The 56,469-nt window shown below is 54.4% G+C and carries 57 protein-coding genes, 3 tRNA genes, 1 pseudogene and 1 other annotated feature (2 of these 62 only partly in view); of the genes and pseudogenes, 39 read left to right on the top strand and 22 right to left on the bottom strand.

Translation table 11 applies throughout. The annotated features are described in order from the left end of the window. From dnaC to K2184_RS18660, 4 genes are all read right to left on the bottom strand, one after another. Window positions 1-225, bottom strand: partial view of a DNA replication protein DnaC gene (dnaC, locus tag K2184_RS18645; protein WP_024273697.1) — the beginning only. It extends 513 nt beyond the left edge of the window; only the first 225 of its 738 coding nucleotides appear in the window; it begins with the start codon at window positions 223-225; its stop codon lies off the left edge, out of view. A 2-nt stretch (window positions 226-227) separates the two neighbouring features. Beyond that, window positions 228-767 carry a primosomal protein DnaT gene (gene dnaT / locus K2184_RS18650; RefSeq protein ID WP_004108490.1) on the bottom strand — a complete coding sequence of 180 codons (540 nt, stop codon included), beginning with the start codon at window positions 765-767 and terminating at the stop codon, window positions 228-230. A 108-nt stretch (window positions 768-875) separates the two neighbouring features. Continuing rightward, a complete protein-coding gene (locus K2184_RS18655) occupies window positions 876-1,349 on the bottom strand; it encodes a threonine/serine exporter (protein ID WP_004108488.1) in 474 nt (157 codons plus the stop codon). Then, a complete protein-coding gene (locus tag K2184_RS18660; RefSeq protein WP_004108487.1) occupies window positions 1,340-2,116 on the bottom strand; it encodes a threonine/serine ThrE exporter family protein in 777 nt (258 codons plus the stop codon). Before K2184_RS18660 ends, K2184_RS18655 begins: the two co-directional genes overlap by 10 nt. 283 nt (window positions 2,117-2,399) lie before the next feature. Here K2184_RS18660 and pobA point away from each other — a divergent pair, with 283 nt between their 5' ends. From pobA to bglJ, 4 genes are all read left to right on the top strand, one after another. Then, window positions 2,400-3,584, top strand: a complete 1,185-nt coding sequence (gene pobA, locus K2184_RS18665; RefSeq protein ID WP_135800639.1) for a 4-hydroxybenzoate 3-monooxygenase — start codon at window positions 2,400-2,402, stop codon at window positions 3,582-3,584. 23 nt (window positions 3,585-3,607) lie between these two features. Continuing rightward, window positions 3,608-4,477 carry a helix-turn-helix domain-containing protein gene (locus K2184_RS18670; protein WP_163525706.1) on the top strand — a complete coding sequence of 290 codons (870 nt, stop codon included), beginning with the start codon at window positions 3,608-3,610 and terminating at the stop codon, window positions 4,475-4,477. Window positions 4,478-4,755: 278 nt separating this feature from the next. Beyond that, window positions 4,756-5,478, top strand: a complete 723-nt coding sequence (locus K2184_RS18675; protein WP_004108484.1) for a helix-turn-helix transcriptional regulator — start codon at window positions 4,756-4,758, stop codon at window positions 5,476-5,478. Further along, complete coding sequence (gene bglJ, locus K2184_RS18680; protein WP_004108483.1) at window positions 5,439-6,119, top strand: DNA-binding transcriptional activator BglJ; 681 nt, start codon at window positions 5,439-5,441, stop codon at window positions 6,117-6,119. The genes K2184_RS18675 and bglJ overlap by 40 nt, the downstream gene beginning before the upstream one ends. Before the next feature lie 13 nt (window positions 6,120-6,132). Here bglJ and K2184_RS18685 read toward each other — a convergent pair whose 3' ends face one another. Beyond that, complete coding sequence (locus K2184_RS18685; protein WP_004108482.1) at window positions 6,133-6,591, bottom strand: YbaK/EbsC family protein; 459 nt, start codon at window positions 6,589-6,591, stop codon at window positions 6,133-6,135. A 341-nt stretch (window positions 6,592-6,932) separates the two neighbouring features. Between K2184_RS18685 and K2184_RS18690 the strand changes: the two genes are divergently transcribed. After that, a complete protein-coding gene (locus K2184_RS18690; protein ID WP_004108481.1) occupies window positions 6,933-8,276 on the top strand; it encodes a PTS cellobiose transporter subunit IIC in 1,344 nt (447 codons plus the stop codon). A 42-nt stretch (window positions 8,277-8,318) separates the two neighbouring features. On the opposite strand, the gene fhuF is transcribed toward K2184_RS18690, so the two are convergent. Together fhuF and K2184_RS18700 are read right to left on the bottom strand one after the other, a co-directional pair. Next, window positions 8,319-9,107 (bottom strand): siderophore-iron reductase FhuF, encoded by a 789-nt coding sequence (gene fhuF, locus K2184_RS18695; protein WP_004108480.1) that lies wholly within the window; start codon window positions 9,105-9,107, stop codon window positions 8,319-8,321. Between the two features lie 109 nt (window positions 9,108-9,216). Beyond that, entirely contained in the window at window positions 9,217-10,263 is a 1,047-nt protein-coding gene (locus K2184_RS18700) for a GGDEF domain-containing protein (protein ID WP_004108479.1), read from the bottom strand. Window positions 10,264-10,525: 262 nt separating this feature from the next. On the opposite strand from K2184_RS18700, the gene K2184_RS18705 reads away from it, so the two are divergent. After that, the gene (locus K2184_RS18705) at window positions 10,526-10,765 is read left to right on the top strand and encodes a DUF1435 domain-containing protein (RefSeq protein ID WP_004108478.1); all 240 of its coding nucleotides are present in this window, start codon (window positions 10,526-10,528) and stop codon (window positions 10,763-10,765) included. A 19-nt stretch (window positions 10,766-10,784) separates the two neighbouring features. Here the strand turns inward: K2184_RS18705 and K2184_RS18710 are convergent. The 4 genes from K2184_RS18710 to rsmC form a co-directional block, all read right to left on the bottom strand. Further along, window positions 10,785-10,871 (bottom strand) — tRNA-Leu (locus K2184_RS18710). 31 nt (window positions 10,872-10,902) lie between these two features. Beyond that, a tRNA-Leu gene (locus tag K2184_RS18715) sits at window positions 10,903-10,989 on the bottom strand. A 28-nt stretch (window positions 10,990-11,017) separates the two neighbouring features. Continuing rightward, a tRNA-Leu gene (locus K2184_RS18720) sits at window positions 11,018-11,104 on the bottom strand. 167 nt (window positions 11,105-11,271) lie between these two features. After that, window positions 11,272-12,300 (bottom strand): 16S rRNA (guanine(1207)-N(2))-methyltransferase RsmC, encoded by a 1,029-nt coding sequence (gene rsmC / locus K2184_RS18725; RefSeq protein ID WP_023320294.1) that lies wholly within the window; start codon window positions 12,298-12,300, stop codon window positions 11,272-11,274. Between the two features lie 158 nt (window positions 12,301-12,458). Between rsmC and K2184_RS18730 the strand changes: the two genes are divergently transcribed. The 13 genes and pseudogenes from K2184_RS18730 to deoD all read left to right on the top strand — a co-directional run bounded on the left by K2184_RS18730 (window position 12,459) and on the right by deoD (window position 24,857). Then, entirely contained in the window at window positions 12,459-12,872 is a 414-nt protein-coding gene (locus tag K2184_RS18730) for a DNA polymerase III subunit psi (RefSeq protein ID WP_017145042.1), read from the top strand. Beyond that, entirely contained in the window at window positions 12,841-13,287 is a 447-nt protein-coding gene (gene rimI / locus K2184_RS18735) for a ribosomal protein S18-alanine N-acetyltransferase (RefSeq protein WP_004110373.1), read from the top strand. Before K2184_RS18730 ends, rimI begins: the two co-directional genes overlap by 32 nt. A gap of 14 nt (window positions 13,288-13,301) precedes the next feature. Further along, a complete protein-coding gene (yjjG, locus tag K2184_RS18740) occupies window positions 13,302-13,979 on the top strand; it encodes a pyrimidine 5'-nucleotidase (RefSeq protein WP_023320295.1) in 678 nt (225 codons plus the stop codon). A 92-nt stretch (window positions 13,980-14,071) separates the two neighbouring features. Beyond that, complete coding sequence (gene prfC, locus K2184_RS18745; protein ID WP_004108474.1) at window positions 14,072-15,661, top strand: peptide chain release factor 3; 1,590 nt, start codon at window positions 14,072-14,074, stop codon at window positions 15,659-15,661. A 217-nt stretch (window positions 15,662-15,878) separates the two neighbouring features. Then, window positions 15,879-16,490 carry a molecular chaperone OsmY gene (gene osmY, locus K2184_RS18750; protein WP_004108473.1) on the top strand — a complete coding sequence of 204 codons (612 nt, stop codon included), beginning with the start codon at window positions 15,879-15,881 and terminating at the stop codon, window positions 16,488-16,490. A 124-nt stretch (window positions 16,491-16,614) separates the two neighbouring features. Beyond that, complete coding sequence (locus K2184_RS18755; protein ID WP_003856556.1) at window positions 16,615-16,776, top strand: DUF1328 domain-containing protein; 162 nt, start codon at window positions 16,615-16,617, stop codon at window positions 16,774-16,776. 120 nt (window positions 16,777-16,896) lie between these two features. Then, window positions 16,897-17,970, top strand: coding sequence for a patatin-like phospholipase family protein (locus tag K2184_RS18760; RefSeq protein ID WP_004108471.1), 1,074 nt, complete (start codon window positions 16,897-16,899; stop codon window positions 17,968-17,970). Beyond that, window positions 17,967-18,746, top strand: a complete 780-nt coding sequence (locus tag K2184_RS18765; protein WP_049128451.1) for a metal-dependent hydrolase — start codon at window positions 17,967-17,969, stop codon at window positions 18,744-18,746. Before K2184_RS18760 ends, K2184_RS18765 begins: the two co-directional genes overlap by 4 nt. A 145-nt stretch (window positions 18,747-18,891) precedes the next feature. Continuing rightward, window positions 18,892-20,170: pseudogene (locus K2184_RS18770) on the top strand (NupC/NupG family nucleoside CNT transporter). A gap of 414 nt (window positions 20,171-20,584) precedes the next feature. Further along, a complete protein-coding gene (gene deoC / locus K2184_RS18775) occupies window positions 20,585-21,364 on the top strand; it encodes a deoxyribose-phosphate aldolase (RefSeq protein ID WP_004098396.1) in 780 nt (259 codons plus the stop codon). Window positions 21,365-21,442: 78 nt separating this feature from the next. Next, window positions 21,443-22,765, top strand: coding sequence for a thymidine phosphorylase (deoA, locus tag K2184_RS18780; protein WP_004108464.1), 1,323 nt, complete (start codon window positions 21,443-21,445; stop codon window positions 22,763-22,765). A gap of 52 nt (window positions 22,766-22,817) precedes the next feature. Then, the gene (gene deoB, locus K2184_RS18785) at window positions 22,818-24,041 is read left to right on the top strand and encodes a phosphopentomutase (protein ID WP_004108462.1); all 1,224 of its coding nucleotides are present in this window, start codon (window positions 22,818-22,820) and stop codon (window positions 24,039-24,041) included. A 93-nt stretch (window positions 24,042-24,134) separates the two neighbouring features. Next, window positions 24,135-24,857, top strand: a complete 723-nt coding sequence (deoD, locus tag K2184_RS18790; RefSeq protein WP_004108460.1) for a purine-nucleoside phosphorylase — start codon at window positions 24,135-24,137, stop codon at window positions 24,855-24,857. 59 nt (window positions 24,858-24,916) lie between these two features. Here the strand turns inward: deoD and lplA are convergent, their stop codons facing one another. Both lplA and K2184_RS18800 read right to left on the bottom strand, forming a co-directional pair. Further along, window positions 24,917-25,933: a lipoate--protein ligase LplA gene (gene lplA, locus K2184_RS18795; protein ID WP_163524586.1), complete on the bottom strand. Its 1,017-nt coding sequence runs from the start codon at window positions 25,931-25,933 to the stop codon at window positions 24,917-24,919. A 10-nt stretch (window positions 25,934-25,943) separates the two neighbouring features. Beyond that, complete coding sequence (locus K2184_RS18800) at window positions 25,944-26,585, bottom strand: YtjB family periplasmic protein (RefSeq protein WP_004108456.1); 642 nt, start codon at window positions 26,583-26,585, stop codon at window positions 25,944-25,946. 104 nt (window positions 26,586-26,689) lie between these two features. Between K2184_RS18800 and serB the strand changes: the two genes are divergently transcribed. The 3 genes from serB to nadR are packed head-to-tail and all read left to right on the top strand — an operon-like array spanning window position 26,690 to window position 30,307. Then, window positions 26,690-27,661 (top strand): phosphoserine phosphatase, encoded by a 972-nt coding sequence (gene serB / locus K2184_RS18805; RefSeq protein ID WP_004108454.1) that lies wholly within the window; start codon window positions 26,690-26,692, stop codon window positions 27,659-27,661. A gap of 9 nt (window positions 27,662-27,670) precedes the next feature. After that, complete coding sequence (gene radA, locus K2184_RS18810; protein ID WP_004108452.1) at window positions 27,671-29,053, top strand: DNA repair protein RadA; 1,383 nt, start codon at window positions 27,671-27,673, stop codon at window positions 29,051-29,053. A gap of 21 nt (window positions 29,054-29,074) precedes the next feature. Beyond that, entirely contained in the window at window positions 29,075-30,307 is a 1,233-nt protein-coding gene (gene nadR, locus K2184_RS18815) for a multifunctional transcriptional regulator/nicotinamide-nucleotide adenylyltransferase/ribosylnicotinamide kinase NadR (RefSeq protein ID WP_004108450.1), read from the top strand. 189 nt (window positions 30,308-30,496) lie between these two features. On the opposite strand, the gene ettA is transcribed toward nadR, so the two are convergent. Further along, the gene (gene ettA / locus K2184_RS18820) at window positions 30,497-32,164 is read right to left on the bottom strand and encodes an energy-dependent translational throttle protein EttA (RefSeq protein WP_004108448.1); all 1,668 of its coding nucleotides are present in this window, start codon (window positions 32,162-32,164) and stop codon (window positions 30,497-30,499) included. A gap of 223 nt (window positions 32,165-32,387) precedes the next feature. On the opposite strand from ettA, the gene sltY reads away from it, so the two are divergent. After that, entirely contained in the window at window positions 32,388-34,325 is a 1,938-nt protein-coding gene (sltY, locus tag K2184_RS18825) for a murein transglycosylase (RefSeq protein ID WP_004108446.1), read from the top strand. A gap of 117 nt (window positions 34,326-34,442) precedes the next feature. Beyond that, window positions 34,443-34,775 carry a trp operon repressor gene (gene trpR, locus K2184_RS18830; RefSeq protein ID WP_004108439.1) on the top strand — a complete coding sequence of 111 codons (333 nt, stop codon included), beginning with the start codon at window positions 34,443-34,445 and terminating at the stop codon, window positions 34,773-34,775. Here the strand turns inward: trpR and yjjX are convergent. Then, entirely contained in the window at window positions 34,756-35,277 is a 522-nt protein-coding gene (gene yjjX, locus K2184_RS18835) for an inosine/xanthosine triphosphatase (RefSeq protein ID WP_016809140.1), read from the bottom strand. The two genes, trpR and yjjX, sit on opposite strands and share 20 nt — an antisense overlap. 114 nt (window positions 35,278-35,391) lie before the next feature. Between yjjX and gpmB the strand changes: the two genes are divergently transcribed. Beyond that, on the top strand, window positions 35,392-36,039 hold the full coding sequence (gene gpmB / locus K2184_RS18840) for a 2,3-diphosphoglycerate-dependent phosphoglycerate mutase GpmB (protein ID WP_004108435.1): 648 nt from the start codon (window positions 35,392-35,394) through the stop codon (window positions 36,037-36,039). Here gpmB and robA read toward each other — a convergent pair. Further along, complete coding sequence (gene robA / locus K2184_RS18845) at window positions 36,036-36,905, bottom strand: MDR efflux pump AcrAB transcriptional activator RobA (protein WP_004108433.1); 870 nt, start codon at window positions 36,903-36,905, stop codon at window positions 36,036-36,038. The genes gpmB and robA overlap by 4 nt on opposite strands. A gap of 209 nt (window positions 36,906-37,114) precedes the next feature. Between robA and creA the strand changes: the two genes are divergently transcribed. Genes creA through creD form a run of 4 tightly spaced genes read left to right on the top strand, consistent with a single transcriptional unit; the run spans window position 37,115 to window position 41,142 of the window. Then, window positions 37,115-37,588: a protein CreA gene (creA, locus tag K2184_RS18850; RefSeq protein WP_004110391.1), complete on the top strand. Its 474-nt coding sequence runs from the start codon at window positions 37,115-37,117 to the stop codon at window positions 37,586-37,588. 12 nt (window positions 37,589-37,600) lie between these two features. Continuing rightward, window positions 37,601-38,287, top strand: a complete 687-nt coding sequence (gene creB / locus K2184_RS18855) for a two-component system response regulator CreB (RefSeq protein WP_004108429.1) — start codon at window positions 37,601-37,603, stop codon at window positions 38,285-38,287. 2 nt (window positions 38,288-38,289) lie between these two features. After that, window positions 38,290-39,714, top strand: coding sequence for a two-component system sensor histidine kinase CreC (creC, locus tag K2184_RS18860; protein WP_163524584.1), 1,425 nt, complete (start codon window positions 38,290-38,292; stop codon window positions 39,712-39,714). A 57-nt stretch (window positions 39,715-39,771) separates the two neighbouring features. Further along, window positions 39,772-41,142: a cell envelope integrity protein CreD gene (creD, locus tag K2184_RS18865; RefSeq protein WP_196557058.1), complete on the top strand. Its 1,371-nt coding sequence runs from the start codon at window positions 39,772-39,774 to the stop codon at window positions 41,140-41,142. 53 nt (window positions 41,143-41,195) lie between these two features. On the opposite strand, the gene arcA is transcribed toward creD, so the two are convergent. After that, window positions 41,196-41,912 carry a two-component system response regulator ArcA gene (arcA, locus tag K2184_RS18870; protein ID WP_002887843.1) on the bottom strand — a complete coding sequence of 239 codons (717 nt, stop codon included), beginning with the start codon at window positions 41,910-41,912 and terminating at the stop codon, window positions 41,196-41,198. A gap of 95 nt (window positions 41,913-42,007) precedes the next feature. On the opposite strand from arcA, the gene yjjY reads away from it, so the two are divergent. The 6 genes from yjjY to thrC all read left to right on the top strand — a co-directional run bounded on the left by yjjY (window position 42,008) and on the right by thrC (window position 48,273). Next, on the top strand, window positions 42,008-42,148 hold the full coding sequence (yjjY, locus tag K2184_RS18875) for a protein YjjY (protein WP_001541509.1): 141 nt from the start codon (window positions 42,008-42,010) through the stop codon (window positions 42,146-42,148). Window positions 42,149-42,546: 398 nt separating this feature from the next. Then, on the top strand, window positions 42,547-43,233 hold the full coding sequence (locus tag K2184_RS18880) for a tRNA/rRNA methyltransferase (RefSeq protein ID WP_004110401.1): 687 nt from the start codon (window positions 42,547-42,549) through the stop codon (window positions 43,231-43,233). 212 nt (window positions 43,234-43,445) lie between these two features. Then, window positions 43,446-43,514 (top strand): thr operon leader peptide, encoded by a 69-nt coding sequence (thrL, locus tag K2184_RS18885; RefSeq protein ID WP_004222578.1) that lies wholly within the window; start codon window positions 43,446-43,448, stop codon window positions 43,512-43,514. After that, window positions 43,453-43,570: a sequence feature (Thr leader region), on the top strand. (Overlaps the previous gene by 62 nt.) Before the next feature lie 25 nt (window positions 43,571-43,595). Next, on the top strand, window positions 43,596-46,058 hold the full coding sequence (thrA, locus tag K2184_RS18890; protein ID WP_023320300.1) for a bifunctional aspartate kinase/homoserine dehydrogenase I: 2,463 nt from the start codon (window positions 43,596-43,598) through the stop codon (window positions 46,056-46,058). Window position 46,059: 1 nt separating this feature from the next. After that, window positions 46,060-46,989 carry a homoserine kinase gene (gene thrB, locus K2184_RS18895; protein ID WP_004110407.1) on the top strand — a complete coding sequence of 310 codons (930 nt, stop codon included), beginning with the start codon at window positions 46,060-46,062 and terminating at the stop codon, window positions 46,987-46,989. A 3-nt stretch (window positions 46,990-46,992) separates the two neighbouring features. Then, entirely contained in the window at window positions 46,993-48,273 is a 1,281-nt protein-coding gene (gene thrC, locus K2184_RS18900) for a threonine synthase (protein WP_004108418.1), read from the top strand. 51 nt (window positions 48,274-48,324) lie between these two features. Here thrC and yaaA read toward each other — a convergent pair whose 3' ends face one another. Beyond that, window positions 48,325-49,098 carry a peroxide stress protein YaaA gene (gene yaaA, locus K2184_RS18905; RefSeq protein ID WP_004108416.1) on the bottom strand — a complete coding sequence of 258 codons (774 nt, stop codon included), beginning with the start codon at window positions 49,096-49,098 and terminating at the stop codon, window positions 48,325-48,327. 78 nt (window positions 49,099-49,176) lie between these two features. After that, complete coding sequence (locus K2184_RS18910) at window positions 49,177-50,607, bottom strand: alanine/glycine:cation symporter family protein (RefSeq protein ID WP_004108414.1); 1,431 nt, start codon at window positions 50,605-50,607, stop codon at window positions 49,177-49,179. Between the two features lie 203 nt (window positions 50,608-50,810). On the opposite strand from K2184_RS18910, the gene tal reads away from it, so the two are divergent. From tal to K2184_RS18925, 3 genes are all read left to right on the top strand, one after another. Next, window positions 50,811-51,764 carry a transaldolase gene (gene tal / locus K2184_RS18915; RefSeq protein ID WP_004108412.1) on the top strand — a complete coding sequence of 318 codons (954 nt, stop codon included), beginning with the start codon at window positions 50,811-50,813 and terminating at the stop codon, window positions 51,762-51,764. Between the two features lie 99 nt (window positions 51,765-51,863). Continuing rightward, window positions 51,864-52,451: a molybdopterin adenylyltransferase gene (gene mog / locus K2184_RS18920; RefSeq protein ID WP_004108410.1), complete on the top strand. Its 588-nt coding sequence runs from the start codon at window positions 51,864-51,866 to the stop codon at window positions 52,449-52,451. A gap of 121 nt (window positions 52,452-52,572) precedes the next feature. Continuing rightward, window positions 52,573-53,883: an MFS transporter gene (locus tag K2184_RS18925; protein WP_004108409.1), complete on the top strand. Its 1,311-nt coding sequence runs from the start codon at window positions 52,573-52,575 to the stop codon at window positions 53,881-53,883. Window positions 53,884-53,930: 47 nt separating this feature from the next. On the opposite strand, the gene satP is transcribed toward K2184_RS18925, so the two are convergent. The 3 genes from satP to K2184_RS18940 form a co-directional block, all read right to left on the bottom strand. Further along, entirely contained in the window at window positions 53,931-54,497 is a 567-nt protein-coding gene (gene satP, locus K2184_RS18930; protein ID WP_004108407.1) for an acetate uptake transporter, read from the bottom strand. An 89-nt stretch (window positions 54,498-54,586) separates the two neighbouring features. Continuing rightward, on the bottom strand, window positions 54,587-55,336 hold the full coding sequence (gene msyB / locus K2184_RS18935) for an acidic protein MsyB (RefSeq protein WP_004108405.1): 750 nt from the start codon (window positions 55,334-55,336) through the stop codon (window positions 54,587-54,589). A 28-nt stretch (window positions 55,337-55,364) separates the two neighbouring features. After that, entirely contained in the window at window positions 55,365-55,769 is a 405-nt protein-coding gene (locus K2184_RS18940; RefSeq protein ID WP_016809145.1) for a DUF2541 family protein, read from the bottom strand. Between the two features lie 385 nt (window positions 55,770-56,154). On the opposite strand from K2184_RS18940, the gene dnaK reads away from it, so the two are divergent. Next, a protein-coding gene (dnaK, locus tag K2184_RS18945; protein WP_004108401.1) for a molecular chaperone DnaK crosses the window boundary here: on the top strand, window positions 56,155-56,469 show its 5' portion. It continues 1,602 nt past the right edge of the window; the window shows 315 of its 1,917 coding nt (coding positions 1-315); it begins with the start codon at window positions 56,155-56,157; its stop codon lies beyond the right edge, outside the window.

The raw sequence follows: 56,469 nt of genomic DNA on the forward strand, positions 1-56,469 counted from the left end.
CCGGTAGTTATCCAGCGAACAGTTTTGGTGCAGCGGGCGGATGCCGGAGCGGTTAAAGGTACGCTGCATTTTCATGGCGCGGTTTTCGCGTTCCAGCGCCTCAGAGCGCAGCTTGCCCTGTTCTTTTTGCCACGCCAGCAGCTCTTCACCTGTCTTGAACGCGGGTTCGACATGGGCTGGCATCATCTTTTGCAGGCGCTTCATTAAATCGCCGACATTTTTCATGCTCATCCTCGGAATCCTCGTGGAATATGGTTATCGGGTTCGCTAATCGCGTTGACATCCCGTCGCGGCTGGCCGCCGTTGCTGGCCCGGCCAATCTGCACGCTGCGCGCCAGCTTCTGCTGCCACTGGACATGATGAAAGACTTTACCTTCCGCCTGCCAGTAAGCGACAAATGCCGCCAGCTCTTCCGGCGTGACGGGCTGGCTGAGGGCGATGCCCCACAGCGCGGCCAGACGCTGGAAATCGGCATCCGGCTGCCAGTCGGCATACATCGGAAATTTACCCATCGGTACCGCAACGGGGGCCGCCGTCGGCTCGTCAAAAAACTGCGCATCCAGCGCAATATCGCTATTAGGGCGCGATAATTTGGCTTCCAGCTCCAGCAGCTGCGCCAGACGCTCCGGCGTCAGCGCATAGAATGCGGGCGCGTTGTTGGCAAATACGGCGACGGCGCCGGCGGTGGATTTTGCCAGCACCGCCGCGTGATCCTGCATGAAGTCATCCAGACCGCTAAAATCGGTAGTTAATATTCGTGAAGACATAAATCAATCTCAACTCTGAACAACTAAAAAGAGAGGGGGAGCTGCACACATAGTAGCATAGAGGTCGCTCAGGAAGGAGCGCCGCGGGCAAACCGGCGGCGCGGTTAGCTAGACGCGCGGACGCTTGCGATACAGCCAAAGTCCCGGAATAGAAAGCCCGATGGATAATGCACCAACGATAGACGAAGCCTTAAGAAAATTGCTTAACAGCATAATCATCATCTCTTCCGAGTAACCAAAATGGCTGATTTTCACCGCAGAGATCATCGCGGTATAGGCGGAGATGCCCGGGAACATCGGGATTACCGCAGCAACGGTGAAAATCTTCGGGTGAGCCAGATACCAGCGCGACCACTGGATGCCGATGCTGCCAACCACCAGGGCGGCCATAAACGTCGCCCATTCAATATTAAAACCTGCCGTCATCATAACCATGCGCGAGCCGTGGCCGATAGCCCCCAACAGGGCGCACCAGCGCAGCGCTCGCTGCGGAACGTTGAATACCATCGCAAACCCAACGGCAGGGATGGCGGCCAGCACCATATCCAGCGCCAGTTCGTAGAGATAAATGATTATGCCCATCCGCGTAGCCCCCACATTGTCATCGCCATCACCACGCCAATACAGGTCGCGAGGGTTAACAGGCTGGCGATTGCCCAGCGCGCCAGGCCGGTGTTGATATGTCCCTTAAACATGTCGGCAACCGCATTGATCAGCGGAAAGCCGGGTACCAGCAGCAGCACGCTGGCGGCCATCGCGATCGTCGGCGTGCTGGCGAAAGCCGGCAGGCGCAGCATCAGTCCGGAGATGGTGGTTGCGACAAAGGCGGTGAGGCAGAAGTTGATTTGCGGATGCATGGAGCGATGAGTCAGGACCTGGCGAATATACATCGCTACCGTGCTGGCGCAGAAAGTGACCAGCGCGCCGTCCCAGCCGCCGTTGTTAAGCTTGCAAAAGCAGGCGCAGGAGAGGCCGACCATTAAAACCAGCAGCCAGCGTGGATAGCGCAGCGGCTTGATCTGGGCGAAGCGTTTTTCGACGTCTTTATAATCCAGCAGTTTATGTTCCGCCATAATCACAATATGCTGAACTTCCGTGACGACGTGCATGTTGATGCCGCGATCGCTGTTTTTCCGCGTCGACGTCAGACACTCGCCATCTTTGATGGTGGTGAGAACAATCGCATTAGAAGAGATGGCGCTTTCCACGCTATCCATCCCCAGCGCCAGGCCCAGGCGGGTTGAAAGCTCCTCTACCAGCGCGCTTTCCGCTCCGTGTTGTAATAAGAAAAGACCACATTGAATGCACAATCGCGTGATTGCGCGCTGAGTTGCCCGATCTGCTTGCATAGATACCTGCTGTCCGTGATGCCCGATGCCGTAGTGTCTGGCGATACTTTTACCTGAAGTTGCGTTTTATCTGAGCGGTCCGGATCAAACAATGTGTAAAAAACCGTCGCATCCTGGGGGGCGCTGAAATTTGAACTCCGCCACACTTCCGCAAGATTGGTGAAAAGTACAATTTTTGCACCAATTTCTCCCTTCTTTTTCCCGCCAGACTTATCAAAAATGCAAATTCAAACTTTTAATAAACAAAAAACAAACAAATAATTAACCATGCTGAGGCGATGCTATGAAAACACAGGTGGCGATTATCGGGGCTGGCCCATCCGGACTCCTGCTGGGGCAGTTGTTACATCACGCCGGGATTCAAACCGTCATCCTTGAGCGACAGACTCCTGAGTACGTGCTGGGGAGGATCCGCGCGGGCATTCTGGAAAGCGGAACGGTAGAGCTGCTGCGCGAAGCCGGCGCCGCCCGGCGAATGGAGGCTGAAGGCCTGGTGCATCATGGCGTCGAATTTTTGTTTGAGGGCAAGCGGGTACCGGTTGCGCTGACGGAACTGACGGCGGGCAAAAGCGTGATGGTTTATGGCCAGACTGAAGTGACGCGGGATTTGATGGCCGCGCGGGCGGAATGCGGGGCGGCGACGATTTATGGCGTCAGCGAAGTCACTATTAATGAGGCAAAGAGCGATCGACCATCGGTCTCTTTTATCAGCAATGGCGAACACTGCCGCTTAGAGTGCGACTTTATCGCCGGCTGCGATGGCTTTCACGGCGTGTCCCGTCAAAGTATTCCTCCTGGGGTGCTGAAAGAGTACGAAAGCGTCTGGCCGTTTGGCTGGCTGGGGCTGCTGGCCGATACGCCGCCGGTGAACCCGGAGCTTATTTACGCGCACCACGAACGCGGGTTTGTTCTTTGTAGTCAGCGCTCACTAACTCGGAGCCGTTATTACCTCCAGGTCCCGCTCAGTGAAAAGGTTGAGGCATGGTCTGATGAGCGTTTCTGGAATGAACTCAAACGCCGCCTCCCTGAAGAGCTGTCCAGCAAGTTAGTGACTGGTCACTCACTCGAGAAGAGCATCGCGCCGCTGCGCAGCTATGTGGTGGAGCCGATGCAGTACGGCAGATTGTTTCTGGTGGGGGATGCGGCGCATATCGTACCGCCTACCGGGGCAAAAGGATTGAATCTCGCGGCGTCCGATGTGAACTATTTATGGCGCATCCTCCGTGAATATTATCACCATGGTCGCGTTGACCTGCTGGCGAGCTACTCTCGTTTTGCGCTGGATAGGGTATGGAAAGGCGAAAGATTCAGCTGGTTTATGACCCGTCTGCTGCATGATTTCCCGCAACAAAGCGAGTTCGAGAGAAAAATGCAGGCGGCGGATCGGCGTTATTATCTTGGCTCACGCGCCGGATTAACCACGATCGCTGAAAACTATGTCGGTTTGCCGATGGAGCGCGTGGCATAAAGAGAAACCGTTCAGGAGTCCCGATGCAGGCAGTGAGTACCATTCCCGTTTTCAAACTGTATGGCGAAGAGCAGGGCTGGCCGACGCCCGATCTGCTGCACTGCGAGTCGATACTCCAGCGGAGCCATCTTTATGAATGGCATATCCGCCTGCATCAGCACGCAGAGCTGGTGCAGCTGCTATATCTGCACAAAGGGCAGGCGGAAATTGAAATCGAAGGTACGACGACCGTGATGAGGGAGTCCTGTATTCAGATCGTTCCGGCGCTGTGTATTCATGGTTTTCGTTTTTCCCCGGGTACGGAAGGCTACGTCTTGTCGCTGGCGCTGCCGCTGCTCGGAAGTCTCGAAAGTCAGTTTGCCAGTCAGTTGGATGTACTCGGCCAGCCGCGATGCGTGCCGGTCAAGGTGTCGCGGAGCCATATTCGGGCGCTGTTCACCGCTTTGCGCGAAGAGTATCGCGAAGAGTATGACGCGCGTGAAATGATGCTGCATTCCCTGCTGGGAGCGCTGCTGGTGTGGTTGAACCGGCAGCATCGCCCGCAGCCGATAACGGCAGACAAAGCTGAGCGCAAGCGTAGCGTCATGCGTCATTTTTCTCGACTGATAGAAAGTCATTATCGCGAACATATGCCCTTAGCCGCTTATGCAAAGCTGGCGGGCGTTTCTGCAACGCATCTGAATTATTTATGCCATGAATTCTACGGCTGCAGCGCGCTGGGAGTATTACATCAAAGATTGATGCTTGAGGCGCGTCGCAATCTGCAATACACCAGCATGACGATTGCACAACTTTCTGATTATTTAGGATTTACTGATGCAGCCTATTTTTCTCGTTTCTTTCGTCGTTATAACGGCGAATCTCCTAAAGCATTTAGGAACAAAATAAAATGAAAAAAGATTTATTAAATATATCTTAAGTTAGCGTATCTAACGAAGCTTTTAATCATTTCTAATTTATTGCTGACAACTACCTGTGTTAATGTTAATCATTGGCGGGGATAACAGCAATATGTTACTCCCTATAATATAAATTGGCTTTAGAGCGCGGTACCGCGTGTTCGCCAGGGACGATAAAGATTCATTTTGGCAAAATAATATGATGGCTATTAAGTTATTCATCCAATTGTTTTTCTGCCGGTCGTGAATCTTCGACAGGAAGCGGAGGGTTTATGTTACCAGGACAGGGTAAGTTCGGCATTATTATCAGCAGAATACCGGTTATGCAGTCCGGCTTGAAGGCCATTGTTGGGGAGCATCTACCCGATTATGAACTGAGTTTTTGCCGTTCTCAGGATGAGCTCACCCTGCTGCAACTGCGGCGCGCAGTACTGGTTATTGCAGATTTATCCGGTGAAATAGAGAATCCAAGAAATATTTGTGAACACTACTACTCCTTAATGACGCAATACAGGGATATACACTGGGTCTTTATGGTAGGAAGCGCCTGTTTCCCATTAGCGGTTGAATTATTAATGCGGCCTGAAAGCACATTAATTTCAGACAGTGAGCCGGTAAAACGTCTCATCGAAGTGGTTCGCGCGGGTGGGCTTGCCGCCGAGCGAATCAGCCAGACATTGTTCTCTCCTGAAGTGGAACACATCGGTGACGAACAGCAAAAAATGGTCATTCTGACGCTTTCTGAGCGAAAAGTGTTGCGGCTTCTCGCTAAAGGATGGGGAATTAATCAAATTGCTGCTTTATTGAAGAAGAGCAATAAAACTATAAGTGCGCAGAAAAATAGTGCTATGCGCCGCTTGTCTTTGCGTAGCAATGCAGAGATGTATGCCTGGATTAATAGTGCACAGGGAATGAAGGAGCTGAATATTTATTCAGCCTATGGAGATCAAACTGAATGGAAAAAGACCTCACAGCACGATATGTCGCTATCGTAGAGAAATGTGCGATGACGGAAGTGGCCCTTCGCCACATTTTAATTAATGAAAGTGGTAAGAATTATCGCATTCAATTCTTTAAAGATACTCAGGCATTAAAGCGGGAGTTCCAGTCTAAAGATTTTTCGGCGATTATTTTTTCTCTTTCAGGTAACCGCCGATCCCGGCTTGAAAGCTTACTCTTTCTTCATGAGATTGCACGCTACTGCCCTGAAATGCAAAGAATTGTCTTAGCCAATGATGAAGCTGAAATGCGTCTGGTTAGCCATCTGACGCCTTCACGCCTGCACGGCATTTTGAATAAATCAGCCTGTCGGCTACAGCTGCAGGAACATCTGCTGCAGCTTCTCGAACGCAGCGGCCCGGCAAATGAAAGCTCGCTAAACCAAAAGCAGGGCATGTGTAGTCAAATTCTGAGCCCGACGGAACATACCATCCTGCGCTATATGTCTTATGGCTATTCGTTGCCTGAGATTGCGACACAGCTGGAGCGCAATATTAAAACGATTCGGGCGCATAAATTTAATGCCATGACCAAGCTGGGCGTCAGTTCTGATATGGGACTACTGAGCGCGGCTGATATATTAATGCGCTTATCGGCAAACAATGATGATGCCAGGGTAATGCGCCTTGCCCAGTAGTGCTAATCGTCTATTAAAGACAAACGTCAATCCATGTAGCATCCGTCAGCTGCGCCATTCGCTCGGGTGAAATGCGAACGGCGCTATGTATTGAACCTGCTGCTGGAAGCACTTCCGGATACTGTCTTAATGAAATATCGCAATACACTGCCAGCGGAACTTCCAGGCCAAAAGGGCAAACGCCGCCAATGGGGTGTCCGGTTAACGTAATGACCTCATCGCTACTCAGCATGCGCGCTTTAGCGCCGAATGCTTCCTTGAGTTTTTTATTATCCAGGCGTGCATCGCCTTTTGCGACAACAAGTACGACCCTTTCCTTTATTTTTAAAGAGAGGGTTTTTGCTATTTGTCCGGGTTCAACGTTATGCGCCGCCGCGGCTAACGCTACTGTGGCCGTACTCTGATTAAGTTCGATGATTTCGATATCGGGGGCGCGGTCAGCAAAAAACTGCCGCACGGACTGCAGACTCATTGGAATCTCCTGATTAAGGCTTGTTAAAAATCTGTCACAAGCTTCGCAAAGTGTAAATATCCCTGATAGATAATCAAGAATCTTTCCAATTTCTGGATCTCCTTCACATTCGCCGCAACCGGTTACTGTAACCGGTTGCGGTTATTCATTTAGATATGAATACTGACAAGGTAACTTCCCTGCTTCACCTATAACAAAAGAGCCGTGGATGAATCGAAAAGTCTTGAGCTGTAGAGGCGGTAGCTTATCCAAACGGATGGGTTCTTCGCAGAAGCGCATTCATCACAACGGCAAAATAATCGTTGTTGGGCCTGTTCATCTAGCCTGTCAGGAGGGCTGCCATGTCTGCTAACCATGCTGCATTTAATCTGATATTTCGCTTTGTAGAGAATTACATCAGCCCTGTCGCCGGACGCATCTCGTCCCAGCGTCACGTGATGGCTATTCGTGATGGTTTCATCTCCGCGATGCCGTTTATGATTGTTGGTTCATTTCTTCTGGTATTTGCTTACCCGCCGTTTTCGCCGGATACCACCTGGGGATTTGCTCGCGCCTGGCTGGATCTGGCAAAAGAGTTTGAAGGGCGTATTCTGACGCCGTTCGATATGACGATGGGCATCATGTCTATCTACATCTGCGCCGCGATCGCCTATAACCTCGGAAAGCATTACGAAAAAAGCAATCAGCTCGATCCCTTCATGTGCGCCATGCTGTCGATTATGGCCTTCCTGCTGGTGGCGGCGCCAAAAACGAACGGTAACCTGCCGGTAGATAGCCTGGGCGGAACGGGGATTTTTACCGCGATTCTGGTTGCCGTTTACTGCGTTGAGATGATGCGCTTTCTTAAAGCACATAATATTGGTATTCGCCTGCCGGATCAGGTGCCGCCGATGATCAAAAACTCTTTTGATCTGTTGATCCCGGTACTGGTGGTCGTCCTGACGCTTTATCCTTTGAGTCTGCTTATCCAGCATCATTTCGATATGCTGATCCCTCAGGCCATTATGGCTATTTTTAAACCGCTGGTTTCCGCAGCGGATTCGCTGCCGGCGATTTTATTGGCGGTACTGGTGGGGCACCTGCTATGGTTTGCGGGGATCCACGGCGCCGCTATTGTTTCCGGTATGCTGCAGATGTTCTGGCTGACTAACCTTGGAATGAACCAGCAGGCTCTGGCTCAGGGGGCTCCGCTGCCGCATATTTTTATGGAGGCGTTCTGGACATTCTTCATTGTGATTGGCGGTTCCGGGGCGACGATGGGGTTAGTATTCTGCTATTTGCGTAGCCGCTCGGCGCATCTGCGTTCAATTGGTCGTCTTAGCGTGGTGCCAAGCCTTTTCAACATCAACGAACCGGTTATCTTTGGCACACCTATCGTGATGAACCCGGTGTTCTTTATTCCCTTTCTGCTGGCGCCGATGGTTAACGCCGTACTGGCGTGGGCGGCAATGAAGCTGGATCTTATCGGCCGGGTGATTTCGGTTGTTCCGTGGACGGCTCCGGCGCCGATCGGCGGCGCGTGGGCGCTGGGATGGGATTTCCGGGCGGCGATTCTGGTCGTCGTTCTCGCCTGCGTTTCCGCGATTATCTACTTCCCGTTCTTCAAGGTGTATGAGAAACAGCTGCTGGCGCAGGAGGCCGAAGAGGCACAGCGCATGGCGGAAGAGAGTCAACAAACGGCATAAAAAAACGGGCGGCTAAAATAGCCGCCCGTTTTTAACAATTGTTTATTTCAACGTGCAGTCCCCGCACTGCTGAACATCCGGCAGGCGATAGCGCTGGCAGCAGGTTCGACGGACGAGCTGCCCTTCCCGCAAAACGACCGTACGCCAGAGCGGATTATCCTGGCCATCAGAAAACTGTTTTTCGAAGAAGCAGTGCTGACGCAGAGCGGCAATTTTTTCATCTCCGAGCAGGGTTTTCATTTCACCCAGATACCAGTTGATCAGGTAACCCGTATTGCTCCAGATAAGTTTGCCATTGATATCACCCGTGGCTTCAAGCGCCTGAACGACAGGTTGGAGTGCCGTAGCGATCAGCTTTTCCATCCTTGATTGCGCAGATTGTTCCGGCGAGGCGCCCGCCGAATGTACCTCAATCCAGAAACGGGCCGCACGGCCGGTTTCGTGAAACTCGACGCGAAAATGCTCCGGCGCCAGGCTAAGGGCGCGCTCTTCACTCAACAGCGCCAGCATTAATGGCGGAACCAGCAAACCGATGTACCACTGTGCCCACAGAGAAAGCAGCGGTTTCTGCTCACGGGGTTTCCCCGGCTGGTTACGATAAATATGGTCGGACCAGGTCGCCAACAGGGAACTTAGCATTGCGGGCTGCGACCACTCTGTAAGCGTCAGCGCATGATGGGGGGCTTCTTCATTTAGTCGCAGAAAATCAAGCAGATGGGGACGTAGCGCAGCGATCTTGTCATGTAATGCATTCGCCAGTTCGCGCTCAGCCGAAGGCAGCGGGGCCCGCCAGATGAGGTCATTATTGAATGCAAGTGAACGGTAAGCCATTGCGCGCCAGATACAAATCTAAATGATAATGATTTTCGATGTTAATGCCGGGACGCCAGCTTGGCAAGCGATTTGTCCGCCTGATGACACCCGCTGCGCGATACAGGGGCTAGCTGGCGAGAATAATGTTTCGTCCCATATTTTTGGCTTCATAGAGCGCGTTATCCGCTCGTTTCAGGGCGCTCTCGATATCGGCATCTACGAGCGGCGTCATGCCGATACTAATGGTGACATTGGTCGCGACGCTTTCATTGAACATATGCGGGATTTTCAGATCGTAGACCCGCTGCCTGATTCGCTCCGCGGCCTGAAGGGCGTTTTCCGCACTACTGCTGGTCAATAGCACCATAAACTCTTCGCCGCCAAAGCGGGCCACAATATCGCGCGAGCGAACGGCGTTACGAATGGCCGCGGAGACCTGAATTAAGGCCTGGTCGCCCATCATATGCCCATAGTGGTCGTTATAGGCTTTGAAATGATCAATATCCAGCAGCAGGACGTAATGCTCGCTACTATCCAAAGAAAGAATGGTGTCCAGACGATTTTGTAAGCCCCGCCGGTTATACAAGCCGGTGAGAGGATCCAACATGCTGAGATCGTTAAGGGTATTACGTTCTTTCAACAGTTTATCCATGAGGCCCTGGGTGAAAACATCGCTGCGTTTTTGCATCAGGCTTTGCAGGGCGATCCCTGCAATCGGCAACACAAAGCACCAGGACATGCGCAACCACTGTTCGCCTCCGCCGAGGAACAGGCAGGTCACGTAGGTGGGTAACGAGTGCAACGTAAAGGCAATGATATTGCTGGAAAAAGCAATGGTGCCGATAAATAACACGCTTAATAACGCGATGACCAGGTAGTTAAAATGTGGAGGGCCCATCACCATTGCTTTTAGGGCTACATGCCATGCCCACAGCAGACCAAATATCAGTGAAATAAGCGGAATATTTATTTTGTGCTGGGCGAATTTCCAGTGCCATAGCAGCAGAACCGCGCTGCAGGCCACGATCAAAAAGCAAGGTGGGGTAAATGTAATGACGGTAAAGAGCGGGCTGACCAGAGATAAAAAGGATGAAACCAAATTAAGCAGTAAAAATAGCCGTAAGGAATACTGATATTTCTGTTCGTAATGGGATCGCCAGGATTGTGCAGTCATGTCGGAGTTGTCATTATTAATCGTTAAAATTCAAAGTGATGTGAGGTTGGAATGAATAATAAAAAACAGTGCGTAAAATAAGGTTTTTACGAAATAATCAGACAATTTAATATATAAATTATTTTGTTTAATTTATCACCTTCATGAATGTATGTCATTACCGCAAACGTAAAGAATAAGGATGCGCTATTTTCCCTGGATGACAAATGATAAAAATTATCATATGGTATTGGTTATCATTATCGTTGTGAGGGGCGAAATCATGTTGCAGCGAACTTTAGGGAGTGGATGGGGCGTGTTGATCCCTGGCGTATTGCTTGCCGCCCTCGGGTTTGCCGATTTGTCGGTAGATGCCTGGCGTGGATTGGTCACTTTGGGAATGCTGATGTCAGCGATGATGATTTGGCACCGGCAGCTACGGCATTTTGTTTTGCTGCCATCATGCGTGGCGCTGATCGGTGGAATAATGCTGATATTGCTGAATTTGAGGCTGATGGGATAAAGCAGAAGGGTAAGAATATTGGTGCGAGGGGGGGGACTTGAACCCCCACGTCCGTAAGGACACTAACACCTGAAGCTAGCGCGTCTACCAATTCCGCCACCTTCGCACAGTATTCTTAATTTTTGATATCGCCTCGTTGGTGCGAGGGGGGGGACTTGAACCCCCACGTCCGTAAGAACACTAACACCTGAAGCTAGCGCGTCTACCAATTCCGCCACCTTCGCCCAGTGCGAGCAATATCAACGTGGATTATGGTGCGAGGGGGGGGACTTGAACCCCCACGTCCGTAAGGACACTAACACCTGAAGCTAGCGCGTCTACCAATTCCGCCACCTTCGCATACCATCGACACTATAAAAGTATCGTTACCACGGAGGCGCATTCTAGTGGTTTTCAGCTATTCGTCAATAGTTAATTGTATCAGTTGGATTGATTGTTGCAAAAATGGGCGACTGAGAGGGTAAAGTTCGGCGACGAGCGTCTGCTGTCGCCGAAAAAACGCGGGACTATTTCCTGGCCTGACGCGTCATCACCGTCCGGTAAACCTTAAAGCGGCCCGTCTGGGCAATCACTTCATGGAAGCCGAAGATCTCATCCAGCACATTCGGATAGGGCAAGAAGGCGTTGGCGACGATGCGTAGCTCTCCGCCGCTGTTCAAATGCCGAACGGCGCCGCGAATCAGGGTCTGAGCGGCTTCCAGGCTGGTCTGCAGACCATCGTGGAAAGGCGGATTGGAGATAATCATATCGAAGCGGCCGTTCACTTCGGAAAATACATTGCTGGCGAATACTTCCCCTTCGATACCGTTAGCGGCGAGCGTGGCGCGGCTGGCTTCAACTGCCGGGGCGCTGACGTCGCATAAGGATAAGCGGACTTTAGGCGAGTGGCTGGCCAGCACGGTTGCCAGCACGCCAGCGCCGCAGCCGACGTCCAATACTTTACCTTTGGTGTGCGGCGTCAGGGTTGAAAGAAGCAGCTGGCTACCAATATCCAGGCCATCGCGGCTGAAGACGCCCGGCAGCGTTTTAATCGTCAGATTTTCCAGCGGATACTCGCCCCAGAACTGCTCGGGATCGAAGGCCGGCTGTTTTTCCAGACGACCGTGATAGAGACCACAGCGGCGCGCGCTGTCGACTTTAGTCAGCGGCGCATATTCCGCCAGCATCTGCTCGGCGCTGCGCACGCCGCTGCGGTTTTCGCCAACCACGAAAATATCAATACCGACCGGCAGCAGGGAAAGCAGATTCATCAGCTGAAACTGAGCTTCGGGTTTGTTTTTTGGCCAGTAGTAGATCAGCGTATCGCAATCGGCAACATCGCTGGCTTCCGCGACCAGGCTAAAACGGGCGTTTTCAGCCATCTGGCGGCTCAGTACCTGCCAGTGGTGAAACTGCTGGGTATGGGCGCGGCTGGCAGCCGTATCCAGACGAGCGGGCAGGTCATCCTGCAGGTCACCGGCAAACAGAACGCGGGCGGACTCGAAATCATCACTGTGGCGCAGCAAGACTTCACTTGCCGGGGTAAAAGCGGACATGAAACACTCCTTCATTAAGACTGGCGCCGATTATACACGTTATCTTTCAGCCTGCCTCTTTGTTGGCGGCGGGATGCGCTCCGGCCGCCGCGTAGTTTGTTGGCGCAAATACGACGTATTTGCTATATTGCGCGCTTAATTAACAGGAGTGTTTCGCTATGACATCCCGACGAGACTGGCAATTACAGCAGCTGGGTATTACCCAGTGGTCGCTGCGTCGTCCTGGGGCGTTACAGGGTGAAATCGCTATCTCGCTTCCTGGACACATTCGTCTGGTGATGGTGGCGGAAGAACCGCCATCGCTGACCGAACCGCTTATCCGCGATATTCTGCGCACGCTGTCCCTGACGCCGGAGCAGGTAATGCAGTTGACGCCTGAGCGCGTGGCGATGTTGCCTCAGGACGCACGCTGTAATAGCTGGCGGCTGGGTACGGACACGCCGCTGATGCTGGCGGGCGCGCAGCTATCCACGCCCGCTTTCGATGAACTTCAGACCAGTACGCCTGCTCGCATGGCGCTCTGGCAACAGATCTGCTCACATGAACACGATTTCTACCCTCAACGCGGCTGATTTGCCTCGGGCCTGGCAAATTGAAACGCGCGCCCACGCTTTCCCCTGGAGCGAGCAGACGTTTGCCAGCAATCAGGGCGATCGCTATTTGAATCTTCAGCTGTCCGTAGACGGGGAGATGGCGGCCTTTGCTATTACGCAAATCGTGCTCGACGAGGCGACGCTGTTTAATATCGCCGTCGATCCCGCTTTTCAGCGTCGCGGTCTGGGCAGAGCGCTGCTGGAGCAGGTGATTGATGAAATAGAAAAACGCGGCGTCGTCACGCTGTGGCTGGAGGTGCGCGCGTCTAACGTCGCCGCCATCGCGCTCTATGAAAGCTTAGGCTTTAACGAGGCGACGATTCGCCGCAACTATTACCCCACGGTCGACGGACGTGAGGACGCCATTATTATGGCACTGCCAATCAGTATGTAAGACAAGGTGATACGATGAAGTGGGACTGGATTTTCTTTGATGCCGATGAAACGTTATTTACGTTTGACTCGTTTAGCGGCCTACAGCGGATGTTTCTCGACTATAGCGTGACCTTTTCCGCAGAGGATTTTCAGGACTACCAGGCCGTGAATAAGCCGCTGTGGGTGGATTATCAGAACGGCGCTATCACTTCTCTTCAGCTGCAGCATCAGCGCTTTGACGGTTGGGCGGAGCGCCTGAACGTCCCTCCTGGTGAGCTGAACGCCGCGTTTATGAACGCGATGGCGGAGATCTGCTCGCCGCTGCCGGGCGCGGTGTCGCTGCTGGATTCGTTGCAGGGTAAGGTGAAAATGGGCATCATCACCAACGGTTTTACCTCGCTACAGCAGACGCGTCTTGAACGTACCGGGTTACGCGATCATTTTGATTTACTGATTATTTCCGAAGAGGTTGGGGTCGCTAAACCGGATGCGCGCATCTTTGATTATGCCCTGGCGCAGGCGGGCAACCCCGATCGTGCACGGGTGCTGATGGTGGGTGATACGGCGGAATCTGATATTCGCGGCGGCGTGAATGCCGGCCTGGCCACCTGCTGGTTTAACCCTCATCAACGCGAGTTGCCCGCCGACCTCCGCGCGGACTGGACGGTCACCTCTTTAAGCGAACTGGAGCAACTCCTGTGTAAACACTGATTGCCTCCCCCCCATTGATGGGTAAAATAGCCGCAATTTTTTCGTATTCAACATGCGCGGCGCATTGCCGCGTTTACTAAGAAGATTGAATTATGACGTTGTCTCCTTATTTGCAGGAGGTGGCCAAGCGCCGCACTTTTGCCATTATTTCTCACCCGGATGCCGGTAAAACGACCATTACTGAAAAGGTGCTGTTATTCGGACAGGCTATTCAGACCGCCGGTACGGTAAAAGGCCGCGGCTCCAGTCAGCATGCGAAGTCTGACTGGATGGAAATGGAAAAGCAGCGCGGTATCTCCATTACCACTTCCGTAATGCAGTTCCCGTATCACGACTGTCTGGTCAATCTGCTGGATACTCCGGGGCACGAAGACTTCTCCGAAGATACCTATCGTACGCTGACGGCGGTGGACTGCTGTCTGATGGTTATTGATGCCGCGAAAGGCGTTGAGGATCGTACCCGTAAGCTGATGGAAGTCACCCGTCTGCGCGATACGCCGATCCTGACGTTTATGAACAAACTTGACCGTGACATCCGCGACCCGATGGAGCTGCTGGATGAAGTGGAAAACGAGCTGAAAATCGGCTGCGCGCCGATCACCTGGCCCATTGGCTGCGGCAAGCTGTTCAAGGGCGTTTACCACCTCTATAAAGATGAAACCTATCTCTACCAGACCGGTAAAGGTCACACTATCCAGGAAGTGCGCATCGTTAAAGGGTTAAATAACCCGGATCTGGACGCGGCGGTGGGTGAAGACCTGGCGCAGCAGCTGCGCGACGAGCTGGAGCTGGTGCAGGGCGCGTCTAACGAATTCGATAAAGATCTGTTCCTGGCGGGCGAAATTACGCCGGTATTCTTCGGAACCGCGCTGGGTAACTTCGGCGTTGACCATATGCTGGACGGTTTAGTGGAGTGGGCGCCTGCGCCGATGCCGCGTAAAACCGATACCCGCACCGTGGAAGCCTCGGAAGAGAAGTTCACCGGCTTTGTCTTTAAAATTCAGGCCAACATGGACCCGAAACACCGCGACCGCGTGGCCTTTATGCGCGTGGTTTCCGGTAAGTACGAGAAGGGCATGAAGATGCGCCAGGTGCGTATCGGCAAGGATGTGGTGATCTCCGACGCGCTGACCTTCATGGCCGGCGACCGTTCGCATGTGGAAGAAGCGTATCCGGGCGATATCCTGGGTCTGCATAACCACGGCACCATCCAGATTGGCGATACCTTCACCCAGGGTGAAATGATGAAGTTCACCGGTATCCCGAACTTCGCCCCGGAACTGTTCCGCCGCATTCGCCTGAAAGATCCGCTCAAGCAGAAACAGCTGCTGAAGGGTCTGGTTCAGCTTTCTGAAGAAGGCGCGGTGCAGGTGTTCCGTCCGATCGCCAATAACGATCTGATCGTCGGCGCGGTGGGGGTACTGCAGTTTGACGTCGTCGTCGCTCGCCTGAAGAGCGAATACAACGTTGAGGCGATCTACGAGTCGGTCAACGTCGCCACCGCCCGCTGGGTGGAATGCAGCGACGCGAAGAAATTCGAAGAGTTTAAGCGTAAGAACGAAATTCAGCTGGCGCTCGATGGCGGCGATAATCTGACCTACATCGCCCCGACCATGGTTAACCTGAACCTGACGCAGGAGCGTTATCCTGACGTCCAGTTCCGTAAAACTCGCGAGCACTAATCCTCTCCGGAGCGCGGTTTTCGCCGCGCTCCACGTCGTTTTTCTTTCAGAAGCCCCTATCTGGAAAGTTCTTAATTCTTACCGTTTTGCCTGCTTTTTTACCCGTTCATGCCGCACTCTTCCGTGTATCTACTACATTTAATAAGTAATTTTTGGAATCCTGGCTTAATAGACTACTTATTTTGCTTTACCTGCTTAGATATAACGAGGAACGACGATGACAAGACTTAAGAGCGGCAAGACACTCCTGGCCCTCTTCCTGGGCTCAGCAATAATCAGCGCTTCGGCGTATGCAGAAAACTCGACCGTAGACAGCGCAAAATCTGCAGCCAGCAATGCCGGTCAAGCCGTTGATAATTCGATGAACAAAGTCGGAAACTTTATGGACGACAGCACCATCACCGCCAGGGTGAAAGCGGCGCTGATCGATCATAAGGATATTCGCAGCACCGATATCTCGGTGAAAACGGAAAATAAAGTCGTCACGTTAAGCGGTACAGTTGATAGTTCAGAGCAGCATAAACAAGCGCTTAGCGTAGCTAAAGCCGTTGAAGGCGTGAGCTCGGTAAACGACAAGCTTAGCGTGCAGAACGAAAAATCAGCGTCGCTGAAGGGCTACGCGGGCGATACCGCGGTGACCAGCGAGATCAAAGCTAAATTACTGGCTGACGATATCGTCCCGTCGCGTAACGTGAAAGTTGAGACCACCGATGGCGTTGTACATTTATCCGGCACGGTCGAGTCCAGCAAGCAGTCGGAACGTGCGGAAGGCATTGCTAAAGCCGTTTCCGGCGTCAAAAGCGTGAAGAACGATCTTAGCGTTAAATAAATCCATTCATTAAAAGAATTTATTCTGCGGTCTTTCCGCAGGATGTGTAGCACCACAGGGTTGTGTATGCGCGGCCTGAGTGCGCAGAAAATCGACCGTCATTAACTATGGTAAGGAGAGACGTATGTTTAGATGGGGCATTATTTTTCTGGTGATCGCTTTAATTGCCGCCGCTCTGGGTTTTGGTGGCCTGGCAGGTACCGCTGCCTGGGCTGCTAAAATTGTCTTTGTTGTCGGTATTATTCTGTTCCTGGTCAGCCTGTTCACCGGCCGTCGACGTCCCTAGACGTTAATCAGTGAAATACCGTCTTACATAAAGCCAGTCAATGAGACTGGCTTTCTCTGTTTCAGGGCGTTAAAAATTGCGTTACCTTTGTTTTTATAATAAGCCAGACAGGAAAGCAGGGTGGGGCAGCGAATTCCCGTGACGTTGGGCAACATTACGCCGTTATCTGTTAAACCCTTCCAGCCGGGCAGGCTTGCGCTGGTGTGCGAAGGTGGGGGACAGAGGGGCATTTTTACCGCCGGGGTGCTGGACGAATTTATGCGCGCGGGATTTAACCCGTTCGATATGCTGTTTGGTACCTCTGCCGGGGCGCAAAATCTCTCGGCCTATCTGTGCAACCAGCCTGGCTATGCCCGCAAGGTGATCACCCGCTACACCACCGCCCGCGAGTTTTTCGACCCGATGCGTTTTGTCCGCGGAGGCAACCTCATCGATCTCGACTGGCTGGTCGACAGCACCGCCAAAAAAATGCCGCTGGCGATGGCCTATGCTGAAGACCGTTTTGCTCAGGGTAAAGAGTTCTGGATGTGCGCCTGCCGCGGCGATGATTATACGCCCAACTACTTTTCCCCTACCCAGCAAACCTGGCTCGATCTGATTCGCGCCTCCAGCGCGATTCCCGGTTTTTACCGCAGCGGCGTTATGCTGGATGGGGTGAGCTATCTGGACGGCGGCGTCAGCGATGCGATCCCGGTGCAGGAGGCCGCCCGTCGGGGCGCGCAAACAATCGTAGTGATCCGCACCGTGCCTTCGCAGATGTACTACACCCCGCAGTGGTTTAAACGGATGGAGCGCTGGCTTGGCGAAAGTAGCCTGCAGCCGTTTGTGAATCTGGTACAGCACCACGAAACCACCTATCGCTCCACGCAAGAGTTCATTGAGAAGCCGCCGGGTAAGCTGAGAATTCTGGAAATATATCCACAGAAGCCGTTGAAAAGTATGGCGTTAGGCAGCCGTCTTCCTGCTTTACTGGAAGACTACAAAACCGGGCGCCAGTGCGGGCGCTATTTCCTCGCTACGGTCGGTAAACTGCTGGCCGACAGGCCTCCTTTGCTGCGTCATGCGCCACGCATTGCGGTACCGAAAACGGTGGTTATCCCGCCGGCGCCCGTGGCCAACGAGATCCCTCAGGTTCCGGTCATCGCGGCTGAGCAGGCCAATGATGCCAGCTTTGATAATGAGGACCTCGCGTGACCTTGCGATTTGTTGATACCCACTGTCACTTCGATTTCCCTCCTTTCACCGGCGACGAAACTGCCAGTATTGCCCGAGCGGCTCAGGCTGGCGTGAGGCAAATCATCGTACCGGCGACGGAAGCGGATAACTTTGCCCGCGTATTAGGGCTTGCGGCGCAGTATGCTCCGCTCTACGCGGCCCTGGGGCTTCATCCGATAGTAATTGAGCGGCATGAAGAAGAGAGTCTGGTGCGGCTTGAAGCCTGCCTGGCGAAACGCGATGCTAAGCTGATCGCGGTTGGGGAAATTGGCCTCGATCTCTATCGCGAAGATCCGCAGTTCGAGCGCCAGATTTCTCTCCTGGAGGCGCAGTTGCGTCTGGCGAAACGCTACGACTTGCCGGTCATCCTCCACTCCAGACGCACTCATGACAAGCTGGCGATGCTGCTAAAAAAGCACGCTTTACCGCGTACCGGCGTGGTGCATGGTTTTGCCGGTAGTCTTCAGCAAGCCGAACGTTTTGTCCAGCTGGGCTATAAAATCGGCGTTGGCGGTACCATTACCTACCCGCGCGCCAGCAAGACCCGCGATGTGATGGCGCAGCTGCCACTTTCTGCGCTGTTACTGGAGACCGATGCGCCGGATATGCCGTTAAACGGTTTCCAGGGGCAGCCGAACAGGCCTGAGCAAGCGGCTCGCGTCTTCACCGCCTTATGTGAGCTACGCTCTGAGCCTGCTGAAGAGATAGCTAATACCATGTTTTGTAATACAAAAGAGGTTTTTGCTATTTTATAACCTTTTATTGAGTGACTTGTGTCTCATTCCTGCCTTTTTATCTCATTGTTTTGCCTAAAATGTGTGAGCTGTGATGAGCGTGATGGTTCCATGCCGTTATAATCGCGGGGTTTTACGCTGAACTATCAATACACAGGGATTCTGTATGCAAATTATCATGGGACTTATCGGCATGGTGGTGCTGTTAGCCATCGCAGTGCTCCTCTCCAGTAATCGAAAAGCCATCAACCTGCGCACCGTCCTCGGCGCCTGGATTATCCAGGTGGGGATCGGCGCGTTAATTCTCTACGTGCCGGCCGGGCGCACGGCGCTGCTGGCCATGTCTAACGGCGTTGCCAACGTGATTGCTTACGGCAATGAAGGGATCGGCTTTATTTTCGGCGGTCTGGTTTCCGACAAGATGTTTGAGGTCTTCGGCGGCGGCGGGTTTGTTTTTGCCCTGCGCGTCCTGCCGGTCATTGTCTTCTTCTCATCGCTGATCGCCGTGCTTTATTACCTGGGCATTATGCAGTTTGTGATCCGCATACTCGGCGGGGCGCTGCGCGCGGTACTGAAAACCTCGCGCACGGAATCGCTCTCTGCCACGGCGAATATTTTTGTTGGCCAGACCCGAAGCGCCGCTGGTCGTGCGTCCTTACATCGCCACCATGACGCGCTCTGAGCTATTTGCGGTGATGTGCGGGGGCCTGGCTTCGGTCGCAGGCTCCGTTCTGGCCGGTTATGCCCAGATGGGCGTACCGTTGGAATATCTGATTGCCGCTTCATTTATGGCGGCACCGGGCGGCCTGCTGTTTGCGAAAATTATCGTGCCGGAAACCGAGCAGCCGCAAGATAGCCCGGCGCTGGAAAAAAATGACGCTGATCCGGAAGCGCCGGCAAACGTACTGGATGCTGCCGCATCCGGGGCAGCTTCGGGGATGCAGCTGGCGCTTAACGTTGGCGCGATGCTGCTGGCGTTTATCGCGCTGATTGCGCTGGTTAACGGGATCCTCTCCGGCGTGGGCGGCTGGTTTAACTACCCGGATCTGTCGCTGCAAATGATTCTCGGCTGGGTCTTCTCGCCGCTGGCGTGGGTGATTGGCGTTCCATGGAGTGAAGCCACCGTGGCCGGCTCATTTATCGGCCAGAAGCTGATCATCAATGAGTTTGTAGCCTATATGAATTTCGGCGAATATCTGAAAGCCGACGCCGAGGTGGCTGCCGCAGGTTTGCAGGTCATTTCAACCCACACTAAGGCCATTATCTCCTTTGCCCTTTGCGGTTTTGCCAACCTGTCATCCATTGCCATTCTGATTGGCGGTTTAGGCGGTATGGCGCCCAATCGCCGCCAGGAAATCGCACAGCTGGGCATGCGGGCGGTGGCGGCGGGTACGCTCTCAAATCTGATGAGCGCCACCATCGCAGGCGTCTTCCTCGCGCTATAACGCGTGCTTCAGCGAGAAAATACCGGCGGCGGCGCTGCCGCCGGTATTTTTACCACAATTGTTAAAATTCCATCATCCTGCAACGCTCTGTTTTTCCATCGTTAGTGCTCTTTTTCGCCGTTGTTCGCACAAAATGACCCTGCTGATATCGAGTTATCGCGTTCGGATATGTTATAATAATAACATTCCATCGGGCCGGAGATTGCTGTTTATGCTTATAAAGTGCTGTACGCTCATGAAGCCCGGGCTTGGCTATTTAGTGTGATTTATATCACGTCACAGTAATGCAAATTGGCAATTAGTTTTCATTAACTGTGATGTATATCGAAGTGTGGCGGCGAGGCAATGTTACAATAGTAACAGACTCGCAAGGTGAACAAACTTTTAACCGGCAATACGCCGTCGGAGTATGAAATGACTGATTTAACTGCAAGCAGCCTGCGCGCGTTGAAACTGATGGACCTGACCACCCTGAATGATGACGACACTAATGAGAAAGTGATCGCGTTGTGTCATCAGGCCAAAACACCGGTAGGGAATACCGCCGCAGTGTGTATCTACCCGCGCTTTATCCCGATCGCGCGCAAAACGCTGAACGAACAGGGAACCCCGGATATCCGCATTGCGACGGTGACCAACTTCCCGCACGGTAACGATGATATCGATATTGCGCTGGCGGAAACCCGCGCGGCGATTGCCTACGGCGCGGATGAAGTCGACGTCGTGTTCCCTTATCGCGCGCTGATTGCGGGCAACGAACAGGTGGGTTTTGACCTGGTCAAAGCCTGTAAAGAAGCCTGCGCGGCAGCAAACGTGCTGCTGAAAGTCATTATCGAAACCGGCGAGCTGAAAGAAGAAGCGCTGATTCGTAAAGCATCTGAAATTTCCATCAAAGCCGGCGCTGATTTTATCAAAACGTCGACCGGTAAAGTTCCGGTGAATGCGACCCCGGAAAGCGCGCGCATTATGCTGGAAGTCATCCGCGATATGGGTGTTCAGCAGAGCGTGGGCTTCAAACCGGCAGGCGGCGTGCGCAGCGCGGAAGACGCGCAAAAGTTCCTCGCCATTGCTGATGAGCTGTTCGGGGCCGACTGGGCCGATTCTCGCCACTATCGCTTCGGCGCTTCCAGCCTGCTGGCAAGCCTGCTGAAAGCGTTGGGTCACGGCGATGGTAAGAGCGCCAGCAGCTACTAATACGTAATTTGTCTGACCTTAAGGCCGGATGTCGTCCGGCCTGAGGTTGGTCTTTGACTCTTTCCTCGGGAGGTAATCTTGTTTCTCGCACAAGAAATTATTCGTAAAAAACGTGATGGTCATGCGCTGAGCGATGAAGAAATTCGTTTTTTCATTAACGGTATCCGCGATAACACCATCTCTGAAGGGCAGATCGCCGCGCTGGCGATGACCATTTTTTTCCACGATATGTCTATGCCGGAACGCGTTTCGCTGACCATGGCGATGCGGGATTCAGGAACCGTCCTCGACTGGAAGAGCCTTAATCTTAACGGCCCGATTGTCGATAAACACTCTACCGGCGGCGTAGGCGATGTGACTTCCCTGATGCTGGGGCCGATGGTCGCTGCCTGCGGCGGCTATGTACCGATGATCTCCGGGCGCGGACTCGGTCATACCGGCGGTACGCTGGACAAGCTGGAAGCGATCCCCGGTTTCGATATCTTCCCGGACGATAGCCGCTTCCGTGAAATCATTAAAGATGTCGGCGTCGCGATTATCGGGCAGACCAGCTCTCTGGCACCGGCGGACAAACGTTTTTACGCCACGCGTGATATCACCGCGACGGTGGACTCTATCCCGCTGATCACCGCCTCGATTCTCGCCAAGAAGCTGGCGGAAGGGCTGGACGCGCTGGTGATGGATGTCAAAGTCGGCAGCGGCGCCTTTATGCCCACTTATGAGCTTTCCGCCGCGCTGGCCGAAGCGATCGTCGGCGTTGCTAATGGCGCCGGCGTGCGGACGACAGCCCTGTTGACCGATATGAACCAGGTGCTGGCTTCCAGCGCCGGTAATGCGGTGGAAGTGCGGGAAGCCGTGCAGTTCCTCACCGGCGAGTACCGCAATCCGCGGCTGCTTGAGGTGACGATGGCGCTCTGCGTTGAGATGCTGATTTCCGGCAAGCTGGCGGAGAACGATGCCGATGCGCGGGCTAAGCTTCAGGCGGTGCTTGATAACGGTAAAGCCGCAGAAGTCTTTGGCCGGATGGTGGCGGCGCAAAAAGGCCCTGGCGATTTCGTGGAAAACTACGATAAATACCTGCCGGGCGCGATGCTAAGCAAAGCGGTCTACGCCGAAGGCGAAGGATTTGTTGCCGAAATGGACACTCGCGCGCTGGGCATGGCGGTGGTCTCTATGGGCGGCGGTCGCCGTCAGGCTGCAGATCTAATTGATTACAGCGTCGGCTTCACCGACATGGTTCCCCTCGGCGCGCGCATTGATACGCAGCAGCCGCTGGCGGTTATCCATGCGAAAGATGAGAACAGTTGGCAGGAAGCGGCCAAAGCAGTGAAAGCGGCCATAAAACTTGACGATAAAGCGCCTGAAATTACGCCGACAGTCTATCGTCGTATCACCGAATAGTTATATACTGATCTGATCGCTTTTTTGCAGCGCAAAAGGTACGGAGAATAATATGAAACGTGCATTTATTATGGTGCTGGACTCATTCGGCATCGGTGCGACTGAAGACGCTGAACGCTTTGGCGACGTCGGTTCAGACACCATGGGCCATATTGCAGAAGCTTGTGCCAAAGGCGAGGCTGACAACGGCCGTAAAGGTCCGCTCAATTTGCCTAATCTGACCCGCCTGGGGCTGGTTAAGGCCCATGAAGGTTCTACCGGTAAAGTTGCAGCCGGTATGGACGGCAACGCGGAAGTTATCGGCGCTTACGCATGGGCGCATGAGCTCTCTTCCGGCAAAGACACCCCGTCAGGCCACTGGGAAATCGCCGGCGTGCCGGTTCTGTTTGACTGGGGCTACTTCCCTGAGCATGAAAACAGCTTCCCGCAGGAGCTGCTTGATAAACTGGTTAAGCGCGCAAATCTGCCGGGCTACCTCGGCAACTGCCACTCTTCCGGTACCGTTATCCTCGATCAACTGGGCGAAGAGCATATGAAAACCGGCAAGCCGATTTTCTATACCTCTGCTGACTCGGTGTTCCAGATTGCCTGCCATGAAGAGACCTTTGGTCTCGATAAGCTGTACGAACTGTGCGAAATCGCGCGTGAAGAGCTGACCGAAGGCGGCTATAACATCGGCCGCGTTATTGCGCGTCCGTTTATCGGCGACAAAGCCGGTCACTTCCAGCGCACCGGTAACCGCCACGATCTGGCCGTTGAGCCGCCGGCACCGACGGTGCTACAGAAGCTGGTTGACGAGAAAAAAGGGCAGGTGGTTTCGGTCGGTAAAATCGCCGACATCTATGCCAACTGCGGCATTACTAAAAAAGTGAAGGCGACCGGTCTGGATGCGCTGTTTGACGCCACCATTAAAGAGATGAAAGAAGCGGGGGACGAAACCATCGTCTTCACCAACTTCGTGGACTTCGACTCTTCCTGGGGCCACCGCCGAGATGTTGCTGGCTATGCTGCGGGTCTGGAGCTGTTCGATCGCCGTCTGCCGGAGCTGATGGAACTGGTAGGGGAAGATGACATTCTGATCCTGACCGCTGACCACGGCTGCGACCCGACCTGGACCGGTACTGACCATACCCGCGAACATATTCCGGTACTGATTTATGGCCCGAAAGTGAAGCCGGGTTCGCTGGGTCACCGCGAAACCTTCGCCGATATCGGCCAGACTCTGGCAACGTACTTCGGTACGTCTCCGATGGAATACGGCAAAAACATGCTGTGATTTTTTGCCCGGTGAGTCACGCTCACCGGGCCTTTTTTGTCAGCCTGATTAGGCGTAGCCGCCATCAGGTATAACATTCAGAAGGATTTAACGATGGCTACTCCACACATTAACGCAGAGATGGGCGATTTCGCTGACGTTGTGCTGATGCCTGGCGACCCGCTGCGCGCGAAGCACATTGCCGAAACTTTCCTTGAAGATATCCGTGAAGTAAACAACGTCCGCGGTATGCTGGGCTTCACCGGTACCTATAAAGGCCGCAAAATCTCCGTTATGGGTCACGGTATGGGTATCCCCTCCTGCTCCATTTATGCAAAAGAGCTGATCACCGACTTCGGCGTCAAAAAAATCATTCGCGTAGGCTCCTGCGGCGCGGTGCGTATGGACGTTAAGCTGCGCGACGTGGTTATCGGCATGGGCGCCTGCACCGACTCTAAAGTTAACCGTATGCGTTTCAAAGACCACGACTTTGCGGCGATTGCCGACTTTGGCATGGTGCGTAACGCGGTTGACGCGGCAAAAGCGCTGGGCGTTGACGCTCGCGTGGGCAACATCTTCTCTGCTGATCTGTTTTATGCGCCGGACGGCGGTGAGATGTTCGACGTAATGGAAAAATACGGCATTCTGGGCGTGGAAATGGAAGCGGCCGGGATCTACGGCGTCGCGGCGGAATTCGGTGCGAAAGCGCTGACCATCTGCACCGTATCTGACCACATCCGTACCCACGAGCAGACCACGGCTGCTGAACGCCAGACGACCTTCAACGATATGATCAAAATCGCGCTGGAATCCGTTCTGCTGGGCGATAAAGAGTAATCATCTCTTCCTCCCTCTCCCTATGGGAGAGGGGCGGGGCGACGTGATCTGACCGCACGTTAGCGTACCGCGCCGGCAATCCACGCCGACAGCTCACGCAGCTCTTTCTCCTGCTCCGGGAAATCAACGAATAAAGCCTCGCACTCCTGCTGCAGCATATCCGAGCGGTACAGGCAGCCCTGCAGTCGGGCGGCAAGCGCTTCCAGCGGTGCCGGGTTAAGGCTGTCGGTAAAGACCTGAGTGCGCGTGATATGGCCTTTTTCGACGTCGAAATGGAGCTCTACGCCGCCCCAGGTAAAACGTTCGTCCAGCAGATGGCTGAAAGCCGGTGCCTGGCCAAAGTTCCACTCCCAGCTGCTCTGGCGAGCAAAGGTCGCGGCAAAATTCGGCAGGTCCGGCATTTTCTCCGGAGAGATCACTTCTGCAGTGACGCGTTCACCGTAATGGGCGAAAAACGCCTCCTGGATCGCCTCGCAGACCTGCTGATGGGTAATGCCCGGCAGCAGCTCGACCAGATTGGCTACGCGCCCGCGTACGGAGGTAATGCCTTTAGCCTGCAGCTTTTTCTTATCGGGATTGAGGTAGTTGGCCAGACGGCTTAAATCGGCGTTCAGCAGCAGCGTTCCGTGGTGAAAGCCGCGATCCATCGTTTCGCGATAGGCGGAGCCGGAGACTTTTCGGTCGCCTTCAGCGGTTTTTACGACCAGATCGTTACGGCCTGAGGCTTCCGCCGTGACGCCCAGCGAATTCAGCGCCGTCAGGACGATATTCGTGGAAACGGTTTTATCGTACTCTGGCTTTCCGGCCATAAAGGTAAAGCAGGTATTGCCCAGATCGTGGAATACCGCGCCGCCGCCGCTGCTGCGACGCGCCAGGCGCACGTTGTCTTCTTCCATACGTCGGGTGTTGCACTCTTTCCACGGGTTTTGTGCGCGGCCAATGACCACCGTATCGGCGTTGCGCCACAGAAACAGCACCCGTTGAGTTGCGGGCATCTGGCGAAAAATGGACTCCTCAACCGCCAGATTGAACCAGGGGTCGTAAGAGTCAGAGAGCAGCAGGCGCAGCGTGGGCATAGCGATTTCCTTATTCTGATTCATCTTTATCTTCATCCTGCACCGGCTTATTGGCGGTAAGCAGGAAAGGCGATTGCTGCCAGCGGGTACGTTTTCCCTGCAGCAGGGTGCGCGTCAGGACGACGCCGATAGCCAGAGATAGCAGCAGCATCAGACGCAGGATATTGGTGGTATTATCGACCTGCTGCGCTTCGGTGGCTAACGTGTGGGTATCCAGCGTCAGGCGCAGGTAGCCGAGCGGCCCGTTTTTACCCTGAACAGGCTCAACGATTTGCTGGTTGAAGTAGCCGCCCGCTTTTTTCCCGTCCAGCGCCAGCCGATCGCGTACCTCGACGCTTTCGCCGGAACGCGCCACCAGGTCACCCTGTTCGTCATACACGCCGGCGTCGAGGATCCGGCTTTTATGGGTAAGCTGGTCCAGCAGCTGGCTAATTCGCTTTTCGTCGGGCGTTTCGCTGTGCATCAGCGGCGCCAGGTTCAGCGTGACCTGCTGGGCGAGCGTGCGGGCCAGTTCTTCCAGCTGCGGATTGCGCTGCTTCTGACTGTTCTGGCTAAACCACGAAGCGCCCTGCATAAGGGCGACGAGGAGTGCGAGACAGATCAGAACTATCACCGCGCGATGCAGCCGGAATTTAAGTTTTGCGCGTACCATATTCCACCTTTGAAAATTTGCAGCTTAATGTTGCCAGAAGCGCTGGTTACAAGGTAGCCTCATGCGTTATTTTCCTCGCCTGAATGAAGTTATGTGGAGCCGTGATGCCAAACAGTTTGACCTGGTGCGACCTGCCTGAAGATGTTTCCCAGTGGCCTGGATTGCCGCTTTCCCTGAGCGGTGATGAGGTCATGCCGTTGGATTATCATGCCGGACGTAGCGGCTGGCTGCTGTATGGTCGCGGTCTCAACAAGCGTCGTCTGACCGAATGGCAACGGGAGCTGGGGGCGGCCCTGGTAATTGTTGCCTCCTGGGCGGTTGACGACTATCAAGTGATTCGGCTGGCTGGTTCGTTAACGCTACGAGCGACCCGTCTGGCCCATGAGGCCGGGTTTGACGTCGCGCCGCTGGGGAAAATCCCGCATTTACGCACGCCGGGCCTGCTGGTTATGGATATGGACTCGACGGCGATTCAGATCGAGTGCATTGATGAAATCGCCAAACTGGCCGGTACCGGCGAGCTGGTCTCTGAAGTGACCGAGCGCGCGATGCGCGGCGAACTTGATTTCACCGCCAGCCTGCGTCAGCGGGTAGCGACGCTGAAAGATGCCGATGCCAATATTCTTCTGCAGGTGCGTGAAACGCTGCCGCTGATGCCGGGGCTGACCCAGCTGGTGCTGAAGCTGGAAACGCTCGGCTGGAAGGTGGCGATCGCCTCCGGCGGCTTCACCTTCTTTGCCGAGTATTTGCGCGACAAGCTGCATCTCGACGCGGTGTTCGCCAACGAACTGGAGATCATGGACGGTAAGCTGACCGGCAACGTCATCGGCGATATCGTCGATGCGAAATATAAAGCCAGTACGCTGCGTAAACTGGCGGAAAAGTATGAAATCCCGCCGGCGCAAACCGTCGCTATTGGCGATGGCGCAAACGATCTGCCGATGATTAAAGCGGCAGGACTCGGCATCGCCTATCATGCTAAGCCCAAAGTGAATGAACTGGCGGAAGTGACAATCCGCCACGCTGACCTGATGGGGGTATTCTGTATTCTCTCCGGCAGCATGAATCAAAAGTAAGAGGTTAACGTGGCGAAAGCTCCAAAACGCGCATTTGTCTGTAATGAATGCGGTGCGGATTATCCGCGCTGGCAGGGGCAGTGCAGCGCCTGTCATGCCTGGAATACCATAACCGAGATGCGCATTGCCGCTTCGCCGCAGGTGGCAAGAAACGAACGCCTGTCAGGTTACGCCGGTAATGCCGGCGTATCGAAGGTGCAAAAGCTCTCCGATATCAGCCTCGAAGCGCTGCCGCGCTTTTCGACCGGATTTAAAGAATTTGACCGCGTGCTCGGCGGCGGCGTGGTGCCGGGAAGCGCGATTCTGATCGGCGGTAACCCCGGCGCGGGCAAGTCGACGCTGCTGCTGCAAACCCTGTGTAAGCTCTCCGAAGGCATGAAAACGCTCTACGTCACCGGGGAAGAGTCGCTTCAGCAGGTGGCGATGCGCGCTCACCGCTTAAGTCTGCCCACCGCCAACCTGAATATGCTGTCAGAAACCAGCATTGAGCAGATTTGCCAGATTGCCGACGAAGAAAAGCCGCAGCTGATGGTTATCGACTCCATCCAGGTGATGCATATGGCCGACGTGCAGTCGTCGCCGGGCAGCGTGGCTCAGGTGCGCGAAACGGCGGCCTATTTAACGCGCTTTGCCAAGACGCGCGGCGTGGCGATCGTCATGGTCGGCCACGTGACCAAAGACGGCTCGCTGGCCGGGCCGAAAGTGCTGGAGCACTGTATTGACTGCTCCGTGCTGCTCGACGGCGACGCCGATTCTCGTTTTCGCACCTTGCGCAGCCATAAAAACCGCTTCGGCGCAGTCAACGAGCTGGGCGTATTCGCTATGACCGAGCAGGGGCTACGTGAAGTGAGCAACCCCTCGGCTATCTTCCTGAGCCGCGGTGACGAAGTGACTTCGGGCAGTTCGGTAATGGTGGTCTGGGAAGGTACCCGACCGCTGCTGGTGGAGATCCAGGCGCTGGTCGATCACTCGATGATGTCCAACCCGCGCCGCGTGGCGGTGGGGCTGGAGCAGAACCGTCTGGCGATCCTGCTGGCGGTACTGCATCGTCACGGTGGTCTGCAGATGGCTGACCAGGACGTGTTCGTCAACGTGGTTGGCGGTGTGAAGGTCACCGAAACCAGCGCCGACCTGGCGCTGCTGCTGGCGATGGTTTCCAGCCTGCGCGACCGTCCTCTGCCGCAGGACCTGGTGGTTTTCGGCGAAGTGGGTCTGGCGGGCGAAATTCGCCCGGTGCCGAGCGGCCAGGAGCGTATTTCCGAAGCGGCTAAGCATGGTTTTCGTCGGGCGATTGTTCCGGCCGCGAATGTGCCGAAAAAAGTGCCGGAAGGGATGCAAATCTTTGGCGTGAAAAAGCTTGCGGACGCGCTAAGCGTCTTTGACGACTTATAATAAGTTAAAAGGAGACTCGCCATGTCGTCATTTGACTATTTAAAAAGCGCCATAAAGCAGAAGGGCTGTACGCTACAGCAGGTGGCGGACGCCAGCGGAATGACAAAAGGCTACCTGAGCCAGCTGCTGAACGCCAAAATTAAAAGCCCCAGCGCGCAAAAGCTGGAAGCGTTGCACCGGTTTCTCGGGCTGGAGTTTCCACGTCGGCAAAAAAGCGTTGGCGTGGTATTTGGTAAGTTTTACCCGCTGCACACCGGGCACATCTACTTGATTCAGCGCGCCTGTAGCCAGGTCGATGAGCTGCATATCATTATGGGCTACGACGATCCCCGCGATCGCGAGCTGTTTGAAAAGAGCGCGATGTCGCAGCAGCCAACCGTGCCTGACCGCCTGCGCTGGCTGCTGCAAACGTTCAAATATCAAAAAAATATCCGCATCCACGCCTTCAATGAAGAGGGAATGGAGCCTTATCCGCACGGCTGGGACGTCTGGAGCCGCGGGATCCGCGCCTTTATGAGCGAGAAGGGCATTGAGCCTAACTGGATCTACACCTCGGAAGAGGGCGACGCGCCGCAGTATCTGGATCATCTGGGGATTGAAACCGTTCTTATCGATCCTAAACGCACCTTTATGAACATCAGCGGCGGGCAGATTCGTGAGAATCCGTTCCGTTACTGGGAATATATTCCTACCGAAGTGAAGCCCTTTTTCGTACGCACGGTGGCGATCCTCGGCGGTGAGTCGAGCGGGAAGTCGACGCTGGTGAATAAGCTTTCCAATATCTTTAATACCACCAGCGCCTGGGAGTATGGCCGCGACTACGTCTTTTCGCACCTCGGCGGCGATGAGATGGCGCTGCAATATTCCGACTATGACAAAATCGCTCTCGGTCATGCGCAGTATATTGATTTTGCAGTAAAATATGCCAATAAAGTGGCATTTATCGATACTGACTTTGTCAGTACTCAGGCGTTTTGTTTGAAGTATGAAGGGCGGGAACATCCCTTTGTTCAGGCGCTGATCGATGAGTATCGCTTCGACCTGGTCATTCTGCTGGAAAACAACACGCCGTGGGTAGCCGATGGCTTGCGAAGCCTTGGCAGCTCCGTAGACCGCAAAGAGTTCCAGTCGCTGCTGGTGTCGCTGCTCAGGGAGAACGAGATAGATTTTGTGCATGTGAAAGAGGCTGATTACGACGCCCGCTTCCTGCGCTGCGTTGAGCTGGTGAAAGAGATGATGGGCGAGCAGGGATAGGCCTTCTGCGGCCTGATGCCGCATGAATCCCTGGCCCGGCTAAGCGCAGCGTGAGCCGGGGAAATGGCTGACGCGGTATTGCGGTTGGTTTCCCGGCTGGCGGCATGAATGCCTGAGCCGGGCTACAACACTCTCCCGGCGGGAGAGTGACAAATATTAAAAAGGGCAACCTGCGTTGCCCTTATGCTCTTATTTCGCAATACGTTTGTACTTGATACGCTTCGGCTCCAGCGCATCGGCGCCGAGGGTGCGTTTCTTATACTCTTCGTATTCGGTAAAGTTACCTTCGAAGAACTCCACCTTACCTTCATCCTGGTAGTCCAGAATGTGGGTCGCGATGCGGTCGAGGAACCAGCGGTCGTGCGAGATAACCATCGCGCAGCCCGGGAACTCCAGCAGGGCGTTTTCCAGCGCGCGCAGGGTTTCGATATCCAGGTCGTTGGTCGGTTCATCGAGCAGCAGGACGTTACCGCCAACCTGCAGCAGCTTCGCCAGGTGCAGACGACCGCGCTCACCGCCGGACAGTTCGCCAACGCGCTTGCCCTGGTCAACGCCTTTGAAGTTAAAGCGGCCCACGTAGGCGCGGCTCGGCATCTCGGTGTTGCCGATCTTCATGATATCCAGCCCGCCGGAAACTTCTTCCCACACGGTTTTGCTGTTGTCCATAGCGTCGCGGAACTGATCGACGGAGGCCAGCTTGACGGTTTCACCCAGGGTGATAGAACCGGCGTCAGGCTGTTCCTGACCGGACATCATGCGGAACAGGGTCGATTTACCCGCGCCGTTAGGACCGATGATGCCGACGATAGCGCCTTTCGGTACTGAGAAGCTCAGATCGTCAATCAGCACGCGGTCGCCGTAGGACTTACGCAGATTGCTGACTTCCACGACTTTATCCCCCAGACGCGGGCCTGGCGGAATAAACAGTTCGTTGGTTTCGTTACGTTTCTGATACTCGACGTTGTTAAGCTCTTCAAAGCGCGCCAGACGGGCCTTACCCTTAGACTGACGGCCCTTCGCGCCCTGACGGACCCACTCCAGCTCTTTCTCGATTGACTTACGACGCGCCGCTTCCTGAGAAGCTTCCTGCGCCAGACGCTGGTCTTTCTGCTCCAGCCAGGAGGAGTAGTTACCTTCCCACGGAATACCTTCGCCGCGGTCAAGCTCAAGGATCCAGCCGGCCACGTTGTCGAGGAAGTAACGGTCGTGGGTAATCGCCACCACGGTACCTTCGAAGTCGTGAAGGAAACGTTCCAGCCACGCCACGGATTCCGCATCCAGGTGGTTAGTCGGTTCGTCGAGCAGCAGCATGTCTGGCTTTTCGAGCAGCAGACGGCACAGCGCGACGCGGCGGCGTTCACCCCCGGAGAGATTGGCGATTTTCGCGTCCCAGTCCGGCAGACGCAGGGCATCTGCGGCGCGCTCCAGCTGCACGTTCAGGTTATGGCCGTCGTGCGCCTGGATAATCTCTTCAAACTTGCCCTGCTGAGCGGCGAGCTTGTCGAAGTCGGCATCCGGCTCAGCGTACTTCGCGTACACCTCGTCCAGACCTTTCAGCGCATTGACCACTTCGGCCACCGCCTCTTCAACCGACTCACGTACGGTCTGCTCTGGATTGAGCTGCGGCTCCTGCGGCAGATAGCCGATTTTCAGGCCCGGCTGCGGACGAGCTTCGCCTTCGATATCGGTATCAATGCCGGCCATGATGCGTAGCAGGGTAGACTTACCGGCGCCGTTCAGACCGAGAACACCGATTTTTGCGCCAGGGAAGAAGCTCAGGGAGATATTTTTCAGAATATGACGTTTCGGCGGAACCACTTTGCCGACACGATGCATGGTATAAACGAATTGAGCCACGTTGGACTTCGCCTCTCATTTATAATGATAGATAGTTTTCAAAGGCGAAGTGTAGCCTTTTTCGCGCTTTAATCCCAGCGAGGCGATGGGTTTCACAAAAGAGTAAAAAAATGTCCGGGACGTGGCGCGATTCGTGTTGTCTGATTAGCATATCTACGTAATACCTGAAATTTTTGCCCGCGGCATGATGCTGCTGTGATGTACCTGAATAGAGGAAGAGCTTGTGGAAAAAGCCAAAACTGTGACGTGGCGTCTTCTGGCCGCCGGCGTAAGTCTGCTGACGTTAAGCCAACTGGCGCATGCGGATTCACTGGATGAACAGCGCAGCCGCTATGCTCAAACTAAACAGGCATGGGACAACCGACAGATGGATGTCGTCAATCAGCTGATGCCCACCCTGACGACCTATCCGCTTTATCCTTATCTCCAGTATCGTCAGATAACCGACGATCTGATGAACCAACCGGCGCTGGTGGTCACCAATTTTATCGCCGCTAACCCTACGCTGCCTCCCGCACGATCGCTGAAATCCCGCTTTGTTAACGAACTGGCGCGTCGCGACGACTGGCGAGGCCTGCTGGCGTTTAGCCCGGAGAAACCGACCGGTACCGAAGCGCAGTGTAATTACTACTATGCGAAATGGAACGTCGGCCAGACTCAGGAAGCCTGGGATGGGGCGAAAGCGCTGTGGCTGAGCGGCAAAAGCCAGCCAAACGCCTGCGATCGGCTATTTGGCGCCTGGCGGGCCTCAGGTCAGCAGGATCCGTTGGCCTATCTTGAACGGATCCGTCTGGCGATGAAGGCGGGAAATACCAGCCTGGTAAGGGTTCTGGCCCAGCAGATGCCGTCCGATTATCAAACGATTGCGACGGCGGTTATCGCGCTGGCTAACGATCCGAATAGCGTTATGACCTTTGCCCGTACAACCGGCGCGACGGATTTTACCCGCCAGATGGCGGCGGTCGCCTTTGCCAGCGTTGCGCGGCAGGACGTGGAAAATGCGCGCCTGATGATCCCTTCATTAGCGCAGGCGCAGCAGCTTAATGAAGATCAAATCCAGGAGCTGCGTGACATCGTCGCCTGGCGACTGATGGGCAGCGACGTGACCGAAGAGCAGGCCATCTGGCGCGACGACGCTATCATGCGCTCCCAATCGACTTCGTTGGTGGAGCGCCGGGTACGTATGGCGCTTGGTCTTGGCGATCGTCGCGGCCTGAATACCTGGCTGGCGCGTTTGCCGATGGAAGCGAAAGAGAAGGATGAATGGCGCTACTGGCAGGCCGATCTGCTGCTGGAGCGCGGGCGCGATGATGAAGCGAAAGATATTCTGCGCTCGCTGATGCAGCAGCGCGGTTTCTACCCGATGGTCGCAGCCCAGCGCCTGGGCGAGGAGTACACTTTCCGTATTGATAAAGCTCCCGCTAATCTCGATCCGGCGCTGACCTCCGGGCCGGAAATGGCGCGAGTCCGCGAGCTCATGTACTGGAATATGGACAATACCGCCCGCAGCGAGTGGGCCAATCTGGTCACCAGCAAGACCAAAGATCAGCAGGCACAGCTGGCGCGTTACGCGTTTAATCAGAACTGGTGGGATCTCAGCGTTCAGGCCACGATCGCCGGGAAACTGTGGGATCAGCTGGAAGAGCGTTTCCCGCTGGCCTATAACGATCTTTTCAAACGCTACATCAGCGGGAAAGATATTCCGCAAAGCTACGCGATGGCCATTGCGCGTCAGGAGAGCGCCTGGAACCCGAAAGCCGGTTCACCGGTAGGTGCCCGCGGTCTGATGCAGATTATGCCGGGTACGGCGACGCATACGGTGAGCATGTTCAGTATCCCTGGCTATAGCGGTCCATCGCAGCTGCTGGATCCGGAAATGAACATCAACATTGGTACCAGCTATCTGCAGTATGTTTATCAGCAGTTTGGCAATAACCGTATCTTCGCCTCAGCGGCCTATAACGCCGGGCCAGGGCGGGTGCGCACGTGGCGGGGCAACAGCGGCGGCCGTATTGACGCGGTGGCGTTCGTCGAGAGCATTCCGTTCTCTGAAACGCGCGGCTACGTCAAAAACGTTTTGTCCTATGATGCCTACTATCGCTATTTTATGGGCCAGAAAGATGCTCTGCTGAGCGATGCGGAGTGGAAGCTGCGCTACTAGCGCTGTCGTTTTCGGGCAACATTGCAAAAGGCGATGTTGCCCGAAATCCGTAGAGTCCGGACAGAAGTATGTTATGCTTTGTACTCGTTAGTGAGTACATCCGACAGGTGGCGTAACATGACCCAACAATCCCCCTATTCAGCAGCGGTAGCCGAACAGCGCCATCAGGAGTGGCTGCGTTTTGTCGCGCTCTTACAGCAGGCGTACGCCGACGATCTTCATCTGCCGCTTTTACAGCTTATGCTGACCCCCGACGAGCGCGAGGCGCTGGGTACGCGGGTACGTATTATTGAAGAGCTGCTGCGCGGTGAGATGAGCCAGCGCGAGCTAAAAAATGAACTCGGCGCCGGCATCGCGACTATCACCCGCGGTTCGAACAGCCTCAAGTCAGCGCCGCCGGAGCTGCGTTTATGGCTGGAACAGTCGTTGTTTAACGCTGGCGATAAATAGCGTTATGAAACGGACTTAGCGCCAGCACGACGGCCTGATGATAAACGCTGCTGCGGGTCAGTTTTCCGGCCGTAAATACGCCGATTGCACCCTCTTTACGGCCAATTTCATCGATGCCGGTATGCTGAGACATCACTGGACCCAGCGCTTCCCCTGCCTGAACTTTTTCAAGAATGACCTGCGGCAGCGGTAGGGTTGCCGAGCGCGCTTCGCCGCGCAGGCTACCGTTATCGATGATCACCCAGCTAAAAGTGCTGCCCTCGTCGATTCCGGCTTCAATGGCGACCCAAAAGTCCGCATTTGGCTGCGCAAGACGCGCGTTAGCCACGCGATTTCGTGCGCCAGCGCGCGTTTCGTCGCTACCAAAAGGCTGTTCCGGCACGCCGCTCTCGACGGAGACGGACTCAATGTGGCAGGATCCTTCGCCGAAGATCTCGTTGAAAGCCTGCAGAATTGCCTGAATTTTGGCGGGATTAGTGGTAGCTGAGACAACATGGTGCATAATCAAAATAACTCAGAATGACTTAACATCATCGCAGTATACTCCAAACCCTTCTTGTTGCAGGCGGCTATGCTTGAAGCGAGAGGGTTAAGAGCTCATAACGGATAATAAAGCATGTTACAGGTATACCTTGTTCGCCACGGTGAAACGCAGTGGAACGCCGAGCGACGTATTCAGGGCCAGTCCGACAGTCCGCTTACCGCCCACGGTGAGCGTCAGGCCTGGCAGGTAGGCGAGCGCGCCAGAACGCTGGGGATTACGCATATAATTGCCAGCGACTTAGGTCGGACGCGGCGTACCGCAGAAATCATCGCTGAAGCCTGCGGATGCAGCGTCATAACCGATTCACGCTTGCGTGAGCTGGATATGGGCGTGCTGGAAAAGCGCCATATTGACTCGCTAAGCGAAGAAGAAGAGGGCTGGCGTCGCCAGCTGGTCAACGGCACGCCCGATGGGCGTATCCCGCAGGGGGAATCGATGCAGGAGCTGAGCGAGCGTATGCATGCGGCGCTGGCATCTTGCCTGGAACTGCCCGCAGGCAGCCGGCCGCTGTTGGTGAGCCACGGCATGGCGCTGGGATGTCTGGTGAGTACGATTCTTGGTTTGCCGGCATACGCGGAGCGACGTCTGCGTCTGCGCAACTGCTCCATTTCCCGCGTTGACTATCAGCAGAGCCCCTGGCTGGCGTCAGGATGGGTAGTGGAAACCGCGGGGGATGTTTCGCATCTTGATGCCCCCGCGATGGATGAACTACAGCGTTAACGACGAATCGGGATCAGGTATTCGCAGCGTAGCTGAATGGGCGGTTCCTGATTCCGGCTTTCATCTTCCGGAAAGAAACGTTCGATATCCAGACCTTTACGGCGGGTGAGGTTGAGCATCGGCATGCAGGTGCCGTAAACCGTCAGAATAAATTCCTGTAACCCGGTACCCAATCCTTCGTAGGTAAACATCACGTACTCGCCGCCTTCCAGCGTCACCGGATGGGCGTTGTGCAGGTGACCGTTAGCCAGCTCCGGCGTCAGCGCGGTGGTGTAGAACACCTCCTGCTCATCGTCTTTATCCATGCTGGGGCGCGGTTCGTGCAGGCCGTACAGCGTCGGGGGAATTGACGGCGTATTGGCGAGGAATTCACGCCAGAACTGAACGCGCATCTGATTACGAAAATCGGAGATCTCTTCCAGCTTACAGGTATAGCTCTGAGTGACGCCAACCAGCTGAGTGGTGTTCAGCGTGACGAATTCATACTGCGGCATGGTGAACTCGCCCAGACGCAGCGGAGGGCGCATACCGTAAGAACTCCAGTCTGGAGAGCGTCGATAGAGGGCTGGCGTCAGCGAAAACTGCTTTTTGAAAGCACGCGTAAACGTCTGCTGCGAATCAAAACGATACTGCAGCGCGATATCGAGAATCGGACGTGCGGTCAGGCGCAGGGCAACCGCTGACTTAGATAAGCGACGGGCGCGAATATAGGCACCGATGGCGTGGCCGGTGACGTCCTTGAACATTCTTTGCAGATGCCACTTGGAATAACCTGCCTTCGCTGCCACATTGTCCAGTGAGAGTGGCTGATCCAGGTGACCTTCCAGCCAGCTAAGGAGATCGCGAATAATCCCTGCTTGATCCATAAAATATCCCCATCCTTAAACTCAGGTGCCTGATACTAAAGGTAGCGGATAATAGCATTTTTTGATGTTTTAGCATTCAGTGTTTTTTTTGCTTTTAAATGCGATTATTCCACAAGTATCGGTGGTAATTTTGTAAAGCTGTGATCTATAAAACTTTTCTTCATAATGAGTGATTATCACTCAGCTAAATTTTTAAGAATGGTAACAATATGAAATACAAGAAGTTAGTTGCAGGAATGTTTTTACTGGCCGGCTGTCAGGTGGCCCAGGCGGAGCAAATCGGCTCCGTGGATACGGTATTTAAGTTTCTTGGTCCGGATCATAAAATCGTCGTGGAGGCCTTTGACGATCCGGATGTCCAGAACGTGACGTGCTACATCAGTCGCGCAAAAACCGGCGGAATTAAAGGCGGGTTAGGCCTGGCGGAAGATACCTCTGATGCCGCAATTTCCTGTCAGCAGGTGGGGCCCATTGAGCTGACGGATAAAATTAAAAACGGGAAAAAGCAGGGCGATGTGGTATTCCAGAAACGCACCTCGCTGGTTTTTAAAAAGCTGCAGGTCGTGCGTTTTTATGATGCGAAACGCAATGCGCTGGTCTATCTGACCTATTCAGATAAAATCGTTGATGGCTCGCCGAAGAATGCGCTTAGCGCCGTGCCGATTATGCCATGGAATAAATAACAGGGAACGCCGATGCAACAACCGCGGATCTGGTTGGTGGAAGATGAGCTCAGCATTGCCGATACGCTTGTCTACATGCTGCAACAGGAAGGATTTATCGTTACGGCGTTTGAGCGCGGGCTACCCGCTCTGGATGCCGCCCATCATCAAATACCCGATCTGGCGATCCTCGACGTCGGGCTGCCGGATATCAGCGGTTTTGAGCTATGCCGTCGTCTGCTGGCCCGCTATCCGGCGTTGCCGGTGCTGTTCCTGACGGCCCGCAGCGAAGAGGTGGATAAGCTGCTTGGCCTGGAAATCGGCGCCGATGATTATATCGCCAAGCCCTTTTCCCCTCGTGAAGTGTGCGCCAGGGTGCGCACCGTCCTGCGGCGGCTGCAAAAATTTGCCGCGCCTTCGCCGCTGCTACGGGTAGGGGAATTTACTCTGCATGACGCTGCGGCTCAGGTTACGTGGTGCGGACAGCCCCTGAATCTGACCCGCTATGAGTTTTTATTATTAAAAACGCTGCTTCACTCTCCCGGCCGCATTTTTTCTCGCCAACTGCTGATGGAGCAAGTTTGGGGCGACGCGAACGAGAGCTTCGATCGCACCGTGGATACCCATATCAAAACGCTGCGCGCGAAGCTGCGAGAAGTTAACCCCAATATCTCCCCTATTAGTACGCATCGCGGCATGGGATACAGCCTTGGAGGTTAGTGATGCGCATCGGAATGCGGCTGCTGCTGGGCTATTTTTTGATTGTCGCTATCGCGGCCTGGTTTGTGCTTTCCATCTTTGTCCAGGAGATTAAGCCCGGGGTGCGGCGGGCAACGGAAGGTACGCTGATTGATACGGCCACCTTGCTTGCCGAGTTGGCCCGCGAGGATTTACTCTCCGCCGATCCCCAGCATGGGCGGCTGGCCCAGGCTTTCCAGTCGCTTCATCGACAACCGATTAACGCCAATATCGCCGGCATTAATAAAGTGCGTAACGAATATCATATCTATCTGACCGACGCGCAGGGCAAAGTGGTGTTTGATTCGGCGGGCAAAGCGCTGGGACAGGACTATTCGCGCTGGAACGATGTCTGGCTCACTTTACGCGGTCAATATGGGGCGCGCAGTACCCGCAGCGACCCGAACGACGACAACAGCTCGGTGATGTATATTGCCGCGCCGGTGAGCGACAATGGCCGGATCATTGGCGTGCTGAGCGTTGGGAAACCCAATCTGGCCATGGCCCCGGTAATCAAACGCAGCGAGCGCCGTATTCTGTGGGCCGGAGGCGCGCTGCTGGGTATCGCGCTACTGATCGGCGCCGGGATGGTGTGGTGGATTAATTTCTCCATCGGCAAGCTGGTTCGCTACGCGGACTCCGTGACCGCCGACCGCCCGGTTCCGTTGCCGGATGTCGGCGGCAGCGAACTGCGTAGGCTGGCGCAGGCGCTGGAGAGTATGCGCCTTAAGCTGGAAGGAAAAAACGCCATTGAAAACTACGTGTATGCCTTGACCCATGAGCTGAAGAGCCCGCTGGCGGCGATTCGCGGCGCAGCAGAAATCCTCCAGGAAGCGCCTCCGCCTGAGATCGCCGCGCGTTTTACCCGTAATATCCTGGCGCAGAATGCGCGTATGCAGTCGCTAGTAGAAAATTTACTCCAGCAGGCCCGGCTGGAGAATCGGCTGGAGATCGCCAGGCGTCCCGTCTCTGTAGCGGCGCTTTTTCGCCGCCTTGCCGAGGAGCGAGAGATCGCGCTGGCGGCGAAAAACCTCAGGCTACGCTGGCAGGAGACAACCCTGACGGTTGAGGGCGATCGCGAACTTTTGGCGCAGGCGTTGGGCAATCTCCTTGATAACGCTATCGATTTCACTCCTGTGGAAGGAGAGATCCTGCTTGGCGCGGAAGAAAACGATGGCGGCGTACTCTTGACCGTAAGCGATACGGGAAGCGGTGTTCCAGACTATGCGCTGGGGCGTATTTTTGAGCGTTTCTACTCACTGCCGCGCGACGATGGACATAAAAGCAGCGGCCTGGGGCTGGCATTTGTGCGTGAGGTTGCGCGCCTGCATCAGGGGGATATTCAGCTGATTAATCGCCCTGAAGGCGGGGCGTGCGCTTTGCTGAGACTTCACACTCACTTCACATAGCTTCAAACTCTCCCCACATAGCCTCTTTATGGTGAGCGCATCACTAAGGAGAGGGCTATGTTGAAATCATCACTATTCTGGAAAATGAGCACCCTGCTGGGATGTATTTTACTGTTGTCGATCCCGCTGATGATTGTCAGACAGCTGATCGACGAACGCGCGGATTATCGTAGCGACGTCATTGAGGCTCTGGAGAGCAGCACCAGCGGGGCGCAGAAGCTGGCCGGGCCGCTCATCGCCATTCCCGTAACCGAGACGTTGACTCGGGTTGAGGGCAAAAAAACGGTCGAATATCAAAACCATTGGGTGCATTACTGGCTGCCGGAGACGCTGGCGGTTAACGGTAATCAGGACGTTGAATCCCGGCGGGTCGGTATCTATGAAGGGCAAATCTGGCACAATAATCTCAGCATCAAGGCGCATTTTGACCCGGCACGAATCACGGCGCTCAGGAAAAGTACGATTACGCTGGGGAGGCCATTTCTGGTCGTTAGCGTTAACGATGCGCGCGGGATTGGCGAGATTAAGGCTCCTGAGGTCAACGGCGAGACGCTGTCCGTTGAGCCAGGGCCCGGCACTGGCGAGAGCGGAGAGGGCATTCATATGCCAATGCCGCTGTTGTTACCTGAACAAAAAGCGCTGGATATTGAATTCACACTTAATCTGAATGGTAGCGGCAGCTTCTCGGTGGTACCGCTTGGGCGCAACAGCACGCTACAGCTAACCAGCAACTGGCCGCATCCGGGATTCCTTGGCGATTTTTTACCCGGCAAGCGTGAGGTTAGCCCAACAGGCTATAGCGCACAGTGGCAAAGTACCTGGTTTGCCAACAATATGGCCAGGTTTTTTGTCGATGACCGGGAAATTGAGTGGCGTCAGCTACCTGCATTCAACGTGAATGTCACCACGCCTGCCGATCAATATCAGCTGACCGACAGGGCGACAAAATATGCCATTCTATTGATAGCACTGACATTTATGGCGTTCTTTGTGTTTGAAAGTTTAACCCTTTATCGTATGCACCCCATGCAGTATATGCTGGTGGGGCTGTCGCTGGTTATGTTCTATCTGGTGCTGCTGGCGCTGTCCGAACATATCGGCTTTACGTCATCATGGATTGCCGCCAGTTTGATCGGCGCGCTCATCAATGGCGTGTATCTTCAGGCGGTGCTGAAAGGGTGGCGGAATAGCTTTCTGTTCGTCTGTGCGCTACTGCTGCTGGATGGCATTATGTGGCTGCTGCTGCGTTCGGAAGATAGCGCATTATTGCTGGGTACCGGTGTGCTGCTGCTGGCGTTAAGTGCGCTTATGTTCCTGACTCGCCATGTTGACTGGTACGCGTTATCTCTGCCGAAAGCCAAAGATAATCAGCCAGGCGTTGGCGATGATGTTGGCGATGATGACGATAGGCTCAGGATCTGGAAATAAAAAAACGGCGCGAATAGCGCCGTTTTTACGTTATGACAGCAAGAAAAACGGAGTTATTCCTGCAGGTCGCCACAGAAGCGGTACCCCTCGCCATGAATGGTGGCGATAATTTCCGGGGTGTCCGGAGTGGACTCAAAATGCTTACGAATGCGACGGATGGTCACGTCCACGGTACGGTCGTGCGGCTTCAGCTCACGGCCGGTCATTTTCTTCAGCAGTTCTGCACGCGACTGGATTTTGCCCGGATTTTCGCAGAAGTGCAGCATGGCGCGGAATTCACTGCGCGGCAGCTTATACTGCTCACCATTTGGGCTTACCAGCGAACGGCTATTGATATCCAGCTCCCAGCCGTTGAACTTATAGCTTTCTACGCTGCGGCGTTCTTCGCTCACGGTACCCAGGTTCATGGTACGGGAGAGGAGGTTGCGAGCGCGGATCGTCAGTTCACGCGGGTTGAACGGTTTAGTGATATAGTCATCGGCGCCGATTTCGAGGCCAAGGATTTTATCCACTTCGTTATCGCGACCGGTGAGGAACATCAGCGCGACGTCCGCCTGCTCACGCAGCTCGCGTGCTAACAGGAGACCATTTTTGCCTGGCAGGTTGATATCCATGATCACCAGGTTGATATCATTTTCAGACAGGATCTGATGCATTTCCGCGCCATCGGTCGCTTCGAATACATCATAACCTTCTGCTTCGAAAATACTTTTTAACGTGTTGCGTGTTACCAACTCGTCTTCAACGATAAGAATGTGCGGGGTCTGCATGTTTGCTACCTAAATTGCCAACTAAATCGAAACAGGAAGTACCAAAGTCCCTGACCTGCCTGGTGCATGTCGCAAATTAACATGCCCGGCGTAACATGACTAAAGTACGTAATTGCGTTCTTGATGCACTTTCCATCAACGTCAACAACATCATTAGCTTGGTCGTGGGTACTTTCCCTCTGGACCCGACGGTGTCAAAAACGGCTGTCATCCTAACCATTTTAACAGCAACATAACAGGCTAAGTGAGGCATGACACCCAATAAAACTACGCTTCGTTGACATATATCAAGTTCAATTGTAGCACGTTAACAGTCATGTGAAATCATTGCATCTAAACCGGATTCACACTCACAATTCATACCCTGCTCAATTAGTTGCAATGAGCAAATAATAAACGTGGTGAATCCAAAGCTTCAAAACGTATTCGGGCATAAATCTCATTGCCAAACATACGGATAAAGCTGTTCTGTTAACATACTCTGTGTCATGGTGCCTTGGGAATAGTTTAGTTTTTTTTATGGGTGATAAAGCTCAAATTTAGTGATTTTTGTTGCAAATTTGTAAATTTACGGCGCGTAAAATGAAGGGGTGAATTGTCATTTCCACGCCTGGAAAAGCAAAAGAGAGAACGAATGCGTTTATCAATAGTATTAGTGTCCCCGGCACGGGCAGAAAACGTGGGTGCGGCAGCCAGGGCAATGAAAACTATGGGGTTTAGCGATATGAGGATCGTCGATAGCGAGGCTCATTTGCAGCCTGCCGCGCGCTGGGTCGCGCACGGCTCTGGCGATATTCTCGATAATATTCAGACTTATGCCACTCTGGAGCAGGCGCTCCACGATGTCGATTTTACCGTCGCCACGACGGCCCGCAGCCGGGCTCGTTTTCACTACTACGCGACGCCGCACCAGCTTTTACCGCTACTGGAAGAGAAAGCGCAGTGGATGAATCATGCCGCGCTGGTATTTGGCCGTGAAGATTCCGGTCTGACCAATGAAGAGCTGGCGCTTGCCGATGTGCTGACCGGCGTGCCGATGGCGGCAGACTATCCTTCGCTGAATCTGGGGCAGTCGGTGATGGTATATTGCTATCAGCTGACCTCTTTGCTGCAAAAAACCACGACCGTAGCCCCAGGCGTCGATGACAATCAGCTGCAGGCGTTACGTCTGCGCACGCTCGATCTGCTCAATCGCCTCGGCGTAGGCGACGATATAAAATTGACCGACTGGCTTCAGCAGCGAATAGGTCTTCTGCAGCAGCGAGACACCGCCATGCTGCATCGTTTACTGCATGATATTGAAAAAAACCTTCCAGAGTAAAGCTCTGCCATGTTGTTTCCACATGGTTTTATGTGCTAAAAAACAACGAAGAAATGCGTAAATACGGATGAAGTATCAGGTTGTTGTGGCGTATTGGCCAGGTGCATAAAAACCGGCTAAAAGTAGAAATTCATTGACTTACGTCGGCAGATACTTTAACCAATATAGGCACAGGACACAGACAGATAAAAATTACAGAGTACACAACATCCATGAATCGCATCGGCATGATCACCACGATTATCACCACCACTATTACCACAGGTAACGGTGCGGGCTGACGCGTACAGGAAACACAGAAAAAAGCCCGCACCTGAACAGTGCGGGCTTTTTTTTCGATAAAAAATCAAGGGGTCATAACCATGCGTGTGTTGAAGTTCGGCGGTACATCAGTGGCAAATGCAGAACGTTTTCTGCGTGTTGCCGATATTCTGGAAAGTAATGCCAGGCAGGGGCAGGTAGCGACCGTACTGTCTGCCCCGGCGAAGATCACTAACCACCTGGTTGCGATGATCGAAAAAACGATCGGCGGGCAGGATGCGTTGACCAATATCGCTGATGCCGAACGCATTTTCGCCGAACTTCTGCAAGGGCTCGCCGATGCTCAGCCGGGCTTTCCACACGCTCAGCTGAAAGTTTTTGTCGAGCAGGAATTTGCGCAAATCAAACACGTTCTGCACGGTATTAGCCTGCTTGGGCAGTGTCCGGATAGCGTTAACGCGTCCCTTATTTGCCGGGGTGAAAAGCTCTCAATCGCCATTATGGCCGGCTTGCTGGAAGCGCGCGGTCATAACGTCACGGTGATTAACCCGGTTGAAAAACTGCTTGCCGTTGGCCATTACCTCGAATCCACCGTAGATATCGCAGAGTCGACTCGTCGCATTGCCGCCAGCCAGATCCCGGCTGACCATATGGTGCTGATGGCGGGCTTTACCGCGGGTAACGAAAAGGGTGAGCTGGTGGTGCTGGGGCGTAACGGCTCTGACTACTCCGCAGCGGTACTGGCAGCCTGCCTGCGCGCCGACTGCTGTGAAATCTGGACCGACGTTGACGGCGTTTATACCTGCGACCCGCGTCAGGTCCCGGATGCGCGTCTGTTGAAGTCGATGTCCTATCAGGAAGCGATGGAGCTTTCCTACTTCGGCGCTAAAGTTTTGCACCCGCGTACTATCGCCCCCATCGCCCAGTTCCAGATCCCCTGTTTAATCAAAAATACCGGTAATCCGCAGGCGCCGGGTACGCTTATCGGCGGCAGCAGCGATGAAGACGATCTGCCGGTGAAAGGTATCTCTAATCTCAACAACATGGCGATGTTCAACGTCTCCGGTCCGGGGATGAAGGGGATGGTTGGCATGGCGGCGCGCGTGTTCGCCACTATGTCCCGCGCGGGAATCTCCGTCGTACTTATCACCCAATCCTCATCCGAATACAGCATCAGCTTCTGCGTGCCGCAGAGCGACTGCGCTCGGGCGAAGCGGGTAATGGAAGATGAATTCTATCTGGAGCTGAAAGAGGGGCTGCTTGAGCCGCTGTCGATCATGGAACGCCTGGCAATTATTTCGGTTGTCGGCGATGGCATGCGGACGCTACGCGGGATTTCCGCCAAATTCTTCGCTGCGCTGGCGCGCGCCAATATCAACATTGTGGCGATTGCACAGGGCTCTTCCGAGCGCTCCATCTCCGTTGTCGTCAGCAACGATGATGCGACTACCGGCGTTCGCGTGACGCACCAGATGCTGTTCAATACCGATCAGGTGATTGAAGTGTTTGTGATTGGCATCGGCGGCGTCGGCGGCGCGTTGATCGAACAGATTAAGCGCCAGCAGGGCTGGTTGAAGAGTAAACATATTGACCTGCGCGTTTGCGGGGTAGCCAACTCTCGCGCTTTACTGACCAACGTACACGGTCTGAACCTGGAACACTGGCGCGATGAGCTGGCGGAAGCCAAAGAGGCGTTCAACCTGGGACGACTCATTCGTCTGGTGAAAGAGTACCATCTGCTGAACCCAGTGATTGTCGACTGTACCTCCAGCCAGGCGGTGGCCGATCAGTATGCCGATTTCCTGCGCGAAGGCTTCCACGTGGTGACGCCGAACAAAAAGGCCAATACCTCATCGCTGGATTACTATCATCAGCTGCGTCATGCCGCGAGCAGCTCACGACGCAAGTTTCTCTACGACACCAACGTCGGCGCGGGGCTGCCGGTAATCGAAAACCTGCAAAATTTGCTGAATGCCGGTGATGAACTGCTGCACTTCTCCGGTATTCTGTCCGGCTCGCTGTCATTTATCTTCGGCAAGCTGGATGAGGGCGTAAGCTTCTCTGCCGCGACGAAGCTGGCGCGTGAGATGGGCTATACCGAACCGGATCCGCGCGACGATCTTTCTGGCGTTGATGTCGCGCGTAAGCTGCTGATTCTGGCTCGTGAAACCGGGCGAGAGCTGGAGCTGTCTGACATTATCGTAGAGCCGGCGCTGCCGGCGGATTTTGATGCCAGCGGCGATGTTGACAGCTTTATGGCGCGTCTGCCGTCACTGGATGATGAGTTTGCTTCACGGGTCGCTAAAGCGCGCGATGAAGGTAAAGTCTTGCGTTATGTTGGCAATATCGAAGAGGATGGCACCTGCCGCGTGAAAATTGCCGCGGTAGACGGCAACGATCCGCTGTTTAAAGTGAAAAACGGCGAGAATGCGCTGGCGTTTTACAGCCACTATTATCAGCCACTGCCGCTGGTGCTGCGCGGTTATGGCGCGGGGAATGATGTCACCGCGGCTGGCGTTTTTGCCGACCTGCTGCGTACCCTGTCATGGAAGTTAGGAGTTTAAGATGGTCAAAGTATATGCCCCGGCTTCCAGTGCCAACATGAGCGTCGGGTTTGACGTGCTGGGCGCGGCGGTAACGCCGGTCGACGGCACGCTGCTGGGGGACAACGTCTCGGTTGAAGCGGCGGCGAGCTTTAGCCTGCAAAACGTGGGTCGCTTCGCCAGTAAACTGCCGACGGCTGCGCAGGAGAATATCGTCTATCAATGCTGGGAGCGTTTTTGCCAGGAGATTGGCAAACAGGTACCGGTGGCGATGACGCTGGAAAAAAACATGCCGATTGGTTCCGGCCTGGGCTCCAGCGCCTGTTCCGTGGTTGCCGCGCTGGTGGCGATGAATGAATTCTGCGGTAAGCCGCTCAATGAGAGCCGAATGCTGGCGCTGATGGGCGAGATGGAAGGGCGGATTTCCGGCAGCATTCACTATGATAACGTCGCCCCTTGCTATCTGGGCGGGATTCAGCTGATGCTTGAGGAAAATGGCATCATCAGCCAGCAGATACCGGCATTTGATGAATGGCTGTGGGTGCTGGCCTATCCGGGGATTAAAGTCTCAACTGCGGAAGCGCGGGCCATTCTCCCGGCGCAGTATCGCCGTCAGGACTGTATTGCCCACGGTCGCCATCTGGCGGGCTTTATTCACGCCTGCTATAGCCGTCAGCCTCAGCTGGCGGCGAAGTTGATGAAAGATGTCATTGCCGAACCGTATCGTACCAAACTACTGCCGGGCTTCAGCGAAGCGCGTCAGGCAGCAATGGAAATTGGCGCGCAGGCGTGCGGCATTTCCGGTTCCGGTCCAACGTTGTTTGCATTATGCGATAAACCGGAAACCGCGCAGCGCGTCGCCGACTGGCTGGCTACGCACTATCTGCAAAATAAGGAAGGCTTCGTTCATATTTGCCGGCTGGACACGGCGGGCGCTCGAGTAGTGGGATAACCAATGAAACTCTATAACTTAAAAGATCATAACGAACAGGTCAGCTTTGCGCAGGCCGTTACGCAGGGGCTTGGCAAGCATCAGGGGCTGTTCTTCCCGCACGATCTGCCGGAATTCAGCCTGACTGAAATCGACGAAATGCTGCAGCAGGACTTCGTGTCGCGTAGCGCAAAAATTTTGTCGGCATTTATCGGCGACGAGATCCCGCAGGAGGTTCTGCAAGAACGTATCGGCGCCGCCTTTACCTTCCCGGCACCGGTAAGTAAAGTGCAGGACGACGTCGGCTGCCTCGAACTGTTTCACGGTCCGACTCTGGCGTTTAAAGACTTCGGCGGCCGCTTTATGGCGCAAATGCTGACCCATATCGCAGGCGACAAACCGGTTACTATTCTGACGGCCACCTCGGGTGATACCGGCGCGGCGGTTGCGCATGCGTTCTATGGTCTGCCAAACGTCAAAGTCGTCATTCTCTATCCGCGCGGCAAAATCAGCCCGCTGCAGGAAAAGCTGTTCTGCACCCTGGGCGGCAATATTGAAACCGTAGCAATCGACGGTGACTTTGATGCCTGCCAGGCGCTGGTTAAGCAGGCATTTGATGATGAAGAGCTGAAAGCTGCGCTGGGTCTTAACTCGGCTAACTCAATCAATATCAGCCGCCTGCTGGCGCAGATTTGCTACTACTTTGAAGCCGTTGCTCAGCTGCCTCAGGAAGCCCGTAATCAGCTGGTTATCTCGGTACCCAGCGGTAACTTTGGCGATCTGACCGCCGGTCTGCTGGCTAAATCTCTGGGGCTGCCGATCAAGCGTTTTATCGCGGCGACTAACGCCAATGATACCGTGCCGCGCTTCCTGCAGGACGGTAACTGGTCGCCAAAAGCGACTCAGGCCACGCTGTCTAACGCGATGGACGTCAGCCAGCCGAACAACTGGCCGCGTGTGGAAGAGCTGTTCCGTCGTAAAATCTGGCGTCTGAACGAGCTGGGCTACGCGGCGGTGGATGATGAAACCACCAAAAAGACCATGCGTGAGCTGAAAGCCATCGGCTATACCTCTGAACCGCATGCGGCGATTGCCTATCGCGCGCTACGCGACCAGCTGCAGCCTGGCGAATATGGCCTGTTCCTCGGCACGGCGCATCCGGCGAAATTTAAAGAGAGCGTGGAAGAGATTCTGCAGGAGACGCTGCCGCTGCCGAAAGAGCTGGCCGATCGTGCCGATTTGCCGCTGCTGTCGCATGATCTGCCGGCTGATTTTGCCGCGCTGCGTAAGCTGATGATGGGTTAAGCCTGATTCAGCGCTCCCCTCCTGCATTATCCGCAGCAGGGGAGCGTGTTTTCACTGCTCGTGGCGTTTAAAGACCAGTTCTCCGTTATCCGAAGCCTCGGCGTCAAAGAAATAGCCTTCACTATCAAAACGGGTCAACTGCTCAGGCTTCGTTAAGCGATTCTCAATGATATAACGACTCATCAAGCCGCGCGCTTTTTTAGCGTAGAAGCTGATCACTTTAAACTTGCCGTTTTTCTCATCAAGGAATACCGGCTTAATCAGCTGGCCCTCAAGCCGTTTGGCTTTCACCGACCTGAAGTATTCATCAGAGGCAAGGTTGACCACGATATCGTCGCCCTGGGCTTTCAGTGCCTGATTCAGCTTATCGGTGATGACGTCTCCCCAATAGTGATACAGGTCTTTACCCCTCGCATTCTCAAGCTTAATACCCATTTCCAGGCGATACGGCTGCATCAGATCCAGCGGGCGCAGAACGCCATACAGGCCGGACAGCATCCGCAGATGCTGCTGGGCAAAATCGAAATCAGCTTCGCTAAAGGTCTCTGCCTGCAGGCCGGTATAGACATCGCCCTTAAACGCCAGGATCGCCTGACGGGCATTGTCCGGGGTGAAGTCTGGCTGCCAGTCGTGGAAGCGGGTCGCGTTCAGATCGGCCAGCTTGTCGCTGATGCCCATCAGTTTAGCAATCTGTGGTGCCGACAGCTGGCGGGCAATGCCGATAAGCTCCTGAGAGTGTTCCAGCAGCTCTGGCTGAGTATAACGCGTCGTTGCCAATGGACTTTGATAATCAAGCGTTTTGGCAGGTGAAATCAGAATGAGCATATCCAGTCCTTACGGGAAATTTTTGACGACTTTAGCAAAAAAAACCTCAAGAGAGGATCGATAGCTGCGATTGCCGCGCTATTCGCGCGGCAGGTTATCCCAGGTTCCCGGTACCAGCTGTTGATGGATTTCAGGGTAGCGGGTGACGTCAAATTCCGGCCGCTGGCCCAGCTTGCGCTGCCGCAGGTAATCGCTGGCAATGATGCGCACCGTCGGCGACAGCAGCAGGATAGCCGTCAGGTTAGTTATCGCCATCAGCGCCATGATAATATCCGCCATCTGCCAGACTACCGGCAGGCTGACTACCGCTCCGGTGATGACCATGCACAGCGTCAGCAGACGCAGCAGCCAGATGTTGCGGAGGCTATCCATGCGCAGAAAGATGAGGTTATTTTCGGCATAGATATAGTTTGCGACGATCGAACTGAAGGCGAACAGCAGCACGATACAAGCGACAAAGCTGGCACCCCAGTCGCCGACAAGATTGTTCATCGAGTGCTGGATAGCCTGAATACCGTTTGCCACCCCTTCATTGCCGTCTCTCGGCGCCAGCATAATGATCACGGCGCTGGCGGTACAGATGACGATGGTATCAATAAAGACGCCGATCATTTGTACGATCCCCTGCGCTGCGGGATGAGGTGGCCAGGAGGCAGCGGCGGCGGCAGAATTTGGCGTCGAACCCATACCCGCTTCATTGGAGAACATCCCGCGCTGAAAGCCGCTGGTGAGCGCCTGGCTGATGGTATAGCCCACCGCGCCCGCAGCGGCCTCCTGCCAACCGAAAGCGCAGCGGAAAATAATTTCAAAAATCGTCGGCAGGGCGCTGATATGCCACAAGCCAATGACCAGGCTGGCCATTACCCACAGCAAAGCCATAGCCGGCACGAGCCACTGCATCAAGCGCGCTACGCCGCGAATACCGCGAATGATGACCAGCAGGGTCAGGGCCGCAAGTACGCCGCCGGTGATGACATCAGGTAAACGAAACGCATACTCCATGGCATGGGCAACGGAGTTGGCCTGGACGGTGTTAAAAATAACACCGTAGGCCAGCAGGAGAAGAATAGAGAACAGCACGCCCATCCAGCGCATGCCGAGCCCCCGGGCCATATACCAGGCCGGACCGCCGCGAAAGTGGCCGCGAGAGTCGCGCTCTTTATAAAGCTGCGCCAGAGAGCATTCGGCGAAGCTGCTGGCCATGCCGAGCAGCGCCGAGATCCACATCCAAAAAACGGCGCCCGGGCCGCCAGCGGCAATGGCCAGCGCAACCCCAGCCATATTGCCGCTGCCCACGCGCGCCGCCAGGCTCATGCACAGCGCCTGAAAAGACGTTAAGCCGCCGGGCTGCGGCTGAAGGCTCTTTTTCAGACTTTTGCTGAACTGGCGGATATAACGGAACTGAATATATTTTGTTCGCCAGGTAAACCAGACGCCAGCGCCCAGTAACAGGTAGATCATTACCGAGCCCCAAAGTATTTCATTGATAAACGACAGAAAATCAGGCATCAAGCATCCTCTTGCCCATATCGGCGCGCGAGTGTAAGCGCTACCAATCCAGTGACAATCCTTTAGTGTTCAGGTAATTAATTGGCCCAGTTTATCACACTCTGCGCTCATGCATTGTAGGCGGTTGCGCTGCCCCGGCAGCGTGTTATCATCTTGGCAGACCGGTTACATCCCCTTAACTGCTGTTTAAGAGAAACACTATCATGACGGATAAATTGACTTCTCTGCGTCAGTACACCACTGTCGTAGCTGATACCGGAGATATCGCGGCAATGAAGCTGTATCAGCCTCAGGACGCCACGACTAACCCTTCTTTGATTCTCGGCGCGGCTCAGATCCCTGAGTACCGTAAGCTGATTGATGACGCTGTTGCCTGGGCTCGCGGCCAGAGTAGCGATCGCGCGCAGCAGATTATCGATGCTTCCGATAAGCTGGCGGTGAACATTGGTCTCGAAATCCTTAAGCTGATCCCTGGCCGTATTTCCACCGAAGTTGATGCTCGTCTGTCCTATGACACCGATGCATCTATCGCCAAAGCTAAGCGCCTAATCAAGCTGTATAACGATGCCGGCATCAGTAACGATCGCATTCTGATCAAACTGGCTTCTACCTGGCAGGGCATTCGCGCCGCTGAGCAGCTGGAAAAAGAAGGCATCAACTGTAACCTGACTCTGCTGTTCTCCTTCGCTCAGGCGCGTGCTTGTGCGGAAGCGGGCGTATTCCTGATTTCTCCGTTTGTGGGCCGTATCCTCGACTGGTACAAAGCGAACACCGATAAGAAAGAATACGCGCCGGCAGAAGATCCGGGCGTGGTGTCCGTGAGCGAAATCTACGAATACTACAAACAGCACGGCTACGAAACTGTGGTTATGGGCGCAAGCTTCCGTAACCTTGGTGAGATCCTGGAACTGGCCGGCTGCGATCGCCTGACCATCGCTCCGGCCCTGCTGAAAGAGCTGGCTGAAAGCGAAGGCGCGGTTGAGCGTAAACTGTCTTTCAGCGGCGAAGTGAAAGCCCGTCCGGCTCGCATCACCGAATCCGAATTCCTGTGGCAGCACAATCAGGATCCGATGGCGGTAGACAAACTGGCGGAAGGTATCCGTAAGTTTGCGATCGACCAGGAAAAACTGGAAAAAATGATCGGCGATCTGCTGTAATCCCCCATGTGGCCGACGCCCGTCGGCCACATTAAACTGTCTGCCTTGCTCCCCTCGGTGTATTATTCTGGCTATTAATACTGTTTGAACGGAATAATCATGAACACCTTACGAATCGGCTTAGTTTCCATCTCCGATCGCGCCTCCAGCGGCGTCTATCAGGATAAAGGCATCCCGGCGCTTGAAGAGTGGCTGGCCCGTGCGCTATCCACGCCTTTCGAATTGCAAACCCGCTTGATCCCGGATGAACAGGTTATTATCGAGCAAACGCTGTGCGAACTGGTTGATGAAATGGGCTGTCATCTGGTCCTGACTACCGGTGGCACGGGCCCGGCTCGCCGTGACGTGACCCCGGATGCGACGCTGGCGATTGCCGATCGGGTGATGCCAGGCTTTGGCGAGCAAATGCGCCAGGTGAGCCTGCACTTTGTGCCGACGGCCATTCTTTCTCGCCAGGTTGGCGTTATTCGCAAGCAGGCGCTGATCCTTAACCTGCCCGGGCAGCCGAAAGCGATTGAAGAAACCCTGGAAGGCGTAAAAGATGCTGAGGGTAACGTGCTGGTGCACGGAGTTTTTGCAAGTGTACCGTATTGTGTACAGTTGCTTGAGGGGCCATATGTCGAAACAAACGGCAATGTTGTAGCAGCTTTTCGCCCTAAAAGCGCGAGGCGTGAAACATTATCCTGAATTTAATGCATTCCTGAAATAACCTGCAACATCAGTGGTGTGTTGTTTTATTTACGATATAGTGTTTTTTTACTTTACACACTGCGTAGAATCTCTTCACACCTCTGGATGATTGCTCGTTATGTCACACTATACCCGACCCCTGAACCGACAGGATTATAAAACCCTGACGCTTGCCGCGCTTGGCGGCGCGCTGGAGTTTTATGATTTCATCATCTTTGTTTTCTTTGCCGCCGTTGTCGGCGAGCTGTTTTTCCCGGCGGATATTCCTGAGTGGCTGCGACAGGTACAAACCTTCGGCATTTTTGCGGCAGGCTATTTAGCGCGTCCTCTTGGCGGCATCATTATGGCCCACTTTGGCGATCTGGTTGGGCGTAAGAAAATGTTTACTTTGAGCATTTTACTGATGGCGCTGCCTACGCTGGCGATTGGTCTGCTGCCTACCTACGCGTCGATGGGCATCGTGGCGCCGATTTTGCTGTTGCTGATGCGCATTCTTCAGGGCGCAGCAATTGGCGGCGAAGTTCCCGGCGCCTGGGTCTTCGTTGCCGAGCATGTACCGGAAAAAAGAATAGGTATCGCCTGCGGTACGCTGACTGCCGGTCTGACGGTGGGTATTTTACTCGGTTCGGTCGTCGCGACGCTGATTAATACGCACCTCACCCCTCAGGGTATCCACGATGGCGGCTGGCGTATCCCGTTCCTGTTAGGCGGCGCATTTGGCCTCGTCGCCATGTATCTGCGCCGTTGGCTTCAGGAGACGCCGATTTTCCTCGAAATGCAGCAGCGTAAGGCATTAGCGCAGGAGCTGCCGGTTAAAGCCGTCGCGCTGAAGCATCAGAAGGCGGTTGTGGTCTCAATGCTGCTGACCTGGCTGTTATCCGCAGGCGTGGTGGTGGTGATCCTCATGTCTCCGGTCTGGCTACAAAAACACTACGGCTTTGCTCCCGCCATCACCCTGCAGGCGAACAGCATCGCTACCATCATGCTCTGTATCGGCTGCCTGCTGGCAGGCCTGGCCGCCGATCGTTTTGGCGCCAGCCGCACGTTTATTGTCGGCAGCTTATTCCTCGCTGCGGCAAGCTGGGCTTTCTATCATCTTTCCGGTGATAGCCCGCAGCGCCTGTTCCTGCTCTACGGTACGGTGGGGTTATGCGTTGGCGTGGTCGGGGCGGTTCCATATGTGATGGTGCGCGCGTTCCCGGCGGAGGTCCGATTTACCGGTATTTCGTTCTCTTATAACGTCTCTTACGCCATCTTTGGCGGCCTGACGCCGATTGCGGTGACCATGCTGATGGGCGTTTCGCCGATGGCGCCCGCGTGGTACGTGCTGGCACTGTCGTTTATGGGATTGGGGTTGGGGATCTGGCTGCGTCAGGGACTGGATCAGCAGGTCGCAGCGCCGAAAGCTGAACTGCAGCGTCTGCCTTAAATCAAGGTGACCCATGTCGCCGCTCGCGAACGAGCGGCGACAATGAATTAATGCTTTTCGCCGATTGGCAGAACGGTGCGGCCAAACTGCTCGTTCAGCACTTCACCCATCGCCAGATAGATGGCGCTGCCGCCGCAGACCAGACCCACCCAGCCAGCAATCTTCACAATGCCTTCGTTATCAGCCAGGTGGCCAATCGCCAGCAGAGCGAACAATACGGTCAGGCTGAGGAAAACAAACTGCAGCATACGTGCGGCTTTCAGAGTGCCAAAGAACATGAACAGGGTGAAAACGCCCCACAGTCCAAGGTAGATACCGAGGAAGTGTGCATCAGGCGCTTCAGCAAGGCCCATTTTCGGCATCAGAAGAATGGCAACCAGCGTCAGCCAAAAAGCGCCGTAAGACGTAAATGCGGTTAAGCCAAAAGTGTTGCCTTTTTTAAATTCCAGCAGGCCGGCAAAAATCTGCGCAATGCCGCCATAAAAAATGCCCATCGCCAGGATAGCTACATCAAACGCGAACAGGCCGCTATTTGCCAGGTTAAGCAGAATAGTGGTCATGCCGAAGCCCATAAGGCCCAGCGGTGCCGGATTAGCCAACTTAGTGTTGCCCATAATTCCTCAAAATAATGATTAGAAAGGGAAGCATTCCCCGCCGTCTCTGCGTCGGGGCGCGGCATAATAATTAGGCGTTACGATACTGTCTATGATCTGGCGGGGTATTTTTCGCCAATTTCATTTTTTCCCTGATGAAGTCTGGTCATTTGCCTTAAACAGGCAATATGCAACACGGCTGGAATGGTCACCCGATATGCGCTGCCGCTCACGGCTTTTACCCCATTAAACGCGGCGCCGAGCGGTCCGCCAAGCCCTGCTCCGCGTACCAGCCCGTGGCCGATGACGCTCACCGCGGCGTGGGTGCGGAGGATCTTCGTCAGTCGGGTTTCAAGAAGATGCGAGACTCCCTGCGCTAACTTATTTGTCTGAAGCAGATGGGGAAGCAGCTCTTTCTGCTCTTTGACACGACACTCAACGGCACTAAAGAAGTCGGCTTTTTGCCGCTCATCCATCTTTTTCCAGCTATGCTCCAGAAAGTGTTCCAGGAGATGTTGTTCTATTTCCGGGGTAGAGGCTTGTTTATCGGTTTTGATTTTTAGTCTCTTGCAGACGTCCAGCAAAATTTCGCGATAGAACTTGCCATGACGACGCAGCGTGTTGGCGATGCTATCACCGCCAAAGTGCTGGAGTTCCCCGGCAATGAGCTGCCAGTTGCGGCGATAGCGCTCAGGGTGTCCTTCCATCGCCTGAAAGGTTTCATTACGCAATAGCGTACTTGAAAGCCGGGGTTTTCCATTCTCATTGTGAGTCAGAATTCGAGTGAATGTTTCCAGATGCTCTTCGCTACAACGATGCAGAAAAGAGAGGTCTTCATCATCCAGATAGTTAATCTTCATAAGCGTTTTGATAATGTGAACCGGAATATTAATCGTCGCCGATAATTTTTAGCGAGGCCATATCGGAAGAGTTAATGGTGTGACCAGAAAAAGCGATTTTTTTAACGCAGCGTTTGTTGTCGTTGTCGCTATTAATATTAATCCAGCCGGTCGTTTCCCCTTCTTTTATAGTTGACGGGACGCTGAGGCTTTGGCTGGCGCTGTTGCTGACTTTGAAGTACACCGTTGCGCCGGACAGCTGGACATCGCCGCGATCGGCAGTCAGCTGGATACGCTTAATTACCCTGCATATCGGTAGCTTCAGGGTGAGATCGTTAGTCTCATTTCGCGGCATGGCGACAACCCCTAAAATTTTATGATCGTTAGCGGACGCCGACGTGGCTAACGTCGCGCTCAAAAATAATCCTGCTGATATATGAATCAGTGATTTCATGAGGATTTCCTGATTATTAGATGGGTTATTAGGACGACGCATTTTATCACTGGAACTTTATTGTATTTAGCACGTAATGATTGCGGATTATGTCAATTACGGTGTGAATGTATTTAGGTTTAATTATAATTTTAAATTATGTAATGGGCGTTTTTAGCGCGGCATTTCGCGCGTTTTCGGCTGCCGGGACGTACCCGGCGGCGCGGTCAGAGTAAAAATTTTTTGTATCCCCCCCTTGATGAAGTCGCGGGTGACCCCATCTTGTAGTCAACCGCAGTGAATGAACCTGAAAAAAAATGATGTCTGGGTAGTTGAAACCGCACGTTTCGCCCTTATTACAGGTTCACAACCACATGTTGACTGAATTTTTAGTGGAGACGTTTAGATGGGTAAAATTATTGGTATCGACCTGGGTACTACCAACTCTTGTGTAGCGATTATGGATGGCACTACTGCACGCGTGCTGGAGAACGCCGAAGGCGATCGCACCACGCCTTCTATCATTGCCTATACCCAGGATGGTGAAACTCTGGTTGGTCAGCCGGCTAAACGTCAGGCAGTGACAAACCCGCAAAACACCCTGTTTGCGATTAAACGCCTGATTGGCCGCCGCTTCCAGGACGAAGAAGTCCAGCGTGACGTTTCTATCATGCCGTACAAAATCGTGGCCGCAGATAACGGCGACGCATGGCTTGATGTG

Origin of the sequence: Klebsiella sp. K5-306 (assembly GCF_051835185.1) — a bacterium.
Taxonomy (GTDB): Bacteria; Pseudomonadota; Gammaproteobacteria; order Enterobacterales; family Enterobacteriaceae; genus Klebsiella; species Klebsiella oxytoca.

Excerpts from the sequence above, each read along its gene's own strand:
- dnaT (WP_004108490.1), bottom strand. The coding sequence starts at position 767 with ATGTCTTCACGAATATTAACTACCGATTTTAGCGGTCTGGATGACTTC.
- K2184_RS18655 (WP_004108488.1), bottom strand. The coding sequence starts at position 1,349 with ATGGGCATAATCATTTATCTCTACGAACTGGCGCTGGATATGGTGCTG.
- K2184_RS18660 (WP_004108487.1), bottom strand. The coding sequence starts at position 2,116 with ATGCAAGCAGATCGGGCAACTCAGCGCGCAATCACGCGATTGTGCATT.
- pobA (WP_135800639.1), top strand. The coding sequence starts at position 2,400 with ATGAAAACACAGGTGGCGATTATCGGGGCTGGCCCATCCGGACTCCTG.
- K2184_RS18670 (WP_163525706.1), top strand. The coding sequence starts at position 3,608 with ATGCAGGCAGTGAGTACCATTCCCGTTTTCAAACTGTATGGCGAAGAG.
- K2184_RS18675 (WP_004108484.1), top strand. The coding sequence starts at position 4,756 with ATGTTACCAGGACAGGGTAAGTTCGGCATTATTATCAGCAGAATACCG.
- bglJ (WP_004108483.1), top strand. The coding sequence starts at position 5,439 with ATGGAAAAAGACCTCACAGCACGATATGTCGCTATCGTAGAGAAATGT.
- K2184_RS18685 (WP_004108482.1), bottom strand. The coding sequence starts at position 6,591 with ATGAGTCTGCAGTCCGTGCGGCAGTTTTTTGCTGACCGCGCCCCCGAT.
- K2184_RS18690 (WP_004108481.1), top strand. The coding sequence starts at position 6,933 with ATGTCTGCTAACCATGCTGCATTTAATCTGATATTTCGCTTTGTAGAG.
- fhuF (WP_004108480.1), bottom strand. The coding sequence starts at position 9,107 with ATGGCTTACCGTTCACTTGCATTCAATAATGACCTCATCTGGCGGGCC.
- K2184_RS18700 (WP_004108479.1), bottom strand. The coding sequence starts at position 10,263 with ATGACTGCACAATCCTGGCGATCCCATTACGAACAGAAATATCAGTAT.
- K2184_RS18705 (WP_004108478.1), top strand. The coding sequence starts at position 10,526 with ATGTTGCAGCGAACTTTAGGGAGTGGATGGGGCGTGTTGATCCCTGGC.
- rsmC (WP_023320294.1), bottom strand. The coding sequence starts at position 12,300 with ATGTCCGCTTTTACCCCGGCAAGTGAAGTCTTGCTGCGCCACAGTGAT.
- K2184_RS18730 (WP_017145042.1), top strand. The coding sequence starts at position 12,459 with ATGACATCCCGACGAGACTGGCAATTACAGCAGCTGGGTATTACCCAG.
- rimI (WP_004110373.1), top strand. The coding sequence starts at position 12,841 with ATGAACACGATTTCTACCCTCAACGCGGCTGATTTGCCTCGGGCCTGG.
- yjjG (WP_023320295.1), top strand. The coding sequence starts at position 13,302 with ATGAAGTGGGACTGGATTTTCTTTGATGCCGATGAAACGTTATTTACG.
- prfC (WP_004108474.1), top strand. The coding sequence starts at position 14,072 with ATGACGTTGTCTCCTTATTTGCAGGAGGTGGCCAAGCGCCGCACTTTT.
- osmY (WP_004108473.1), top strand. The coding sequence starts at position 15,879 with ATGACAAGACTTAAGAGCGGCAAGACACTCCTGGCCCTCTTCCTGGGC.
- K2184_RS18755 (WP_003856556.1), top strand. The coding sequence starts at position 16,615 with ATGTTTAGATGGGGCATTATTTTTCTGGTGATCGCTTTAATTGCCGCC.
- deoC (WP_004098396.1), top strand. The coding sequence starts at position 20,585 with ATGACTGATTTAACTGCAAGCAGCCTGCGCGCGTTGAAACTGATGGAC.
- deoB (WP_004108462.1), top strand. The coding sequence starts at position 22,818 with ATGAAACGTGCATTTATTATGGTGCTGGACTCATTCGGCATCGGTGCG.
- deoD (WP_004108460.1), top strand. The coding sequence starts at position 24,135 with ATGGCTACTCCACACATTAACGCAGAGATGGGCGATTTCGCTGACGTT.
- lplA (WP_163524586.1), bottom strand. The coding sequence starts at position 25,933 with ATGCCCACGCTGCGCCTGCTGCTCTCTGACTCTTACGACCCCTGGTTC.
- K2184_RS18800 (WP_004108456.1), bottom strand. The coding sequence starts at position 26,585 with ATGGTACGCGCAAAACTTAAATTCCGGCTGCATCGCGCGGTGATAGTT.
- serB (WP_004108454.1), top strand. The coding sequence starts at position 26,690 with ATGCCAAACAGTTTGACCTGGTGCGACCTGCCTGAAGATGTTTCCCAG.
- nadR (WP_004108450.1), top strand. The coding sequence starts at position 29,075 with ATGTCGTCATTTGACTATTTAAAAAGCGCCATAAAGCAGAAGGGCTGT.
- trpR (WP_004108439.1), top strand. The coding sequence starts at position 34,443 with ATGACCCAACAATCCCCCTATTCAGCAGCGGTAGCCGAACAGCGCCAT.
- yjjX (WP_016809140.1), bottom strand. The coding sequence starts at position 35,277 with ATGCACCATGTTGTCTCAGCTACCACTAATCCCGCCAAAATTCAGGCA.
- gpmB (WP_004108435.1), top strand. The coding sequence starts at position 35,392 with ATGTTACAGGTATACCTTGTTCGCCACGGTGAAACGCAGTGGAACGCC.
- robA (WP_004108433.1), bottom strand. The coding sequence starts at position 36,905 with ATGGATCAAGCAGGGATTATTCGCGATCTCCTTAGCTGGCTGGAAGGT.
- creA (WP_004110391.1), top strand. The coding sequence starts at position 37,115 with ATGAAATACAAGAAGTTAGTTGCAGGAATGTTTTTACTGGCCGGCTGT.
- creB (WP_004108429.1), top strand. The coding sequence starts at position 37,601 with ATGCAACAACCGCGGATCTGGTTGGTGGAAGATGAGCTCAGCATTGCC.
- creC (WP_163524584.1), top strand. The coding sequence starts at position 38,290 with ATGCGCATCGGAATGCGGCTGCTGCTGGGCTATTTTTTGATTGTCGCT.
- creD (WP_196557058.1), top strand. The coding sequence starts at position 39,772 with ATGTTGAAATCATCACTATTCTGGAAAATGAGCACCCTGCTGGGATGT.
- arcA (WP_002887843.1), bottom strand. The coding sequence starts at position 41,912 with ATGCAGACCCCGCACATTCTTATCGTTGAAGACGAGTTGGTAACACGC.
- yjjY (WP_001541509.1), top strand. The coding sequence starts at position 42,008 with ATGACTAAAGTACGTAATTGCGTTCTTGATGCACTTTCCATCAACGTC.
- K2184_RS18880 (WP_004110401.1), top strand. The coding sequence starts at position 42,547 with ATGCGTTTATCAATAGTATTAGTGTCCCCGGCACGGGCAGAAAACGTG.
- thrA (WP_023320300.1), top strand. The coding sequence starts at position 43,596 with ATGCGTGTGTTGAAGTTCGGCGGTACATCAGTGGCAAATGCAGAACGT.
- thrB (WP_004110407.1), top strand. The coding sequence starts at position 46,060 with ATGGTCAAAGTATATGCCCCGGCTTCCAGTGCCAACATGAGCGTCGGG.
- thrC (WP_004108418.1), top strand. The coding sequence starts at position 46,993 with ATGAAACTCTATAACTTAAAAGATCATAACGAACAGGTCAGCTTTGCG.
- yaaA (WP_004108416.1), bottom strand. The coding sequence starts at position 49,098 with ATGCTCATTCTGATTTCACCTGCCAAAACGCTTGATTATCAAAGTCCA.
- K2184_RS18910 (WP_004108414.1), bottom strand. The coding sequence starts at position 50,607 with ATGCCTGATTTTCTGTCGTTTATCAATGAAATACTTTGGGGCTCGGTA.
- tal (WP_004108412.1), top strand. The coding sequence starts at position 50,811 with ATGACGGATAAATTGACTTCTCTGCGTCAGTACACCACTGTCGTAGCT.
- mog (WP_004108410.1), top strand. The coding sequence starts at position 51,864 with ATGAACACCTTACGAATCGGCTTAGTTTCCATCTCCGATCGCGCCTCC.
- K2184_RS18925 (WP_004108409.1), top strand. The coding sequence starts at position 52,573 with ATGTCACACTATACCCGACCCCTGAACCGACAGGATTATAAAACCCTG.
- satP (WP_004108407.1), bottom strand. The coding sequence starts at position 54,497 with ATGGGCAACACTAAGTTGGCTAATCCGGCACCGCTGGGCCTTATGGGC.
- msyB (WP_004108405.1), bottom strand. The coding sequence starts at position 55,336 with ATGAAGATTAACTATCTGGATGATGAAGACCTCTCTTTTCTGCATCGT.
- K2184_RS18940 (WP_016809145.1), bottom strand. The coding sequence starts at position 55,769 with ATGAAATCACTGATTCATATATCAGCAGGATTATTTTTGAGCGCGACG.